The sequence below is a fragment of the Streptomyces cynarae genome (assembly GCF_025642135.1).
GTDB classification, from domain to species: Bacteria; Actinomycetota; Actinomycetes; order Streptomycetales; family Streptomycetaceae; genus Streptomyces; species Streptomyces cynarae.
This window is the reverse complement of sequence record NZ_CP106793.1, coordinates 1477008-1532716: the sequence shown is the minus strand read 5'-3', so window position 1 is coordinate 1532716 and position 55709 is coordinate 1477008. Positions and strand designations below refer to the sequence as shown.

At 72.5% G+C, this 55709-nt stretch carries 55 protein-coding genes and 2 pseudogenes (2 of these 57 cut by a window edge); 30 read left to right on the top strand and 27 right to left on the bottom strand.

From position 1 onward, the window contains the following. Nucleotides 1-641, top strand: the 3' portion of a protein-coding gene (locus N8I84_RS07250) for a cupin domain-containing protein (protein WP_263228782.1). The gene continues 82 nt to the left of window position 1, outside the view; only the last 641 of its 723 coding nucleotides appear in the window; its start codon lies off the left edge, out of view; the stop codon is at nt 639-641. A gap of 6 nt (nt 642-647) precedes the next feature. Here the strand turns inward: N8I84_RS07250 and N8I84_RS07245 are convergent, their stop codons facing one another. Continuing rightward, the gene (locus N8I84_RS07245) at nt 648-1118 is read right to left on the bottom strand and encodes a winged helix-turn-helix transcriptional regulator (protein ID WP_263228781.1); all 471 of its coding nucleotides are present in this window, start codon (nt 1116-1118) and stop codon (nt 648-650) included. A 115-nt stretch (nt 1119-1233) separates the two neighbouring features. On the opposite strand from N8I84_RS07245, the gene N8I84_RS07240 reads away from it, so the two are divergent. Beyond that, entirely contained in the window at nt 1234-2403 is a 1170-nt protein-coding gene (locus tag N8I84_RS07240; RefSeq protein WP_263228780.1) for a thiolase family protein, read from the top strand. A 127-nt stretch (nt 2404-2530) separates the two neighbouring features. Here N8I84_RS07240 and N8I84_RS07235 read toward each other — a convergent pair whose 3' ends face one another. After that, entirely contained in the window at nt 2531-3406 is an 876-nt protein-coding gene (locus tag N8I84_RS07235; RefSeq protein ID WP_263228779.1) for a TVP38/TMEM64 family protein, read from the bottom strand. A 49-nt stretch (nt 3407-3455) separates the two neighbouring features. Here N8I84_RS07235 and N8I84_RS07230 point away from each other — a divergent pair, with 49 nt between their 5' ends. The 6 genes and pseudogenes from N8I84_RS07230 (at nt 3456) to N8I84_RS07205 (ending at nt 9273) form a co-directional block, all read left to right on the top strand. Further along, complete coding sequence (locus N8I84_RS07230; RefSeq protein ID WP_263235057.1) at nt 3456-3644, top strand: hypothetical protein; 189 nt, start codon at nt 3456-3458, stop codon at nt 3642-3644. Between the two features lie 130 nt (nt 3645-3774). Then, nucleotides 3775-4944, top strand: coding sequence for an elongation factor Tu (gene tuf, locus N8I84_RS07225; protein WP_263228778.1), 1170 nt, complete (start codon nt 3775-3777; stop codon nt 4942-4944). A gap of 61 nt (nt 4945-5005) precedes the next feature. Next, a complete protein-coding gene (locus tag N8I84_RS07220) occupies nt 5006-5851 on the top strand; it encodes a spermidine synthase (protein WP_263228777.1) in 846 nt (281 codons plus the stop codon). 68 nt (nt 5852-5919) lie between these two features. Next, nucleotides 5920-6381 (top strand): DUF4442 domain-containing protein, encoded by a 462-nt coding sequence (locus N8I84_RS07215; protein WP_263228776.1) that lies wholly within the window; start codon nt 5920-5922, stop codon nt 6379-6381. A gap of 769 nt (nt 6382-7150) precedes the next feature. Continuing rightward, nucleotides 7151-7909: pseudogene (locus tag N8I84_RS07210) on the top strand (alpha/beta fold hydrolase); the annotation flags it as partial. A gap of 659 nt (nt 7910-8568) precedes the next feature. Next, nucleotides 8569-9273 carry a class I SAM-dependent DNA methyltransferase gene (locus tag N8I84_RS07205; protein WP_263228775.1) on the top strand — a complete coding sequence of 235 codons (705 nt, stop codon included), beginning with the start codon at nt 8569-8571 and terminating at the stop codon, nt 9271-9273. A gap of 17 nt (nt 9274-9290) precedes the next feature. On the opposite strand, the gene N8I84_RS07200 is transcribed toward N8I84_RS07205, so the two are convergent. The 4 genes from N8I84_RS07200 to N8I84_RS07185 all read right to left on the bottom strand — a co-directional run bounded on the left by N8I84_RS07200 (nt 9291) and on the right by N8I84_RS07185 (nt 14390). Further along, on the bottom strand, nt 9291-11309 hold the full coding sequence (locus N8I84_RS07200; protein ID WP_263228774.1) for an NACHT domain-containing protein: 2019 nt from the start codon (nt 11307-11309) through the stop codon (nt 9291-9293). A 122-nt stretch (nt 11310-11431) separates the two neighbouring features. Then, nucleotides 11432-11923 carry a hypothetical protein gene (locus N8I84_RS07195; protein ID WP_263228773.1) on the bottom strand — a complete coding sequence of 164 codons (492 nt, stop codon included), beginning with the start codon at nt 11921-11923 and terminating at the stop codon, nt 11432-11434. Nucleotides 11924-12384: 461 nt separating this feature from the next. Further along, nucleotides 12385-13995, bottom strand: a complete 1611-nt coding sequence (locus N8I84_RS07190; RefSeq protein WP_263228772.1) for a solute symporter family protein — start codon at nt 13993-13995, stop codon at nt 12385-12387. Continuing rightward, nucleotides 13989-14390: a DUF485 domain-containing protein gene (locus tag N8I84_RS07185; RefSeq protein WP_263228771.1), complete on the bottom strand. Its 402-nt coding sequence runs from the start codon at nt 14388-14390 to the stop codon at nt 13989-13991. The genes N8I84_RS07190 and N8I84_RS07185 overlap by 7 nt, the downstream gene beginning before the upstream one ends. Before the next feature lie 695 nt (nt 14391-15085). Here N8I84_RS07185 and N8I84_RS07180 point away from each other — a divergent pair. After that, nucleotides 15086-15745 carry a DedA family protein gene (locus N8I84_RS07180; protein WP_263228770.1) on the top strand — a complete coding sequence of 220 codons (660 nt, stop codon included), beginning with the start codon at nt 15086-15088 and terminating at the stop codon, nt 15743-15745. 3 nt (nt 15746-15748) lie between these two features. Here the strand turns inward: N8I84_RS07180 and N8I84_RS07175 are convergent, their stop codons facing one another. After that, nucleotides 15749-16282, bottom strand: a complete 534-nt coding sequence (locus N8I84_RS07175; protein WP_263228769.1) for a gamma carbonic anhydrase family protein — start codon at nt 16280-16282, stop codon at nt 15749-15751. Between the two features lie 106 nt (nt 16283-16388). On the opposite strand from N8I84_RS07175, the gene N8I84_RS07170 reads away from it, so the two are divergent. Beyond that, the gene (locus tag N8I84_RS07170) at nt 16389-17153 is read left to right on the top strand and encodes an acyltransferase (RefSeq protein WP_263228768.1); all 765 of its coding nucleotides are present in this window, start codon (nt 16389-16391) and stop codon (nt 17151-17153) included. Nucleotides 17154-17155: 2 nt separating this feature from the next. Here N8I84_RS07170 and N8I84_RS07165 read toward each other — a convergent pair whose 3' ends face one another. Continuing rightward, the gene (locus N8I84_RS07165; RefSeq protein ID WP_263228767.1) at nt 17156-18013 is read right to left on the bottom strand and encodes a DMT family transporter; all 858 of its coding nucleotides are present in this window, start codon (nt 18011-18013) and stop codon (nt 17156-17158) included. A gap of 94 nt (nt 18014-18107) precedes the next feature. Between N8I84_RS07165 and N8I84_RS07160 the strand changes: the two genes are divergently transcribed. Then, the gene (locus N8I84_RS07160; protein WP_263228766.1) at nt 18108-18680 is read left to right on the top strand and encodes a helix-turn-helix domain-containing protein; all 573 of its coding nucleotides are present in this window, start codon (nt 18108-18110) and stop codon (nt 18678-18680) included. Between the two features lie 42 nt (nt 18681-18722). Then, on the top strand, nt 18723-19277 hold the full coding sequence (locus N8I84_RS07155) for a YbaK/EbsC family protein (RefSeq protein ID WP_263228765.1): 555 nt from the start codon (nt 18723-18725) through the stop codon (nt 19275-19277). Between the two features lie 12 nt (nt 19278-19289). On the opposite strand, the gene N8I84_RS07150 is transcribed toward N8I84_RS07155, so the two are convergent. Further along, the gene (locus tag N8I84_RS07150; protein WP_390898863.1) at nt 19290-20435 is read right to left on the bottom strand and encodes a cation diffusion facilitator family transporter; all 1146 of its coding nucleotides are present in this window, start codon (nt 20433-20435) and stop codon (nt 19290-19292) included. 62 nt (nt 20436-20497) lie between these two features. Here N8I84_RS07150 and N8I84_RS07145 point away from each other — a divergent pair, with 62 nt between their 5' ends. After that, nucleotides 20498-20890, top strand: a complete 393-nt coding sequence (locus tag N8I84_RS07145) for an ArsR/SmtB family transcription factor (RefSeq protein ID WP_263228763.1) — start codon at nt 20498-20500, stop codon at nt 20888-20890. Nucleotides 20891-21080: 190 nt separating this feature from the next. Here the strand turns inward: N8I84_RS07145 and N8I84_RS07140 are convergent, their stop codons facing one another. Continuing rightward, the gene (locus N8I84_RS07140) at nt 21081-21638 is read right to left on the bottom strand and encodes an NAD(P)H-dependent oxidoreductase (RefSeq protein WP_263228762.1); all 558 of its coding nucleotides are present in this window, start codon (nt 21636-21638) and stop codon (nt 21081-21083) included. A gap of 148 nt (nt 21639-21786) precedes the next feature. Between N8I84_RS07140 and N8I84_RS07135 the strand changes: the two genes are divergently transcribed. The 6 genes from N8I84_RS07135 (at nt 21787) to N8I84_RS07110 (ending at nt 25981) form a co-directional block, all read left to right on the top strand. Next, nucleotides 21787-22458: a TetR/AcrR family transcriptional regulator gene (locus tag N8I84_RS07135; protein ID WP_263228761.1), complete on the top strand. Its 672-nt coding sequence runs from the start codon at nt 21787-21789 to the stop codon at nt 22456-22458. A gap of 49 nt (nt 22459-22507) precedes the next feature. Further along, nucleotides 22508-22633 (top strand): hypothetical protein, encoded by a 126-nt coding sequence (locus tag N8I84_RS07130; protein WP_263228760.1) that lies wholly within the window; start codon nt 22508-22510, stop codon nt 22631-22633. A 127-nt stretch (nt 22634-22760) separates the two neighbouring features. Then, nucleotides 22761-23771: a cation diffusion facilitator family transporter gene (locus N8I84_RS07125; RefSeq protein WP_263228759.1), complete on the top strand. Its 1011-nt coding sequence runs from the start codon at nt 22761-22763 to the stop codon at nt 23769-23771. 83 nt (nt 23772-23854) lie between these two features. Beyond that, a complete protein-coding gene (locus tag N8I84_RS07120; RefSeq protein ID WP_236042033.1) occupies nt 23855-24310 on the top strand; it encodes a MarR family winged helix-turn-helix transcriptional regulator in 456 nt (151 codons plus the stop codon). Continuing rightward, nucleotides 24307-25161: an ABC transporter ATP-binding protein gene (locus tag N8I84_RS07115; RefSeq protein WP_263228758.1), complete on the top strand. Its 855-nt coding sequence runs from the start codon at nt 24307-24309 to the stop codon at nt 25159-25161. The genes N8I84_RS07120 and N8I84_RS07115 overlap by 4 nt, the downstream gene beginning before the upstream one ends. After that, complete coding sequence (locus tag N8I84_RS07110) at nt 25121-25981, top strand: ABC transporter permease (protein WP_263228757.1); 861 nt, start codon at nt 25121-25123, stop codon at nt 25979-25981. Before N8I84_RS07115 ends, N8I84_RS07110 begins: the two co-directional genes overlap by 41 nt. Before the next feature lie 17 nt (nt 25982-25998). Here the strand turns inward: N8I84_RS07110 and N8I84_RS07105 are convergent, their stop codons facing one another. Both N8I84_RS07105 and N8I84_RS07100 read right to left on the bottom strand, forming a co-directional pair. After that, entirely contained in the window at nt 25999-26181 is a 183-nt protein-coding gene (locus N8I84_RS07105) for a hypothetical protein (protein ID WP_103844673.1), read from the bottom strand. Between the two features lie 356 nt (nt 26182-26537). Continuing rightward, nucleotides 26538-26945, bottom strand: coding sequence for a CoA-binding protein (locus N8I84_RS07100; RefSeq protein WP_263228756.1), 408 nt, complete (start codon nt 26943-26945; stop codon nt 26538-26540). 180 nt (nt 26946-27125) lie between these two features. On the opposite strand from N8I84_RS07100, the gene N8I84_RS07095 reads away from it, so the two are divergent. Both N8I84_RS07095 and N8I84_RS07090 read left to right on the top strand, forming a co-directional pair. Further along, nucleotides 27126-27809, top strand: a complete 684-nt coding sequence (locus N8I84_RS07095; RefSeq protein ID WP_263228755.1) for a hypothetical protein — start codon at nt 27126-27128, stop codon at nt 27807-27809. Further along, entirely contained in the window at nt 27806-28351 is a 546-nt protein-coding gene (locus N8I84_RS07090; RefSeq protein ID WP_263228754.1) for a SixA phosphatase family protein, read from the top strand. The genes N8I84_RS07095 and N8I84_RS07090 overlap by 4 nt, the downstream gene beginning before the upstream one ends. A gap of 7 nt (nt 28352-28358) precedes the next feature. On the opposite strand, the gene N8I84_RS07085 is transcribed toward N8I84_RS07090, so the two are convergent. Then, on the bottom strand, nt 28359-30350 hold the full coding sequence (locus tag N8I84_RS07085) for an APC family permease (protein WP_263228753.1): 1992 nt from the start codon (nt 30348-30350) through the stop codon (nt 28359-28361). A gap of 307 nt (nt 30351-30657) precedes the next feature. Here N8I84_RS07085 and N8I84_RS07080 point away from each other — a divergent pair, with 307 nt between their 5' ends. The 3 genes and pseudogenes from N8I84_RS07080 to N8I84_RS07070 all read left to right on the top strand — a co-directional run bounded on the left by N8I84_RS07080 (nt 30658) and on the right by N8I84_RS07070 (nt 35579). After that, nucleotides 30658-31284, top strand: coding sequence for a YigZ family protein (locus N8I84_RS07080; protein ID WP_263228752.1), 627 nt, complete (start codon nt 30658-30660; stop codon nt 31282-31284). Nucleotides 31285-31391: 107 nt separating this feature from the next. Then, on the top strand, nt 31392-32555 hold the full coding sequence (locus tag N8I84_RS07075; RefSeq protein WP_263228751.1) for an exonuclease SbcCD subunit D: 1164 nt from the start codon (nt 31392-31394) through the stop codon (nt 32553-32555). A gap of 31 nt (nt 32556-32586) precedes the next feature. Next, nucleotides 32587-35579: pseudogene (locus N8I84_RS07070) on the top strand (AAA family ATPase). A 7-nt stretch (nt 35580-35586) separates the two neighbouring features. Here the strand turns inward: N8I84_RS07070 and N8I84_RS07065 are convergent. Beyond that, nucleotides 35587-36033, bottom strand: coding sequence for an Lrp/AsnC family transcriptional regulator (locus N8I84_RS07065; RefSeq protein ID WP_263228750.1), 447 nt, complete (start codon nt 36031-36033; stop codon nt 35587-35589). Between the two features lie 136 nt (nt 36034-36169). On the opposite strand from N8I84_RS07065, the gene N8I84_RS07060 reads away from it, so the two are divergent. Beyond that, entirely contained in the window at nt 36170-36640 is a 471-nt protein-coding gene (locus N8I84_RS07060) for a rhodanese-like domain-containing protein (protein ID WP_390899023.1), read from the top strand. A 74-nt stretch (nt 36641-36714) separates the two neighbouring features. Continuing rightward, on the top strand, nt 36715-37560 hold the full coding sequence (locus N8I84_RS07055) for an SDR family oxidoreductase (RefSeq protein ID WP_263228748.1): 846 nt from the start codon (nt 36715-36717) through the stop codon (nt 37558-37560). Nucleotides 37561-37598: 38 nt separating this feature from the next. Here N8I84_RS07055 and N8I84_RS07050 read toward each other — a convergent pair whose 3' ends face one another. Beyond that, complete coding sequence (locus N8I84_RS07050; RefSeq protein WP_263228747.1) at nt 37599-39293, bottom strand: DUF885 domain-containing protein; 1695 nt, start codon at nt 39291-39293, stop codon at nt 37599-37601. A gap of 86 nt (nt 39294-39379) precedes the next feature. After that, on the bottom strand, nt 39380-39865 hold the full coding sequence (locus N8I84_RS07045) for an Lrp/AsnC family transcriptional regulator (protein ID WP_263228746.1): 486 nt from the start codon (nt 39863-39865) through the stop codon (nt 39380-39382). Nucleotides 39866-39925: 60 nt separating this feature from the next. Here N8I84_RS07045 and N8I84_RS07040 point away from each other — a divergent pair, with 60 nt between their 5' ends. Next, nucleotides 39926-41143, top strand: coding sequence for a trans-sulfuration enzyme family protein (locus tag N8I84_RS07040; RefSeq protein ID WP_263228745.1), 1218 nt, complete (start codon nt 39926-39928; stop codon nt 41141-41143). Nucleotides 41144-41221: 78 nt separating this feature from the next. On the opposite strand, the gene N8I84_RS07035 is transcribed toward N8I84_RS07040, so the two are convergent. The 3 genes from N8I84_RS07035 to N8I84_RS07025 form a co-directional block, all read right to left on the bottom strand. Then, a complete protein-coding gene (locus N8I84_RS07035) occupies nt 41222-42634 on the bottom strand; it encodes a GNAT family N-acetyltransferase (RefSeq protein ID WP_263228744.1) in 1413 nt (470 codons plus the stop codon). 201 nt (nt 42635-42835) lie between these two features. Then, on the bottom strand, nt 42836-44422 hold the full coding sequence (locus tag N8I84_RS07030) for an alkaline phosphatase D family protein (RefSeq protein ID WP_263228743.1): 1587 nt from the start codon (nt 44420-44422) through the stop codon (nt 42836-42838). Between the two features lie 294 nt (nt 44423-44716). Next, nucleotides 44717-45547 (bottom strand): alpha/beta fold hydrolase, encoded by an 831-nt coding sequence (locus N8I84_RS07025; protein WP_200422126.1) that lies wholly within the window; start codon nt 45545-45547, stop codon nt 44717-44719. A 177-nt stretch (nt 45548-45724) separates the two neighbouring features. Here N8I84_RS07025 and N8I84_RS07020 point away from each other — a divergent pair, with 177 nt between their 5' ends. Continuing rightward, a complete protein-coding gene (locus N8I84_RS07020) occupies nt 45725-46624 on the top strand; it encodes an RNA polymerase sigma-70 factor (protein WP_263228742.1) in 900 nt (299 codons plus the stop codon). 238 nt (nt 46625-46862) lie between these two features. Further along, complete coding sequence (locus N8I84_RS07015) at nt 46863-47618, top strand: GntR family transcriptional regulator (RefSeq protein ID WP_263228741.1); 756 nt, start codon at nt 46863-46865, stop codon at nt 47616-47618. 108 nt (nt 47619-47726) lie between these two features. Here the strand turns inward: N8I84_RS07015 and N8I84_RS07010 are convergent, their stop codons facing one another. Then, a complete protein-coding gene (locus tag N8I84_RS07010) occupies nt 47727-48881 on the bottom strand; it encodes an ROK family transcriptional regulator (RefSeq protein WP_263228740.1) in 1155 nt (384 codons plus the stop codon). A gap of 230 nt (nt 48882-49111) precedes the next feature. Here N8I84_RS07010 and N8I84_RS07005 point away from each other — a divergent pair, with 230 nt between their 5' ends. Beyond that, entirely contained in the window at nt 49112-49555 is a 444-nt protein-coding gene (locus tag N8I84_RS07005) for a hypothetical protein (protein ID WP_263228739.1), read from the top strand. A gap of 20 nt (nt 49556-49575) precedes the next feature. On the opposite strand, the gene mug is transcribed toward N8I84_RS07005, so the two are convergent. The 7 genes from mug to N8I84_RS06970 form a co-directional block, all read right to left on the bottom strand. Next, complete coding sequence (gene mug, locus N8I84_RS07000) at nt 49576-50121, bottom strand: G/U mismatch-specific DNA glycosylase (RefSeq protein WP_263234686.1); 546 nt, start codon at nt 50119-50121, stop codon at nt 49576-49578. Then, nucleotides 50118-51560 (bottom strand): adenylosuccinate lyase, encoded by a 1443-nt coding sequence (gene purB / locus N8I84_RS06995; protein WP_263228738.1) that lies wholly within the window; start codon nt 51558-51560, stop codon nt 50118-50120. Before purB ends, mug begins: the two co-directional genes overlap by 4 nt. Before the next feature lie 84 nt (nt 51561-51644). Then, a complete protein-coding gene (locus tag N8I84_RS06990; RefSeq protein ID WP_263228737.1) occupies nt 51645-51986 on the bottom strand; it encodes a DUF4326 domain-containing protein in 342 nt (113 codons plus the stop codon). Between the two features lie 30 nt (nt 51987-52016). After that, nucleotides 52017-52799 (bottom strand): SGNH/GDSL hydrolase family protein, encoded by a 783-nt coding sequence (locus N8I84_RS06985; RefSeq protein ID WP_263228736.1) that lies wholly within the window; start codon nt 52797-52799, stop codon nt 52017-52019. Nucleotides 52800-52973: 174 nt separating this feature from the next. After that, nucleotides 52974-53987 (bottom strand): hemolysin family protein, encoded by a 1014-nt coding sequence (locus tag N8I84_RS06980; protein ID WP_263228735.1) that lies wholly within the window; start codon nt 53985-53987, stop codon nt 52974-52976. Further along, complete coding sequence (locus N8I84_RS06975) at nt 53984-55309, bottom strand: hemolysin family protein (RefSeq protein WP_263228734.1); 1326 nt, start codon at nt 55307-55309, stop codon at nt 53984-53986. The genes N8I84_RS06980 and N8I84_RS06975 overlap by 4 nt, the downstream gene beginning before the upstream one ends. 174 nt (nt 55310-55483) lie before the next feature. Beyond that, nucleotides 55484-55709, bottom strand: the 3' portion of a protein-coding gene (locus N8I84_RS06970) for a GNAT family N-acetyltransferase (RefSeq protein ID WP_263228733.1). The gene runs 200 nt beyond the window's last position; only the last 226 of its 426 coding nucleotides appear in the window; the start codon falls outside the window, past its right edge; its stop codon occupies nt 55484-55486.

Here is a 55709-nt window from a genome sequence, read left to right as displayed (position 1 = left end):
ACGGCGTGTGCGGCGGCACCCCGCACATGCACCTGACCTGCTCGGAGGCGTACGTCGTCACCGGCGGGCGCGGCGCCGTGCAGACGCTGACGAAGTCCGGGTACGAGGTCACCCCGCTGGAGCCCGGCACGGTCGCCTGGTTCACGCCGGGCACCATCCACCGGCTGGTCAACGAGGACGACCTGCGGATCACCGTCCTCATGCAGAACAACGGGCTGCCCGAGGCGGGCGACGCCGTCCTGACCCTGCCTCCGCAGTACCTGACCGACCCGGAGACGTACGCCGCCGCGACCGCGATCCCCGGTGACGCTCCCGAGGAGGAGCAGGAGCGGATCGCCAGGGCGCGTCGCGATCTGGCCCTCGAGGGCTACCGGGCGCTGCGCGACGCGGACGGCCCCGAGCCGCTCGCCGCCTTCCACCGGGCCGCCGCCGCGCTGGTGCGGCCGCGGCTGGCCGAGTGGCGCGAGCGGTGGGAGCGTGGCGCGCGGGCCGCCGCGGCGGCGACCGGCGACCAGCTCGACCGCCTGGAGCGCGGCGACGCCTCCCACCTCGCGGATGCGGTCGTACGGTCCGAGCAGCCGTCCGCCTATGGGAAGTTCGGGATGTGCGGACGGCTCGACGTCTACAAGGGGACCGTGTAGGCAGGCCTACGCGGCCGCCGGGCCGGACACCGTCCAGCCCGGCGTCTGCGGGTGCGCCGTCAGGTCCTCGTGGCGCACTTCCTCGCCACAGACGGAGCAGGTGACGACCGGGACGAGTTCGTTGCCGCAGATGTGTTCGACCACCATGGGGCGATCGCCGTCTCTCCTGAGATGGCGGTCGCCCCATTCCTTGAGGGTCATCAGGACCGGCTCCAGTTCCAGACCCGCCGCCGTGGCCCGGTACTCGAAGCGCTGCGGGCGCTCGCTGTAGAGCCTCTTCGTCAGGATCCCCGCCTCCACCAGCCGCTTCAGCCGTGCGGCCAGGATGTCGCGCGGGGCGCCGATGTTGCGCACGAGCTGGTCGAACCGCCCGTTGCCGAGGCACACCTCGCGCAGGACGAGCAGGGAGTACTTCTCGCCGACCAGGGCCAGGGCGTCGGCGATCGAGCAGGGGCGCGGGTCTTTGGAGGCGGCCATGAGCCCAGTCTAGGCGAGGGTTTGCTTTTCCAACTCTGCGGGCTATGGTGGGTCCAGATTTCCTACTCACCGGTAATCGCCGCACCGGCAGCCGCCCGGCAAGGAGGCCCGCACCATGCGTGACGCCGTCATCGTCGAAGCCGTACGCACCCCGGTGGGCAAGGGGAAGCCCAACGGCGCCCTCGCCCACGTCCACCCCGTGGAACTCCTCGCGCACACCTTGCGCACCCTCGTCGAACGCTCCGGCATCGACCCGGCGCTCATCGACGACGTCATCGGCGGCACCGTCGACCAGGTCGGCGAGCAGGCGATGAACACCACCCGGTACGCCGTCCTGTCCGCGGGGTTCCCGGAGACGGTGCCTGCGACCACCGTCGACCGCCAGTGCGGCTCCTCCCAGCAGGCCGTGCACTTCGCGGCACAGGGCGTGCTGTCGGGCGCGTACGACATCGTCGTGGCCTGCGGTGTGGAGTCCATGAGCCGCGTACCGATGTGGTCCAACGTGCCCGCCGGCAAGGACCCCTTCGGGCCCGGTGTCGCCGAGCGCTACCCGGAGGGCCTGGTCCCGCAGGGCATCAGCGCCGAGCTGATCGCCGCCAAGTGGTCGATCGACCGTGAGCAGATGGACACCTTCGCCGTCTCCTCGCACCGGAAGGCGGCAGCGGCCTGGGACGCCGGCCTGTTCGACGCGGAGACGGCGCCCCTGGAGGGCCTCAGGCGCGACGAGTGCGTACGCCCCGACAGCACGTCCGAGATCCTCGCCGGACTCAAGCCCGCCTACTACGACCCCACGTTCGCCGAGCGGTTCCCGCAGATCGAGTGGAACGTCACCGCCGGCAACGCGAGCCCCATCAACGACGGCGCCTCCGCCGTGCTGATCACCTCCAGCGAGACCGCGGCCCGCCTCGGACTGCGCCCGCTCGCCCGGCTGCACAGCTTCGCGGTCACCGGCTCCGATCCGCTGCTGATGCTCACCGGGGTCATCCCGGCCACCGAGAAGGTGCTGCGCAGGGCAGGGCTGACACTCGACGACATCGACCTGTTCGAGGTGAACGAGGCCTTCTCCTCCGTCGTCCTGGCCTGGCAGCAGGAGACGGGTGCCGACCTCGCCAAGGTCAATGTCCACGGCGGGGCCATCGCGATCGGCCACCCGCTGGGCGCGAGCGGCACCCGCCTGACTACGACGCTCGCGCACGCACTCCGCACGCGCGGAGCCCGCTTCGGCCTGCAGACGATGTGCGAGGCGGGAGGCCTCGCCAACGCGATGATCCTCGAGGCGGTCTAGAGGCGCCTGGAGGTGATGTCGGCCAAGAGGCGGCCCATGGGCGGTCCGGTGGCGGTTTACTGCGGTCCAGTGGCGGTCCAGCGCCGCGACCGGAATGGTTCACCGGCTCGCGCCGCCCGGATCGGCACTACCGCCCGCGCAGGTGGTGGCGCTTGCGCCAGGCCACCACCGCTCCGGCCAGAGCGGGCACGGCGATGAACGCCAGCGCGATCAGGAAGGCCGGCGAGGTCGGCTTCGCGGCACGGGCTCCGGCGACCACGTACGCGGCGGTGTTCGGGACCGACCCGAGCGCCGTCGCGAGCAGGAACGGCGCCCAGCGCATCCGGGAGACGGCGGCGCAGTAGTTGGCCGCCCAGAACGGCACCCCGGGGAACAGCCTCGCCGCCATCATCGAGCGGAAGCCGTGCCGGCTGAGCTGCCCGTCCGCCGCCTTCAGCCAGCGCCCGCGCAGCAACGGGCGCAGCGCGTCCTGCCCGAGCACCCGGCCGAGCCCGAACGCGATCCCCGCCCCGAGCACGGTGCCCGCGAGGGCCGCGCCCGTGCCGGGCTGGGAGCCGAACAGGGCGCCCGCCGCCAGGTTCAGCAGCGGGCGGGGCACGAACGCGACCGTGCACACCCCGTACGCCACCGCGAACACGACGGCCGCCGCGGCACCTCCGAGCTGCGGCGGCCAGCCGTGCGCCAGCAGTCTCTGCGGCTCGAACGCCAGCACACAGGACGCCGCCGCCGCGAGCAGCGCGACGAGCAGGGCGAGACGCGACCAGGGCGACAGCAGCACTCTGGTGCAACGGGCGGCGAAACCGGGCGATATGACGGCGGCGGCGACCGGTGCGGCTGTGTGCTCCGTGGCGGCGGCCTGGGGAGAGGCCGTGGTGACGGCCCGGGGAGAGGCCGTGGCGGCGGCCTGGGGAGAGGCCGTGGCGGCGGCCTGGGGAGAGGCCGTGGTGACGGCCCGGGGAGAGGCCGTGGCGGTGCCGCCAGAGCGGGTGGTGGCATCGAGCATTCGGTGACAGTAACCGACGGGTGCGTGTGATCGCCGTATGGTCCGCCTCATGGGGCGTGAGAGGCATCTCTCGGCGAACTCGCCCCGCGCGGAAAACCATTCGACGCCGACGGACGAGTCGGCGATGCTCTACGGCATGTTCCGGTACGCCTTCGTCCTCGCAGCATCCGCCGTCGCGGATGCTCCGAAGGCTGCCGTCCCGCTCCTCGTGGCCGCAGTCGACGGCGCCCGAAGCTGACCCTTCCCGGATCGTCCGGCGGACCCCGCAGGGGGAGGGTCGGCAAGACCTCGGGGTCCCCGTCCCGGCCGCCGTTCCCGACGCCGGGGCCGTCACTTGAGCACCACCGAAGAGGCTACGAGGTACAGCCATGTCCAAGACGGCATACGTGCGCACCAAACCGCACCTGAACATCGGCACGATGGGCCATGTCGACCACGGCAAGACCACCCTGACCGCCGCCATCACCAAGGTCCTCGCCGAGCGCGGCAGCGGCACCTTCGTGCCGTTCGACCGGATCGACCGGGCCCCGGAGGAGGCGGCGCGCGGCATCACCATCAACATCGCGCACGTCGAGTACGAGACGGACACCCGGCACTACGCGCACGTGGACATGCCGGGCCACGCCGACTACGTCAAGAACATGGTCACCGGGGCCGCGCAGCTCGACGGGGCGATCCTCGTCGTCTCCGCGCTCGACGGGATCATGCCGCAGACCGCCGAACACGTGCTGCTCGCCCGGCAGGTGGGCGTCGACCACATCGTCGTCGCCCTCAACAAGGCCGACGCGGGCGACGAGGAGCTCACCGACCTGGTCGAGCTGGAGGTCCGCGACCTGCTCACCGCGCAGGGCTACCCGGGGGACTCCGTACCGGTCGTACGCGTCTCCGGGCTCAAGGCCCTGGAGGGCGACCCGCGTTGGACCGCGGCGATCGACGCGCTGCTCGACGCGGTGGACACGTATGTGCCCGTGCCCGAGCGGTACGTGGACGCGCCGTTCCTCCTGCCGGTGGAGAACGTGCTCACCATCACCGGCCGCGGCACGGTCGTCACCGGCGCGGTCGAGCGCGGCAGAATCCGGGTGGGCGACCGGGTCGAGGTGCTCGGCGCGGAGGTGGAGACGGTGGTCACCGGTCTGGAGACCTTCGGCAAGCCGATGGAGGAGGCGCAGGCGGGGGACAACGTTGCGCTGCTGCTGCGCGGGGTGCCGCGCGACGCGGTCCGCCGCGGGCACGTCGTCGCGGCGCCCGGCAGCGTGGTGCCGAGCCGGCGCTTCACGGCGCGGGTGTACGTGCTGTCGGCCCGTGAGGGCGGGCGTACGACGCCGGTGTCGACCGGTTACCGGCCGCAGTTCTACATCCGTACGGCGGATGTCGTCGGCGACGTCGACCTCGGGGAGACGGCGGTCGCCCGCCCCGGCGACACGGTCACGATGACGGTGGAGCTGGGCCGTGAGGTCCCGCTGGAGCCGGGGCTGGGGTTCGCGATCCGTGAGGGCGGCCGGACGGTCGGCGCCGGCACGGTGACGTCCCTCGCCTGAGGGTGCCGTTCCGAGCGGGTGCGGGGAGGCCGCGGTCTTCCCGCACCCGCACAATGGAGCCGTGAGCGAGCCCATACCCGTCACCCGTACCACCGACCACGGCACCGCCAAGCTGATGCCCGACGTCGACCGTGAGCGGGCCTGGCTCCTCACGGTCGACGGGGCGCCGCAGTCGTACGTCGATCTGGACGCCCCGACGCATCTGGAGTTCGAGTACGCGCGACGGCTCGGCCATGTGCTGGACACGGCCGCGGAGCCGGGGCGGGCGCTGGACGTGGTGCACCTCGGCGGGGGCGCGCTCACCCTGCCGCGCTATGTCGCCGCGACCAGACCCGGCTCACGGCAGGACGTGGTCGAGGCCGACCGGGGCCTGCTCGACCTCGTCGTGGAGCACCTGCCGCTGCCCGCGGACTCCGGCATCACCCTGCACGCGGCTGACGCCCGCGCCTGGCTCGAGGCCGCCCCGCCGTCCTCGGCCGACATCGTGATCGCGGACGTCTTCGGCGGCTCCCGTGTCCCCGCCCACCTGACGACGGTGGCGTACGCGCGTGCCGCCGAGCGGGTGCTGCGCCCGGACGGCGTCTATCTGGCGAACCTCGCCGACTCCGCGCCCTTCGCCTTCCTGCGCTCCCAACTCGCCACATTCGCGACGGTTTTCCAGGAGCTGGTGCTGATCGCCGAGCCGGCCGTGCTGCGCGGCCGCCGCTTCGGCAACGCCGTACTCCTCGCCGGGCACCGGCCACTGGACACGGCCCCGCTCGCCCGCCGATCCGCCGCGGACGCGTTCCCGGCCCGCGTCGAACACGGCGCGGCGCTACGGGACTTCTTGGGCGGCGCGGAGCCGGTGCACGACGAGAACGCCGTCCCGTCGCCTGAACCTCCCGACGGCGCCTTCAGCATCGGCTGACGGGGTGCCGTGTCCGGCGTTGCGGCATCCGCGGAGCGGGGTGGCCAGAACTACTACTCGCCGGTAACATGTCGTCTGTGACAGTTGACAGCGCCTCGATGGGCGAGATGCTTGCCGCCGCGGTCCCTATGGTGCGCACCCTGAACCTCGAGTTCATCGAGGTGACCCCGGAGCGTGCCGTGCTCCAGCTCCCGGACCAGCCGGAATACCACAATCACCTCGGCGGTCCCCACGCCGGCGCCATGTTCACGTTGGCCGAATCCGCCAGCGGAGCCATCGTTCTGACAGCCTTCGGCGACCAGCTCTTCCGCGCGGTACCGCTCGCGGTGCGGGCCGAGATCGACTACAAGAAGCTCGCCATGGGACCGGTGACGGCCACGGCGACCCTGGGCCGCCCGGCGGCCGAGGTCATCGCGGAACTCGACGCGGGTGCGCGGCCGGAATTCCCTGTGAGCATTGCCATTCAGCGCGAGGACGGGGCCGTCACGGGCGAGATGACCGTGGTGTGGACCTTGCGGCTGAACGGGTGAGCCGGGGCCGAGCCACCTCGGCGCGGCGCTGCCGGCAGGTCGGGCCGAGTTCGGGCCCGGCCGTCTTCAGGAGCAGGGCCGAGTCGCCTGCACGAACGTCGGCGACCTGACGTCGTCTGCCGGCCCTGTCAGGTCGCCCGGTGGCGCTCGGGGTGCCCACGCCGGGTGCTGGCGGGACCCCCGGCAGCCACTCCTCCAGTTCGGCACGCAGACGAACCGTCGTGCCCGGTTGGCACAGCAAGCCCGACCGGAGTGCCGGGGGTCACGCGCGCGGCAAGATCGTCATCACCGTGCCCTGACAGCCTCGCTGACAGCTGAAGTGCTGGTCGGCCACGGGAAGCCGCGTGGGGGCGGTGTTGCTCACCTGCTGAAAAATGACCGAGGTGCGGAAGCCGGTGATCTCGCCGCGCTCGCCGAGCCGGTCCGACGGGGACGAGCGCCTGAACGCCGCGGTTGAGGGCGGCGGGGATGTCGGCGTGGTAGGCGGGGATGACGCCCCTGCGGTGCAGCGCGCGAACCCGCTCCAGACAGGTCGGGGCGGCGGGACCGGACGCCCGCCACGATGCCGCAGACCCCAGGGGCTGCGGATCGTGCACGCCGTGAAACCCTGACGAGCACTCAGGACTCTCCCATGACGCCGGCCGCGAGACGGTACGCGACCGGCGTACTCCCACCCAGAAGGGCGGCTGGCATGAACTCCACCAGCGCGGCGTCGGCATCGGCGAGCGGGACCAAAGCGCGCGCGGTCCTCGTCGCGCCCGGTGTCACCATCTCCTGTGACGATCTCGGTTCCCCCGCAGGGGTGCCGGTCCTGTTGGTCCACGGGCACCCGTTCAACCGCAGCATGTGGCGGCCCCAGGTTGAGGCGCTCGTGGGCGCGGGGTACCGGGTGATCGTCCCCGACCTGCGCGGCTACGGGGAGAGCACGGTCGTTCCAGGGACGACGCTGCTGTCGGACTTCGCGCGGGATCTCGCGGAGCTGCTCGACCGGCTCGGGGTGGAGCGGGCCGTGGTGGCGGGGCTGTCGATGGGCGGCCAGATCGCCATGGAGATGCAGCGCAGTCACCCCGAGCGGGTGGCCGCGCTGGTGCTGGCCGACACCTCACCGGTCGCCGAGACCGAGGAAGGCAGGGCGTTCCGCAACGCGCTCGCCGACCGCCTGCCGGCCGAGGGCATGGACGGGTACGCGACCCAGGTGATCGACAGGATGATCGCGCCGCACCACGTGACCGGCCTGCCCGAGGTCGCCGGGCACGTACTGGGCATGATGCGCGGCACCGACCCGGCCGGAGCCGCGGCGGCCCTGCGCGGGCGGGCCGAACGGCCGGACTACCGCCCTGCGTTGGAGGCCGTGCGGGTACCGACCCTCGTGATGGTGGGCGCCGAGGACACCTACACGCCGGTGGAGGAGGCCCGGCTCATCCACGGGCTCGTCACCGGCTCGTCGCTCGAAGTCATCGACGACGCCGCCCACCTGCCGAACCTGGAGCAACCGGAGCGGTTCAACGCCGCGCTGCTGGCCTTCCTCGATGCCCACCGAACCGCACTCGCGCCCGCGCACCCGCTGCTGGCGTACCTTTGCGACGCCGCCGAAGGACGCTTCCCGCCCGCCGACGGGGCGGTCACGGTGCTGCCCGCGCTGCCCGGCGGACTGGAGTGCTCGGTCGCCTTCACCGGCCACGCCGTCGTCGCCACCGCGCTGCCCGGCGCACAGGTCCACGCGCACCGGCCCGACGGCTTCGGCGGCTCCTTGTCCCCGGACTTCCTGCGCGCCCTCGCCGGACCCACGGGCCGGATCGGCAGCGTCGACGCCACCCTCGTCCACCGCGGCACCGGCGGCCCACCCCGCCTGCGGCCGATCACGGACGCCGACGACCACCCCAGGGTGCGGTATGCCCGGCAACTGCGCTCCGGAGTACGGGTATTCGGGGACGAGCGAGGCTTGGTCACTCTGGCGGCGGGACTCGCCGGGCGTACGGAACTCAGCATCGAACTGCATCAACCCGCGGACGGCGGTCGCGGACAAGGCCGGGCGCTGCTCGCCGACGCCCTCACCCTGGTCCCGGAAGGGGAGCTCGTCCACGCCGCCGTCGCCCCGGGCAACGCCCGCTCGCTGCGCTCCTTCCTCGCCGCCGGGTTCACTCCGATCGGTGCCGAAGCGATCATCCGACCCGAGCGGAGCCAGGCATGACAGCACCTCGCCCGCATACCGCGGCGACCGCCGTGACACGCCGCAGCTACGACACGGTGGCCGAACGCTACGCCGCCGAGATCGGCGACGAACTCCAGGGCAAGCCCCTCGACCGCGCTCTGCTGGACGCCTTCGCCGAACTGGCCACCGACGGACCGATCGTGGACATCGGCTGCGGACCGGGCCACGCAACAGCCCACCTGGCCCGCCGCGGAGCCCGTACCTTCGGCGTCGACCTGTCGCCTGCCATGTGCACCATCGCGCACCACGCCACCTCCCTGCCGTTCGCCGCTGCGGACATGACCGCGCTGCCGATCCGCTCGCGGACGGCGAGCGGCATCCTGTGCTGGTACGCCGTGATCCACCTGGACCAGAACCAACGAGCCGCCGCCTACAGGGAATTCGCCCGTGTGCTGCGCCCTGAAGGCCATGCCCTCCTCGCCTTCCACACCAGCGACGGCGACACCCGCCCCGGACAGGCGACACACCTCACCGAATGGTGGGACCGCCCCGTCGACCTCACCTTCCGCTTCCTCGACCCGGTCGCCGAAACGGCGGCCCTCGCCCAAGCGGGCCTCACCCTCACCGCACGGCTCGACCGAGCACCACACCCCGGACACGAGCACCCCAGCCGGCGGACCTATCTCCTCGTACGTCGGCTCCCACAGGCACACGGATGCACGATCAACCCGATCTTCTAGGCGACCCGAGCATGCGGTCAGTCGCACCGCTCAGCCAGTGCCGGCCGCTCGGAGTCGCGGCTGCTCGAGGTGAAGGCCTCGTACCGGCTCCGCAGACGAGCCTGCAGGGCGGTGTGTCGGAACTGGTACACGACGCCCGCCTGCCGGATCACCTTCAGTCGGTGTGCCGTGCGCAGGTGACGGGTGAACGAGCCGTACCCCAGGCCGTGGCGCCGGCTCACCACGACCGGTGTGATTCGTAGGACAACCGCAGGCCCGAGACCGAGCAACCAGCCCATGGCCGCGCCGATGCCACAGCCGTAGCGCAACCCTGTGGACGCACCGCCCTCGACGGCTCCGGCGAAGGCGGTCACCAGCCCGGTGGCGATGGTGGCGGTGAGGACGACGTAAACGGTACGCAACCAGTCCCCGCGGTAACTCCGGGGCACGGTGATGCGCGTGTCGTCGGTCAGCGGCTGCGACCACAGGGCGAGCAGGCCGCCCTCACCGTGTGGGGTCAGGTCTCCGCCGACGACCCCCAAGAAGAAGATGCCCAGGCTCGCACCCAGCCCCGCGAGGACTCCTTTTGCGAGGTAGGCGCCGTAGAAGAACGGCGCGGCCGGCATCAGCCCCTTGCCCAGGACGTATCGAGCCTCGGCGGCTGTGGGCTTGCGGAGCCGCATCCCCAGTGGTCGGCCTCCTGCGCGATGCAGTTGGTTGAACGCCAGGACCCCGAAGAGGCCACCCAGCCCCCAGGCGGCCAGCGCGATGCCAATGAGCAGGATCGTGGACCGCTCGCCCGTGACGAGCACCCCGAACAGGCACAGCACCGTGGTGGACAGCGCGGCAGGGACCATGCACATCCCGGCGAGCCGGTCCGGGGACGCCCAGTTCGGTATCTGCCACCACCGCAGGTCGGTGCCTTCACCCAGGTGGAACGCGGTCCATTCGAGGAAGCGCAGCCCTCGGCGCCTGCGCCGTGCCAGGTTCCAGGCGCTGATCCTTCTCGTCGCGCGGGCCCACCACCGGCCGCGCCGGGAACCGCGAAGAGTGTCGCGGCGGCGCTCGTCCGAAGGGCCCGGAATCCCGGGTGCGTCGGGGTACACCCGGTCGAGGAACTGGTCGACGACCGTCTCCTGGATCTTGTCGTGGTCGCCCAGCGCCAGGAGTTCGGCCGGGTCGTGCTCAGGGCCCGGCTCCGGATAGGCGGCGTGCATCAAGGACACGTAGAGCGGGGTCTGCAGGGCGCGAGCCATCGGTCCGCCGGGGTGGGCGACGATGTGGTCGGCCAGGTTCTGCCAGACGGGCAGATCAGCGCCCGCGTTGCCCTTCGTCAGGTAGAGGGCCACGGTGTCCGCCTGCAGCGGGCGCAGCTGGAGCACCACCGGGGCGACGATCTTGCGGCCGGGTGCCGTGGGCCTGACGTATTCGCCCGACCGGCAGGTGATCACGACCGGCAGAGCACCGGCCTCGGTGGCCACGGCTGTCATCGCCGCCTTGCGCAGCTCCTTGGGCATCTCGTCGAGCCCGTCGAGGAACAGTGCCACCCTGCCCTCGTCGAACAGCCGTGCCGCGGCTGCCGGGCCGTAGACGGAATCCTTGCGCAGGTGAGGCACCAGCCACTCCATCGCCTCGACCGCCAGCTCACGCAGCCGGCGCTCGTGCGGGTTCCAGCTGCTGAGCGTGATCCAGACGGGGACCCTGACTTCCGGGTTCTCCTCGCGGTCGTCCAGGGCCGCCAGCAGCAGGAGCAGCATGGCGGCCGACTTGCCGGTGCCCGCATGTCCCAGCAGAACCAGGCGGGTGGGGTCGGGAAGCCGGCTGTAGACCTGTGTGTAGAGGTCGCCGACGACACCGCTGTCGCCGTCCGACTCCGGGAGGACCTCGTCGCGCGGGCGGGAGAAGCGATGGTCCCAGATCCACTGAACCGGGATGGACGGCTTGTCGTCCAGGTCGTACACCCCTTTCTCAGCGCCCCAGAAACGCCCGGATTCGGTCGCGAGATGGTGGGCAGCCGTGTCCAGACCCTCTCGTCGGCGCCTGAACAGCAGGTTCACCGTCCCGATGGTTCCGGCTGCGACGGTCCCCGAGGCGATGACCCCGGCACCCTGTGCTTGAGCGTCTGGTGAAGCGTGACCGCGGGACGGAGAGCGACGTCGGGAAAGAAAGCCGGGAGCGTTCAGTCGCGGGAACGACCCGGCCCCTGAGGGTCCCCCGAAGTCCGACCGATCGTCACCGTCCCGATGTTCCACGCCGCCGCGGCACCGTGGTCGGCGCGGATGTCGACGTCACCGGCGACGGTCACACCGCCGTGGCCGAGCACACTCTGCCCGCCGGCCTGCTCGCCGGCCCTCACAGCGGCCACGAGCTCGGTCACCGCCCGCGCGAAGGCATCGTCCTTGCCGGCCGCGGCAGTGACGGCCAGTTCCACCTGCTGACGGGTCAGCTCACTGATGTGGCTGTCACCGACGGCCGTGGCTGCGGCCTCCTCTTCCAGGTCGTTCAGCACCGGGTGACCTATGAGCTTTCCTGCCACCACCTCATGCAGCTTGTCCAACCCGGCATCGATCGCCGCGTCGACTTCGCCGTCCAGCCGCCCCGCCGCTCGACGCGCCTTGCGCACCGCCCACGCGATCACGTACCCCGTGACCACACCGGCTTCGATCACCACACCGCTCACATCCCGTCACTCGGAGTGCCTGTCGAGTGACACATCATGGGCGATCGCCGGGAGGAAGCTCCCGCCTTGCCAGAATCAGGGCCGATCTTGCCTTTGCCTGTTCCGTTCTGACGGATACGGCCGGCGGCGGTGGCCGGATCGGCAGCGCGGTCCTGCGGCCGGGCATCACGCCCGTCCGGCCCTGTCGTGTCGGCCGGAACCAGGGACCGTGTCGGCCGGAACCAGGGACCGTGTCGGCCGGAACCAGGGACCTCGGCCGGTGTCGATGGGCTCATCGGCTGCCGCGAAGTGCAGATGGCGCCGTCACCGGCGAAATGACGGTGGTCCGGACCCTGCGCCCCAACGGCTGACGCCACAACGGGCCGCCGTGCGGCGGAAGGCCCCGGCCGGGCGCGTTCGCCCTGGCAGGGGCCCCTCCGCGGTGGGCGGTGCCGGGACGTCGGAGGGAGCGGTCAGTCCCGGGCCGCGCGGGGCGCCGCGCCCACCAGCGTGCGGATCTGGAACTCCTCGTACTCCGCGGGCTCCTGCTGCGGTCGCAGCACGCTCCCCAGCCACCCCAGCAGGAATCCCGCCGGGATCGAGACGATGCCCGGGTTCTGCAGCGGGAACCAGGCGAAGTCGATATGTGGATACACCGATGTGGGGGAGCCGGAGAGCACCGGGGAGAACACCACCAGCAGCACCGAGCAGGCCAGGCCGCCGTACAGGCTGAGCAGCGCCCCGTGCGCGGAGAAGCGGCGCCAGAACAGGCTGTAGACGAGGGCCGGCAGGATCGCCGAGGCCGCGATCGCGAAGGCGAGGAAGGCGAGACTGGCCGTGCTGATCTCCCACGGCAGCAGGGCCAGCAGCATGCCGAGGACACCGATGACGGCCGCCGCCATCCGCGCCACACCCAGCTCTTCGGTCTGGGTCGCCTGCCCCTTGCGGATGACCTCGCCGTAGAGGTCGTGGGCGAGCGAGGAGGCGGCGGCCAATGTGAGTCCGGCCGCGACCGCGAGCAGGGTCACGAAGGCCAGACAGGAGATCAGCGCGGTGAGCAGGCCGCCGCCGAGGGACTGGGCGAGCAACAGGACGGTCGCATCGCCCCGGGGGTCGATCTTCGCGATGTTCTCGCGCCCCAGGATCGCTGTCGCGCCCAGGCCGAGGATGCCGGCGGCGAGGCAGACGAAGCCGACGAGCCCCATGGCCCAGACGACCGAGGTGCGCAGCACACGGTTGGTGCGGGGAGCGAGCAGACGCATCACCACGTGGGGGAGCGCGGCGAGACCCAGGACGATGGCCAGCTCCAGACTGAAGAAGTCGAGCTTGCTGGCGGTCCCGGCGCCGTAGCGCAGCCCGGACTCCAGGAAGCGCTGCCCGAGGCCGCTGCCCCGGGCGGCGGCCGACAGCAGCGCGTTGACGTTCCAGTGGAAGCGGGTCAGCACCAGGACCGCCATGATCGCCACGCCGGACACCAGCATCACGGCCTTGACGACCTGGATGAAGGTCGCACCGGGCATGCCGCCGAGCGCGGCGTAGACGACGACGATGGTGCCGATGGCGATCACGCACAGAGTGCGGACGGCCTGGCTCGGCTCGCCCACGAACTGGGTCAGCAGCGCCACACTGCCGATGAGTTGGGCCACCAGGTAGAGCGTGGTGATGACCAGGGTGCAGACGGCGAGGGCCAGGCGCACGGGCCGCTGGCGACGGGGCAGGCGCAGCGCCAGGGTGTCGCCCAGGGTGAACCTGCCGGAGTTGTGCAGGGGCTCGGCGACGACCAGGAGCACCGCCATCCAGGCGACCGCGGTCCCGCCCAGGTACAGCAGTCCGTCGTAACCGGTGAGCGCGACCAGGCCCGTACTGCCGAGGAGGGTCGCCGCCGACAGGTAGTCGCCGCACATCGCCAGGCCGTTGCGCAGCGGCGACATGTTCCGGTTGCCGAGGTAGAACTCGCTGATCTCGTCGCGCTGAGGAGCCGTCAGCAGCGCCGTGAACAGGGTCACCACGACGACGGACAGGAAGAGGACGAACGTCAGTTGCAGACTGAACCGGTTCACGACGCTTGCGGAGACCGTCACCACGTGCCGAACCCCCTGGGCTGCCGGTCGCTCGTCCCCCGGGCGTCGGCGCGCTCCAGCTCGGTGCGGAGCCGACGTGCCGCCGGGTCGACGCGCCGGCTCATGTGCACGGTGTAGCGCCACACCGCGAGGGCCATCACGGCGAACTGGGCGAGGCCCAGCGCCAGGCCCACGGTGAGATGGCCGGCCAGACGCTGGTTCATCACACCCGGGGCGAAACTCGACAACAACACGTAGAGCAGAAAACCGCCCACGACAAGCGTCACGGCGACGGCCGCGAAGGCGCGGAAGGCGCCGCGAATCGACTGGAAATCGGGATGCTCGTAGAGGGAAGGAACTCTCGTGGAATCCGCTGCCGGGGGAGACCAGTCGGCGGGTGGCGGTGGATAACCGTTCATGACGCACCTTCTTCGCTGCGTGTGCCGCGCTGCCGTCTTCGGAGCAGGTCAGATGGGGTAACCAGGGACGAGTCGGCCCCGGAGGAAGGGCCCGCCGAGAACTTCTGGGGGTGCCGAAGCCGGGCTTTTGTGCGGACTTTGTGGGGGGTTTGTGGCGCCCCGGCCCTCGGATTCACGGCAAGGTCGGGCGACCCTGTCCGGGGTGGTGACGGGGCCGGATGCGGAGTATCGCAGCGGGGCCATTGAACTATCAACTGCCTGCGTGGCGTGGATATTTGAACAGATTCGTTTCCGCATTCCCTGCGAGTCGAAATGGGTCACGCGGGACGGCCGGCGATTCGCCGCGGCGCCCACCCTCGCCGGTACGCGCGGCTTCGGTGCTTGTCGCGGACGGGGCGAACACGAACGAGGGGCGGTTCTTCGCCTTCTCCCGTACCGGGGCTCGTACGTCGGCGACCGGGTGCCGCTCGCCCCGGAGGAGGCCGCCGCGCCCGGCCGGCCGGGGATCGTCCTCTCCCCGAGGACGGCCGCCCAGGGCGGGAACAGCCTGAGTGCCACCGTCGGACGCGACCGCCAGTGCGATTCCAGGGACGGCGGCACGGCCGGCTGAGCCGGTAGGCTTCACGGCGTGTGCGGTGCCGGCCGGGCCCGCGCGCGCCGTGAAGGCAGGGACGCGAATCGGGGAGGAACCGGCGGTGCACGTCCAGGAGTGGCTCGACACGGTCCCAGCGGGCGCCGTCTACGCCATGGTGGCGCTGGTCATCGGTCTGGAGAGCCTGGGCATCCCGCTGCCCGGCGAGATCGTCCTGGTGTCGGCGGCCCTGCTGTCCTCCCAGCACAGCGGCATCAACCCGGTGGTCCTCGGAGCCTGCGCGAGCGTCGGCGCCGTCGTCGGCGACTCGATCGGCTACGCGATCGGCCGCAAGGGCGGACGGCCGCTGCTGGCCTGGCTCGGGAAGAAGTTCCCCAAGCACTTCGGCGAGGGCCATGTCGCGACCGCCGAGCGGTCCTTCGAGAAGTGGGGCATGTGGGCGGTCTTCTTCGGCCGCTTCGTCGCCCTGCTGCGGATCTTCGCCGGGCCGCTCGCCGGGGTGCTGAGGATGCCGTACTGGAAGTTCCTGATCGCGAACTTCCTGGGGGGCGTCGTCTGGGCGGGCGGCACCACCGCGGTCATCTACTACGTGGGTGTCGTCGCCGAGTCCTGGCTGAAGAAGTTCTCCTACCTCGGACTGGTGGCGGCGGCGCTGATCGGCCTCGCCTCGATGCTGATCCTGAAGCGCAAGGCAGGCAAGGCGAGCAGAGCGGCGGCCGGTGAGCGGGAGACGGAACCGGAGACCGTACCGGCCTCCGAGTGACCCTCACTTCTCCTCGTGCACCTCGCGGTGCGCCCGCGCCAGGTCCGCGTACATCGTGCCGTTCAGTGTGATGACCTCCCGCTCCTCGGGCGTCAGCTCCCGCTTGACCTTCGCGGGGACGCCCGCCACCAGTGAGCCCGGGGGCACCCGCATGCCCTGTGGGACCAGGGCCTGGGCGGCGACGAGGGAGCCCGCGCCGATGACCGCGCCGTTGAGGACGGTGGCGCCCATGCCGATCAGGCAGTCGTCCTCCACGGTCGCGCCGTGAACCACCGCGTTGTGCCCGATGGAGACCCGTTCGCCGACGGTGACGGGGAAGCCCGGGTCGGCGTGCAGCGTGCAGTTGTCCTGGACGTTGCTGCTCGCGCCGACGGCGATCCGCTCGACGTCGCCGCGCAGTACCGCGCCGTACCAGACGCTCGCGCCCGCGTGCAGCGTCACGTCCCCGATCACCACCGACGTGGGGGACACGAACGCCTCCTGATCCACCTTGGGATCCCTGCCGCCGATCCCCGTTATCAGCGCCTTCTGCGTCATGGCCGTCTCCTCGTGGTCGGTACACCGGCACCGTACGCCATCGGTGGGGCGAAGATCACAGGCGCCCGGACGCCCGGCCCCAGCCCCGGCCGATTACGGTAAGCGGGTGCTCAGGAGCAGGAACACGTTCTCATCATGGCGCCGTGGCCTCGCGCAGCGCGCCGTTCACGCGGGCTGGGCCTGGGTGCAGCGCACGGGGTCGGTCAGCGCGGAGCACCCCGGGCGCTTCCGCTTCGGCGCGATGGGAACAGGTAGCAGACTCGCCTTCCCGCTCGGCACGGTCTTCGGCGAGCCCTGGATCCACCTCGGCGCCCACTGCATCATCGGCGAGCAGGTGACGCTGACCGCGGGGCTCATGCCCGACCTGGACCTCGGCCCGGATCCGATCCTGCGCATCGGCGACGGCGTGGTCCTCGGCCGGGGCAGCCATGTCATCGCCGACACCACGGTCACGATCGGCAGTGACTGCTACTTCGGGCCGTACGTCTACGTGACCTCCACCAACCACTCCTACGACGATCCCCATGAGCCGATCGGCAAGCAGTGGCCCCGGATGGAGCCGGTGGAGATCGGGCCGGGCTGCTGGATCGGTACGGGCGCGGTGATCCTGCCGGGGGCGCGGATCGGGCGGAACGTGGTGGTGGCGGCCGGAGCGGTGGTACGGGGCGTCGTACCGGACCACGCGGTGGTGGCGGGGGCCCCTGCGCGGGTCGTACGGCGCTGGACGCGCGAGGCCGGCTGGCAGCCGCCGCTCAGGACCCCGGCCCCGGTCCCGATCCCGGACGGCGTCACGCCGGACCAGCTGCTGGCGCTGGCCGAACTGGACGAGGAGGACGTGGCCCGGCTCGCCGAGCTGGAGGCGGAATCCTGAAGTCAGCCGGTGGCGAGCAGGACCGTACCCACCAGGGCCAGGCCCGCGCCCGCCGCCTGCACGGCGCGCAGCCGTTCGCTGAGGAAGCCGCGCGCGGCGAGCGCCGTGACCACGGGGTAGAGCGAGGCGAGCACCGCCGCCACGGTGACCGGGCCGTGCTGGGCGGCGATCGCGTATGTGCCGTTGGCCGCGACGTCGGCCAGACCGACGAAGGCGAGCGCGGGCAGGGAACGCCAGGGGGTGCCCTCGGCAGGAAGCGCCGGGGCGCCCCTGCGCAGGGCGACGTACAGGGCGGCTCCGCCTCCGGCGACGTTCGCGGCGCGCTGCACGAACAGCGCCAGGAACAGTCCGGTGACCGTGGTCGACGCCTCCGCGATCAGCGCGAACACCGTGCCGAAGCCGAGCGCGGCCACGAGCGCCAGCAGGAACGCCTTCCGCTGCACCGGGGCGCCCCTGAGCTGGGGGCCGCCCGCGAGCACGACGCCGGCGACGGCGACCAGGATGCCCGCCACCTGCACCAGCCCGGGCCGCTCACCGAGGAACAGCCCGACGCCGACGGGGACCGCCACGCTCAGGGTGGCCAGCGGGGAGACCACGCCCATCGGGCCGAGGGCGAGCGCCTGGTAGAAGGAGAGCAACGCGACCGGGCCGATCAGGCCCGCGGCGAGCGCGAACCACAGCCGTGGCCCTGCCTCGCTCCAGCCGCCCGTGCCCACCACGATCGCCCCCAGCACGGCCGCGGCGATCGTCTGCGAGACGACGACCACGGTCAGCGCCGGCATGCGTCGGGTCAGCAGTCCGCCGCCGAAGTCGGCCAGGCCCCACAGAAGGCTGGTGGCCAGGGCGAAGAGCGCTGTCATCGGACCGCCTCGCAGTACAGTTCAGTGAACGATCAGGTGCACCCCACCATAGTTCAATCGAGTCAACTCTGTCATACACAATATTGGACGGAATGTGTCGGACCTCGAACTGCTGACCCAGTCCCTGGCGCGCAACGTCAAGCGGTGGCGTACCGAGCGGGGTTTCACCCTGGACGCCCTGGCCGCCCGCGCCGGAGTCAGCCGCGGCATGCTCATCCAGATCGAGCAGGCCCGCACCAACCCGAGCATCGGCACGGTCGTCAAGATCGGCGACGCCCTCGGCGTCAGCGTCACCACGCTGCTCGACTACGAGCAGGGCCCGAAGGTCCGCATCGTCCCGGCCGAGCAGGCCGTACGCCTGTGGCACACCGACGCCGGCAGCTACAACCGCCTCCTCGCCGGCACCGAGGCGCCCGGCCCGCTGGAGATGTGGGACTGGCGGCTGATGCCCGGGGACCGCAGCCCCTCGGACCCGCACCCCGTCGGCACGGTGGAACTCGTCCACGTCACCGCCGGCGAGCTGACCCTCACCGTCGACGGCGTCGAGCACCGGGTCCCCACCGGCGCCAGCGCCTCCTTCGAGGCGAGCACCCCGCACACGTACGCCAACGACGGCGACGTCCCGATGGAGATGGTGATGGCGGTCTCGGTGCCGCCCGTGCGCTGAGACGCCGGCGGGCCGGGGGCGCCCGGCTGTTAGCGTGCCGTCATGCGCGCACCCATCGGAGACTTCGACCACGCCGTCCCGGCCCCCGACTGCCTCGAGGAACTCACCGGCCCCGTCGCCGACGCCGTACGCCAATGGAGCGGCAGCGTGCCCGCCGAGCAGATCGTGTACGTCGACACCGAGCCCGACTGGGCCGACACGGCGACCTTCCTCGAGCACTACGGCAAGGAGCTACTCGACCAGTCCGCCAACTGCGTCGTGGTCGCGGGCAAGCGCGGCAGCGACACGACGCTGGCCGCCTGCGTGGTCCTCTCGGCCACCCGGGTCGACGTCAACGGCGTGGTCCGCCGCCGACTCGGCGCCCGGAAGGCCTCGTTCGCGCCCATGGACCTGGCGACGGGGGAGACCGGGATGGAATACGGCGGCATCACCCCGATCGGACTGCCGGACGGCTGGCCGGTGCTGGTGGACTCCAGGGTCGTCGACCTGCCGTACGTCCTGGTGGGCAGCGGCCGGCGCCGCGGCAAGCTGCTGGTGCCGGGCAAGGCGTTCGCGGAGCTGCCGGACGCGGTGGTGCTGGAGGGCCTGGGCGTCTGAGGGACGCTGCGGTCAACTCCGGGCGTGGTGGGCCAGCGCCAGGTGCGGGTCCGCCTCGCCCGGTGCAGGCGCCGGGTCCGCGTGCACCAGGGCGGCCGTGAGCCTCGGTACCGCGTGCAGCAGGGCGTGTTCGGCCTCGACCGCGATGGCGTGCGCCCGCCGTACGCTCACCTCGCCGTCGACCACGACCGCCACCTCGGCGCGCAGCCGGTGTCCGATCCAGCGCAGCCGCAGCTCGCCCACTTCACGCACACCCGGCACCTCCGCGACCGCCCGCTCCGCCCGGTCCACCAGGGCCGGGTCGACGGCGTCCAGCACCCGACGGAAGACCTCGCGCGCCGCGTCCCGCAGTACCAGCGCGATCGCGGCCGTGATCGCCAGTCCCACGATCGGGTCGGCGAGCTGCCACCCGAGCGCCGCCCCGCCCGCGCCCACCAGCACCGCCAGCGAGGTGAAGCCGTCCGTACGCGCGTGCAGTCCGTCCGCGACCAGCGCGGCCGAACCGATCGCGCGACCCACCCGGATGCGGTGACGGGCGACCCACTCGTTGCCGGCGAAACCGATGACGGCCGCGACGGCGACGACCGGGACGTGCTGCACGGGGCGTGGGTCCAGCAGTCGTTCCACCGCCGTCCAGGCGGCGAAGGCGGCGGAGGCGGCGATCGTCAGCACGACCACGATCCCGGCGAGGTCCTCCGCGCGGCCGTACCCGTAGGTGAAGCGGCGTGTGGCCGCACGCCGCCCGAGGACGAAGGCGATGCCGAGCGGTACGGCGGTCAGCGCGTCGGCCGCGTTGTGCACGGTGTCGCCGAGCAGCGCCACGGAACCGGACAGCACGACCACCACCGCCTGCGCCAGCGCCGTCGCCCCGAGCACGGCCAGCGAGGCCCACAGCGCACGCAGTCCGCGCGCGGAGGACTCCAGCGCCGTATCGAGCTTGTCGGCGGTCTCGTGGGAATGGGGGGTGAGGAGGTGGCGGAGGCGGGAGAGCAGGCCGTGCGCAGGCTCGTGGTCGTGCCCGTGGGGGTGTGATTGCGGGTGGTCATGGGGATGGGCGTGGCGACCGTGCGTATGCGTCAGGCCGTGCTCATGTCGCACGTGTCCGTCTCCTGCGTGCCGGTGCCCCACCCGTTCGCGCCCCGCGTGCTCGTCTCTCATCCCAGGCCCCTTCCGCCGTGCGGCAGTGGACGGGTACCCGCCCAGGGAGCCATTATGTGCGTATGAGCGCACGCATGCACCTATCATCTGCGCAGGATGCGCAGCCGCGCACGGACGGCACGGTCGCCGACGGCCATCCCCGCACTCCCGCGGAGGAGCAGTTCGCGCTGGCGGCCGAGCTGTTGGCGCTGCTGGGCGACCGCACCCGCCTCGCCCTGCTGCACGCCCTGAGCGGCGGCGAGGCCGACGTCTCGACGCTCACCGAGGCGTGCGGTGCGGCCCGGCCCGCCGTGAGCCAGCACCTGGCGCGGCTTCGGCTGGCGGGCCTGGTCGACACGCGCAAGGAAGGCCGCCGAGTGATCTACTCGCTGCGCGACGGCCATCTGCGCCGGGTCGTGGACGAGGCCCTCAGCCTGGCCGACCACCGGCTCACCGACAGTCCGGCGCACGACTGAGACGCCGGATTCATCGGCCGGTGTCGTCCTCGCCGCCCTCCATCAGGTCCGCCGCCGCACCCGGTCCGGCGCGCCCCCGCGCATCCGCCGACGTCCCCGTACGCGGACAAGGCCGTGGGCCAGGACCGCTCGGTCCTGGCCCACAGCCTTGTCACGTCCCGGGCCGGTGTGCGACCCGGTGCCCGGCAGGTCAGGCGGCGACCGGCTGGGCCTGAGAGAGCTGCTCGATGACCTTGGTCAGGCCCTCGACGACCTCGGCGTCGTCCGCCGGGTGGGTCTCGGCGAAGCGGGTCACGGAGCCGGGGATGGACAGCTTGGCGTCCTCGACGACGTGGGCGCCGGCGATGCCCACGGCCTTGCGGGTCTCGTCCTGCGCCCACACGCCGCCGTACTGGCCGAAGGCGGTGCCCACGACGGCGACCGGCTTGCCGGTCAGGGCGCCGGCGCCGTACGGGCGGGACAGCCAGTCGATCGCGTTCTTCAGGACGGCGGGGATGGTGCCGTTGTACTCGGGCGAGAAGAGCAGCAGCGCGTCGGCCTGGGCGGCGGCGTTGCGCAGCGCGGTCGCGGCCTCGGGGACGGTGCCCTCGACGTCGATGTCCTCGTTGTAGAAGGGCACCTGGCCCAGACCCTCGTGCAGCACCACCTCGACGCCCTCGGGGGCGTGCTTCGCGGCGGCCTCGGCGAGCTGACGGTTGTGGGAACCGGCACGAAGGCTGCCGACCAGGGCGAGGATACGAACAGACATGGCAAAACTCCCGGGATGTGCGATCAGTACAAGCGGACCGGGGAAGTCCGTTGAACGTTGTACCACTTCAAGCGGACCGCGGTCCACTTCCTGCCCACCATAAACGGACCAGGGTCCGATTGTCTTCCCTCGGCGCTAGTCTGATGTCATGACCGAGCCGCTCCCGCCTCTGCTGCCGCCCCCGCCCGACGCCGACGCGCCGACCGACCTCGCCCTCATGCCCACCGGCGAGACCGCCCGGCTGCGCGCCGACGCCGCCCGCAACCGCACGCGTCTGCTGGAGGTCGCGGCCCGCCTGGCCGCGGACCGCGGCATCGCGAACGTGACCATGGAGGACATCGCCTGCGGCGCGGGCGTCGGCAAGGGCACCGTCTTCCGGCGGTTCGGCGATCGCATGGGCCTGATGGTGGAGTTGCTCAGCCACCACGAGGAGAAGCTCCAGGCCGCCTTCCTCTCCGGACCGCCGCCGCTCGGTCCGGGCGCGCCCGCCCGGGAGCGGCTGCGTGCGTTCGGTGCGGCCGTCATTCGCCATGAGCACACTAACCGTGACCTGTATCTGGCCGCCCACATGGACGCGAACCGCCAGCGCGCGACTCCCCCGTACCAGCTCCGGCTGGTACACGTGTGCATGCTGCTGCGCGAGGCACGGGCGGACGGCGACACCGAACTCGTCGCGCACACGTTGCTCGGCTACCTGGAGACGGCACTGGTCGACCACCTGCTGACCCGCCGCGGGATGTCCCTGGAGCGGGTCGAGGCCGGCTGGTGCGACCTGGTGGACCAGTACACGAGCCGATGTACCGGCCGATGTACGGGCTGACCCGCACCCCGCGCGTTCAGTGGCGGTGGCCGTGACGACCGTGAGCGGGATGGCCGAGATGTTCGTCCCCGCCGACCACGATCCCCGCGTGCGGGGCCCCGCCACCGGCGACGAACGCACCCTCCCCGCGGATCCCCTCGCCGGCCGGCGTGCCATCCGCCCCTCATCGCCGTAACGTTTGTGCAGGTCAGCGGCTTATTATCGGACATGACAACGGTCACCGGTGCAGCCTTTGCCCTGGGACGGGGCCATGGGTTTCACTGCGGTCGGGACAACCGATTGCGAGGGGGAAGGCGGACCACATGAGCGGTCACGGTCATGAACACGGAGCGGGGGACCACTCCGGGCACTCCCACGGCGTGTCGGCGGACGCAGACCGCCGCTGGCTGGGCCTCGCCCTCGGCCTGATCACCGTGTTCATGGCGGCCGAGGTGGCCGTCGGCATCGTCGCCGGCTCCCTGGCGCTGCTCTCCGACGCGGCCCACATGCTCACCGACGCCGCGTCCATCGTCCTCGCCCTCATCGCGATGCGGCTGGCCGCCCGCCCGGCCCGCGGCGGCTTCACCTACGGCCTCAAACGCGCGGAGATCCTCTCCGCCCAGGCGAACGGCCTGACCCTGTTTCTGCTGGGCGGCTGGCTGGCGTACGAGGCCGTACGACGCCTGATCGCGCCGCCCCAGGTGGAGGGCGGCCTCATGCTGGCCACCGCGCTCACCGGGATCGTCGTGAACGTGGCCGCGACCTACTGCATCTCGAAGGCCAACCGCACCTCGCTGAACGTCGAGGGCGCCTATCAGCATGTGCTGAACGACCTGTTCGCCTTCATCGGCACCGCGATCGCCGCGCTCGTCGTCGTCCTGACCGGCTTCGAGCGCGCCGACCCGATCGCCACGCTGGTGGTCGTCGCGCTGATGGCGAAGGCCGCGTACGGGCTGCTGCGCGACTCCGGCCGCATCTTCCTGGAGGCCGCGCCCGCCGACGTCGACCCGGACGCGCTCGGCGACCGGCTGGTCGCCCGGCCGGGCGTCGTCGAGGTGCACGACCTGCACGTCTGGCAGATCACCTCCGGCCAGGCCGCGCTGTCCGCGCACGTCCTGGTCGAACCCGGCGGTGACTGCCACGCCGTGCGCCGCGACCTGGAGGAGGTGCTGCGCCACGACTACCGCATCACCCACACCACCCTCCAGGTCGACCACGCCCCCGAACAGGTCCTCCAGGTGGCCCTGCCCGGCGACCGGAGCACCGCGGACGACGCCGCGCACTGCGACGCCCCGCACGGCCCGGTGCACCGGGAGGAACCTCACCACCACTGACGGCGAGCGTCTCGACCCGTTCTTGATGGTCCTTGACCGTCTCTTTCCCCGAATACCTCTGAAGCAGAGCTAATCTCATCGGTGTGGAACCGGAAAGGCTCGCCGACGACCTGGTGGCCGCGCTGATCGGAGTACAGCGGCTGATCCGCCGACGCGTGCGCGGAGGGATGGCCGCGCCGCCGCTGCGCGGAGCCGAGGTCGAACTGCTGCGCCTGGTGGTGGAACGGCCGGGCATCGGAGTGTCGGACGCCGCCAAGGAGCTCTACCTGGCGGGCAACTCGGTCTCCACGCTCGTCAAGCACCTGGTCCGCGACGGCTATCTGATCCGTGAGACGGACCCCGCCGACCGGCGGGCCGCGCGCCTGCTGCCCACCGAGGCGGCCAGGGCACGGCTGCACGACTGGCGCGAGCGGCGCGCGGCACTCGTACGCGGCCAGGTGGCCCGCCTCGACGAGGCGGACCGCAAGGCGCTCGAGGTGGCCCTCCCGGCCCTGCGCAAGCTGGCGGAGAACCTGCACGAGGAGGCGGAGGAGACATGACGCGGAACACGACGGACGGCAAGGCCCCGGCAGTCGACGCCGTCACCTGTGCCGGGCTGCGTTACTCCTTCGGGGAGACCAACGCGGTCGACGGGTTGGACCTCTCCGTCCGCGACGGTGAGGTCTTCGGACTGCTCGGCCCCAACGGCGCGGGCAAGACCACCGCCATCCGCTGCATGACCACACTCCTGCCGGTCCCGGCCGGCATGGTGCGCGTCTTCGGTCACGACGCGACGCGTGAACGCATGGCCGTACGGCGCCTGCTGGGCTACGTACCGCAGCAGCTCTCCGCCGACGCCGGGCTCACCGGCCGGGAGAACGTCGCCCTGTTCGCCCGTGTCTTCGACGTCTCCCGCAACGAGCGTGCCCGCCGCGTGGACCAGGCCCTCGCCGCCGTCGACCTCACCGCCGCGGCCGACCGGCTCGCTAAGACGTACTCCGGCGGCATGGTCCGTCGGCTGGAACTCGCCCAGGCGCTGGTCAGCGCGCCGCGGCTGCTGATCCTCGACGAGCCCACCATCGGCCTCGACCCCATCGCCCGGACCAACGTGTGGGAGCACATCAACGCCGTACGCGCCGCCACCGGCATGACCGTCCTCGTCACCACCCACTACATGGACGAGGCCGACCAGTACTGCGACCGCGTCGCCCTGATGCACCGCGGCCGCGTTCGCGCCCTCGGCACCCCCGAGGAGCTGCGGAGCGGCCTCGCGCAGCGGCTCGGCACCGAAGGCCCGCTGCCGACGCTGGAGGACGTCTTCCGTGACGTCGCCGGCAGCGGACTCGACGACCAGTCAGGAGACTTCCGCGATGTCCGAAGCACCCGCCGCACCGCATCCCGCGTCGGCTGACCGCGCCCACCCGGCGGACCTCGACCTGCTGGTGGCCCCACCGCGGGCCCGCACCGGCTTCAGGGTGCTGCCCGCCCGGGTCGGCGCCATGTGCGCCGTCGAGCTGCAGAAGCTGCGCCACGACCGCACCGAGTTGTACACCCGGGCGGTCCAGCCGGCGCTGTGGCTGCTGATCTTCGGGGAGACGTTCACGCGGATCCGGGCGATCCCCACCGGCGGCATCCCCTACCTCGACTACCTCGCGCCCGGGATCATCGCCCAGTCCGCGATGTTCATCGCGATCTTCTACGGCATCATGATCATCTGGGAGCGGGACTCCGGGATCCTCACCAAGCTGCTGGTCACTCCGACCCCGCGGGCCGCGCTGATCGCCGGAAAGGCCTTCGCCGCCGGAGTGAAGGCGCTGGTCCAGGCGGTCGTGGTGGTCCTGATCGCGGCGCTGCTCGGGGTCGCGCTGACCTGGAACCCGCTGCGGCTGCTGGGTGTCGCGGTGGCCGTCGTCCTCGGCTCTGCCTTCTTCTCCTGCCTGTCCATGACGATCGCCGGCATCGTCCTGACCCGGGACCGCCTCATGGGCATCGGCCAGGCGATCACGATGCCGCTGTTCTTCGGCTCCAACGCCCTCTACCCGGTGCACGTCATGCCCGGCTGGCTCCAGGCCATCAGCAAGGTCAACCCCCTGAGCTACCAGGTCGACGCCCTGCGCGGCCTGCTCCTCGGCACGCCCTCCCACCTGCTCACCGACTTCCTGGTGCTGCTGGTGGCGGCGGCCGTGGGCATCACCTCGGCATCGTCGCTGCTGGGACGTCTGGCCCGCTGACGCGGGGGAGGGGCAGCTCACCGCTTCTTCCAGAACGCCATCAGATCCGCGAGCGCCCTGATGATCTCGGGGCGCTGCGACGCCTCCGCCTGCCGCAGACTGATGGCGAGCGACAGAAGGATCATGGCGACGAAGAGGCCGACGGCGTAGACAAAGAGCTGAGGGGCGGCCACGGCCACCTGCTCCAGTACGGACCACATAGCGCCTCCCGGACATTTCCAGCCGCTGCGTCCGAGAGACTCCGGCAGGGCGCGAAGCCCCTCGACGAAGGCAGGTCGATCGATCTCCGTGGTGCTTTGTGTCGGGTCTGCGGCGCCGGCTGCTGCAGCCGTGCGTCGGTCCCGGTCGAAGGTGAGGGGCCCGTACGTCGAGCAGCTCGGCACCCTGAGCGGTTCGGTCTCGTCGACGTCGGCGGAGGCGGGGCGGAACTCCTCGCCGCCGCCCGACCAGTTACTTCGTAGTATCAAGGTATCCGAGAGCGCGGCCCGAACCCGGGTGCCGCGCGCGCCGGGTCACTCTCCCGGCCCCCTCGGCCCGTCGGCCGGTCGTCGCAACGTCAGCGCAGGGAAGGGATCTCGATGGCCGGGCAGCGGTCCATGACCATCTCAAGGCCGGCCGCGCGGGTGCGCTCGTACGCCTGCTCGTCGATGACGCCCAGCTGGAACCAGACGGCCTTGGCGCCGATCGCGACCGCTTCGTCGGCGACCGGACCCGCCAGGTCGGAGTTGACGAAGACGTCGACGACGTCGACCGGGAATGGGATCGCGTCCAGCGAGGGGTAGCCCTGCTCGCCGTGGACCGTCTCGGCCTTGGGATGGACCGGCACGATACGCTTGCCGAAGCGCTGAAGGACGGCGGCGACCCCGTAGGCCGGCCGGCGCTGGTTGGTGGACAGCCCCACGACCGCCCACGTGTCGCCCAGCTCGGTGAGGATCTTGCGGATCGTTGCTGAGTCGCCGTACACGCCCGGTTCCCTTCGACGTCCTGCGGCCCGGTAGTCCCGCGCCGCCTGCTGAGGGCGGCAACAGCCGGTGGCAGGCGCTGATTCCCGGACCCCGGGCGTGCGCACGGCCGGGCCGCCCCCGCCTTCCGGAACCGGGTCCGCTCGGCTGCGCCGGGGGCCTGGCCCGCCTACGCTCGCCTCGTGCTCCGAATCATCGACGCCCGCAGCGGCGAGCCCACCGACGTCCGTCCGGGCCTGGTCCGGGTCCATGCGCACCCGGCCGGGGCCGACAGCTCCGCGCTGCGGGTGCTGCTGGTGGCCGACGTGCTGGCCAGGGCCCTCGAGCTCGGCGGAACACCCGTCGTCACGGTGGGCGCACCGCCCGCCGCACTCGGGGCGCGCGCCGACGACCTCGGCATCCGTCCCGCGGAGCCGGACGCACCGGGCATCGGACAGGTACTGCACGTGGTCGGAGTGCGGGGCGCCGCGCCCGACGGGGTACGTGTCGAGGTGGCCCCCGCGACCGGCCCCGCCGACACCGCCGCCCCGCCGTCGGCGCTACGCCTCGCCCTGCTCGCCCACCCCCGCCGGCAGCCCGCCGACCTCGACACGGCCGCCCTCACCGAGGCGCGGGACACCCTGGTCCGCTGGCGCAAGGCCGTCGCCGCCTGGGCGACCCGCCCCTCCAAGCCGGTCCCCGAACAGGTGCGGCAGGAGCTGCGCACCGCGTGGGAGGACGATCTCGACGTCCCGGCCGTCCTGGACGTCCTGCGGTGCGTGGAGAGCGCCGACGACGTGCCGGACGGGGCGCGCTTCGAGACGTACGCCTACGCCGACCGGCTGCTCGGGCTCGACCTCACCCGCGAGATCGGTACCCGGACATGAGCACCCCGGCCGGGCAGGGTCCGCTGCGCAGGCTCGTCGTGCTGCGGCACGCCAAGTCCGCCTGGCCCGAGGGCGTCCCCGACCACGAACGGCCGCTCGCGGCGCGCGGCCTCCGGGACGCCCCGGCCGCCGGGCGCGCGCTCGCCGAGGCCGACTGGCTGCCCGACCTCGCCCTGTGCTCGACCGCGGTCCGCGCCCGCCAGACCTGGGAGCTGGCCTCGGCCCAGTGGGGCACACCACCGCCCGTACGACTCCAGCGGCGGCTGTACGCCGCCGACGTCCCCGATCTGCTGGACGCCGTGCGCGAAGTGCCCGCCGTCGTGCGGACGTTGCTGCTGATCGGGCACAACCCGGGGCTCGCCGAACTGGTGCTGGAACTCGCCGGGGACGGCCTGGACGACACGCTCGACCGGGTCCGCACCAAGTTCCCCACCGCGGCCATCGCCGTCCTCGCCTGGCACGGCCCGGCCTGGGAGGCGCTGACCCTCGGCGCGGCGCTCCTCACGGACGTGGTCGTGGCGCGCGGGAGGAAGCCGAAGTAGGGCCCGCTCAGCCGACGTGGATCCGGGGGCGCCTCTCCGGGTCCGGCTCCGCACGGCGCAGCACCTCCCGTGTGACCGGGGCGACCTCGCCGTCCCCGAACACCAGGAAGCGCAGCAGGTGGCTGAGTGGGGCGCCCTCGGTCCAGTTGAAGTAGGCGTGCGGTACCCGGCCGGTGCGGTCGCGCAGCTCCATCAGGACCGCCGCGATGGTGTTGGGCACGGTCGCGCCGCGGACGCGCAGCCTGCGGACCCCGTGCTTCTCGTCGCCGTGGACGGTCAGATCGGCGGTGAAGTCCGAGGAGTCGGTGACGAAGACCTCCAGGAAGAGCACCGGCCGCCCGTCCGGGATGTGCGTCTGCTCCCGCTGGCTGGACTCCTTGGCGCGGTACTCCCCGGTGGTGTGCTCCTGCGGCTCGTTGGCGATGAGCAGCAGCGGCCCGCTCGCCGCGGCCTCGTCGATCAGCCGGGCCGCGGCCTCGTCGAAGGTGACCGTCGCCGCCCGCAGTTCGAAGGCGCGGTGCACACGCGAGGCGAAGGAGGTGACGAGGATCGCCACGATGAAGATCAGCGCGATCTTGATGCCGTCCGGCCGCTCGATCACGTTGGTGACCAGGGTGTACGCGAGGACGGCGGTGATCGTGCCGAAGCCGAGTGCGGCGGCCCGGTGGCCGCGCCGGTGCACGGCGACCGTCGAGGCGAACGCCGCGGAGAGCATCAGCACGAGCACGCCCGTCGCATACGCGCCGCTCTGGGCGTCGACGTCCGCGTGGAACCACAGCGTGATGAGGACCGCGGCCGCCATGAAGACCAGCACGAGGGGCCTGACGGCGCGGGTCCACTCGGGGGCCATGCCGTAGCGCGGCAGATAGCGCGGCACCAGGTTGAGCAGGCCGGCCATCGCGGAGGCGCCCGCGAACCACAGGATCGCGATCGTCGAGATGTCGTAGACCGTGCCGAAGGCCCCGCCCAGGTGCTCGTGCGCGAGATACGCGAGCGCGCGCCCGTTGGCCGGGCCGCCGCTCTTGAAGGCGTCCTGCGGGATCAGGATCGTCGTCGCCAGGCTGGACAGCAGCAGCAGACAGCTCATGATCACGGCGGCCGTGGTGAGCAGTTTGCGCGTGTCGCGCACCCGGCCGGCCGGATCCGCGTAGGTGTCCATCGGGTCGCCCTTGACCTGCGGCATCACCGCCACGCCCGTCTCGAAGCCGGACATGCCGAGCGCCAGCTTCGGGAAGACGAGCAGCGCCACCGCGATCATCGCGAGCGGCGAGGAGTGCTCGGCGGTCATCGCGTGCGTCCAGTCGCCGATCCGCACCGGGTGGCTGAGCACCACCCAGGCCGAGACGGCGATCACGACGACGTTGAGCGCGAGGTAAGTGGCCACCAGGGCGACCGCGATGCCGACGGCCTCCTTGAAGCCCTTGAGGAACACGGCGCCGAGCGCGGCGACCAGGAGCAGGGTGATCCAGGTGTTGCCGCCGTCCATCCAGTGCGGAGCGAAGGGGTTCTCCACGACGTGGGCGGCGGCGTCCGCGGCCGAGAGAGTGATCGTGATCAGGAAGTCGGTGGCCGCGAAGCCCAGGAGCACCAGGACGAAGACCTTCCCCGCCCACCACGGCAGCAGCCGCTCCAGCATGGCGATCGAGCCCTCGCCGTGCGGGCTCTCGTGGGCCACCCGGCGGTACACCGGGAGCGCGCCGAACAGGGTCAGCGCGATCAGCACGAGCGTGGCGAGCGGCGACAGGAGCCCGGCGGCGAGCGCGGCGATCCCGGGCTGGTAGCCGAGGGTGGAGAAGTAGTCCACGCCGGTCAGGCACATCACCCGCCACCAGGCGTGGCCCTCGTGCCCGTCGTCCCGGGTGGCGTGCGGGCCCGGGTGGCGGGCCGCGCGCTCGCTCAGGCCCTCCAGGAGCCAGGCCCGGCAGCGGGCCGTGGCGGTGGAGGGCCGCGAATGTCCGGGCTCGGCGGCGTCCGGGCTCTCCACCTGGGTGCCGGTCATGCGGTGTTCTCCCTGTGATCGTCGGGCGGTCGGACAACGACGAGCGAGTATCCACTACGGGGTGGTGTGCCCGGGTGCCCGGGGGCGAACGCCTGGGCCACGCCCAGGCGGGTGACCGGGAGGCGGCCACACGCGGGGCCTACGATGCTGAGCGCCACGCGCGCGCAGCTTTCGACGGCCGTGACGAGCCACGCGCGTGGGGGCTTTCCCATGTCCGTGACCACCAGCGCCACGCGCGCGTGGCGTGGGCGGCAGCGGGTACCGGCCCGCCTGCGGAACGCGGGCGGGTGCCGCATACGCTGGCGTGATGCAGGACGAGTACCGCACAGTCGCCCGCGCGGGCGTGCACGAGACCGAGGTCAACCGCTCCCGTTTCCTGTGCGCGCTCGCCCCGGCCGCCACCGAGGAGGAGGCGCAGGACTTCATCGCGGGCGTCCGCAAGGAGCACGCCGACGCCACCCACAACTGCTACGCGTACGTCATCGGCGCCGACGCCGCCGTCCAGAAGGCGAGCGACGACGGTGAACCGGGCGGCACCGCGGGCGTCCCCATGCTCCAGATGCTGCTGCGTCGCGACATGCGGTACGTCGTCGCCGTCGTCACCCGCTACTACGGCGGCGTGAAGCTGGGCGCGGGCGGGCTCATCAGGGCGTACGGGGGAGCGGTCGGCGAGGCGCTGGACGCGCTCGGCACCCTCACCCGCCGCCGCTTCCGGCTCGCCACGGTGACGGTCGACCACCAGCGCGCGGGCAAGGTGCAGAACGACCTGCGCGCGACCGGCCGCGACGTGCGGGACGTGCGCTACGGCGAGAACGTCACCATCGAGGTCGGGCTGCCGGAGGCCGACGTCGAGGCGTTCCGCGCGTGGCTCGCCGATGTGACGGCGGGCACGGCCCGCTTGGAGCTGGGCGGAGAGGCGTACGGGGACGCATGACGGACGCACCGGACGTCTGACGGTCCGTCGGGCCGCTCCCGTTCCGGGCGGCCCGGTACGGGAGCAACCGCCCGTGATGTCAGACCCGGCCGTTAGTCTCGGGGATCATGAGGCTGCTGCACACTTCCGACTGGCATCTGGGCCGGGCGTTCCACCGGGTGAACATGCTCGACGCCCAGGCCGCGTTCATCGCCAACCTCGTCACCACCGTGCGCGAGCGCGGTGTGGACGCGGTCGTGGTGTCGGGAGACGTGTACGACCGGGCGGTGCCGCCGCTCGCCGCGGTCGAGCTGTTCGACGACGCCCTGCACCGCCTCGCCGACCTCGGCGTGCCCACGGTGATGATCTCCGGGAACCACGACTCGGCGCGCCGCCTGGGCGTCGGCGCCGGCCTCATCGGCCGCGCGGGCATCCATCTGCGGACCGAGCCCGCGGCCTGCGGAACCCCGGTCGTGCTGGGCGACGCGCACGGGGACGTGGCCTTCTACGGCCTGCCGTATCTCGAACCGGCCCTGGTCAAGGACGAGTTCGCGGTCGAGAAGGCGGGCCACGAGGCGGTGCTCGCGGCCGCCATGGACCGGGTCCGCGCCGACCTGGACACGCGCGCCCCGGGCACCCGCTCCGTCGTCCTCGCCCACGCCTTCGTCACCGGGGGCGAACCCAGCGACAGCGAGCGGGACATCACGGTAGGCGGGGTCGCCGCGGTGCCGGCCGGCGTCTTCGACGGCGTGGACTACGTGGCGCTGGGCCATCTGCACGGCAGCCAGACCATCACCGAGCGCGTGCGCTACTCGGGCTCCCCGCTGCCGTACTCCTTCTCGGAGGCCGGCCACCGCAAGAGCATGTGGCTCGTCGACCTCGGCGCCGACGGCTCGGTCGCGGCGGAGCGCGTCGACTGCCCGGTGCCGCGGCCCCTCGCCCGGCTCCGCGGCCATCTGGAGCACCTGCTCGCCGACCCGGAGCTGGCGCGGCACGAGGAGGCGTGGGTGGAGGCCACGCTCACCGACCCGGTGCGGCCCGCCGAGCCCATGGCCCGGCTGACCGAGCGCTTCCCGCACACCCTCAGCCTCGTCTTCGACCCCGAGCGTGCCCCCGAGGACTCCGGCGTGTCGTACGCGCGCAGGCTGGCGGGCCGCTCCGACCAGCAGATCGCGGAGGACTTCGTGGCGCATGTGCGCGGGGCGGGACCCGACGAGCGCGAACGGGCCGTGCTGCGGGAGGCGTTCGACGCGGTGCGCGCAGACCAGGCGGTCCGGGAGGGCGCCCGGTGACCTCGTACACGCGTGGAACGGAGGGGGACCAGTGAGGCTGCACCGACTCGACATCACCGCCTTCGGCCCGTTCGGCGGCACCCAGAAGGTCGACTTCGACGCCCTGTCGGCGGCCGGACTCTTCCTGCTGCACGGGCCGACCGGCGCCGGCAAGACATCCGTCCTGGACGCCGTGTGCTACGCGCTCTACGGAGCCGTGCCCGGCGCCCGGCAGAGCGGCCAGGGCCTGACCCTGCGCAGCGACCACGCGGCGCCGGGGACACGCACCGAGATCCGGCTCGAACTCACCGTCGCCGGACGGCGGCTGGAGATCACCCGGCAGCCGCCCTGGGAGCGCCCGAAGAAACGCGGCAGCGGCACGACGACCGACAAGGCCCAGACCTGGCTGCGCGAGTACGACAGCGCCGCCCGCACCTGGAAGGACCTCAGCCGCTCCCATCAGGAGATCGGCGAGGAGATCACCCAGCTGCTCGGCATGAGCCGCGAGCAGTTCTGCCAGGTCGTGCTGCTGCCCCAGGGCGACTTCGCCCGCTTCCTGCGCGCCGACGCCGAGGCCCGCGGCAAGCTGCTCGGCCGCCTCTTCGACACCCACCGCTTCGCCGAGGCCGAGAAGCGCCTCGCGGAGCGGCGCCGGACCACGGAGGCCGAAGTACGGGACGGCGACGCCGCGTTGCTCGCCGACGCCCACCGCATGCAGCAGGCGGCCGGTGACCCCGTGCCCCTGCCGGACCTCGCCCCCGGCGATCCGGGGCTCGCCGATGCCGTCCTGAGCTGGGCCGCAGTCGCCCGCAGCACGGCCCGAGAGCGCCTCGTCATCGCACAGTGCGCGCGTACGGCCGCCGAGTCGGCGCGAGCCGCCGCCGAGCGCGCCCTGGACGACGTACGCGAACGGGCCCGGCTCCAGCGCAGGTTCGCCGAGGCCCGGGAGCGGGCGGCCCTCCTGGAGCAGCGGGCCGACGCCCACCGGGAGGCTCGGGAGCGCATGGAACGCTCGCGCAAGGCCGAGGCCGTGGCGCCCGCCCTGGACCTGCGCGACTCCGCAGAGACCGAGCACCTGCGCGCCGCCGACGCCGAGGCACGTGCGCGCGCCCGGCTCCCGGAGACCGACACGGACGCCGGGGCCGCAGGCCTCGCGGCCGCCGCGCGCCGGGCGGCTCAGGAGCTGGGCGGTCTGGAATCGGCCCGCCGCGCCGAGCGGCGACTGGGTGAACTCGCCGCCGAACGGACGGAGATGGACCGCCAGGAGCGTGCCGACGAAGAGGTCCTGCACGATGCCGAGAGTTGGCTCGCCGAGTGGGAGCAGACCCGAGCCGCCCTGCAGGAACGGATCGACTCCGCCCAGGAGGCCGCCACCCGCGCCGAGCAGCTCGCGGTGCAACGCGAACCGGCCCGGAACCGGCTGCGGGCGGCCCGTGAGCGCGACCGGCTCGCCCAGGACACCGAAGCGGCCCGGGCCCGCGCCCTCACCTCCCGGGAGCGCGCACTCGCGGCCCACGAACACTGGCTCGACCTCAAGGAACAGCGGTTGAAGGGCATCGCCGCGGAACTGGCCGCCGGGCTCGTCGACGGCGAACCCTGCGCCGTCTGCGGCGCCACCGACCACCCCGCGCCCGCCCGGAAGGTGGCCGGACACGTCGACCGGGAAGCGGAGGAGCGGGCGCTCGCCGACTACCGGTACGCCGAGGAGCAGCACGCCGAGGAAGAACGGCGACTCGCCGCCGTACGGGAGGCGCTGGCCGCCGCGACCGCCGAGGCGGGAGACACGCCGACCGGCGACGTCGCCGCGCAGGCGGACGAACTGGAGCGGCTCTACAGCGCCGCGCGGGCGGGCGCCTCGCAGCTGCACCCCGCACAGGAGGAGCTGCGGCGGGCCGAGCAGGAGCGCGAGCGGCGCAGCGCGGCCCGGCAGGAGGCCGCCCTGCGCGTGGCGGCCCGCGTCTCCCGCCGGGACACCCTGGAACGTGAACGGGCGGCTCTCGAAGAGGAGTTGGGCCGTGCCCGGGGCGACGCCGTGACCGTGGCCGCGCGCGCCGCGCAGCTGGAGCGCCGGGCCGCCCTCCTCACCGAGGCCGCCGACGCCGCCCGCGCCGCCGAGGACAGCGCGCAGCGCCTCAAGGAGGCCGACGCACGCCTGGCCGACGCGGCCTTCCGCGCCGGCTTCGACACCCCGCAGGCCGCGGCCGCCGCCCTCCTCGACAACACCGCCCATCGTGAGCTGCAACGACGCCTGGACGCCTGGCAGCAGGAGGAGGCCGCCGTCCGCGCGATGCTCGCCGAGGCCGACACCGTCGCGGCGGCCCAGCAGCCGCCGCCGACCTCCCCGGCGCCGAACAGGCCGCCGAGGCCGCGGCCCGCCGGTTGCAGGCAGCGGTCTCCGCCCAGGACGAGGCGGCCCGCCGCTGCGCCGAACTCGACCGGCTGTCCATGCGCGCGACCGCGTCCGTGCGACGCCTCGCGCCGCTGCGCGACGAGTACGACCGGGTGGCCCGGCTGGCGTCCCTCGCCGCCGGCACCTCCGCCGAGAACGAACGCAGGATGCGCCTGGAGTCGTACGTGCTGGCCGCCCGCCTCGAACAGGTGGCGGCCGCCGCGACCGTACGGCTGCAGCGCATGTCCTCGGGCCGCTACACCCTCGTCCACTCCGACGACCGGTCCGGACGCGGCCGCAGCGGCCTCGGGCTGCATGTCGTCGACGCGTGGACCGGGCGGGAGCGCGACACCGCGACCCTGTCCGGCGGGGAGACGTTCTTCGCCTCCCTCGCCCTTGCCCTCGGCCTCGCGGACGTCGTCACCGACGAGGCGGGCGGGGTGCGCCTGGACACCCTCTTCATCGACGAGGGGTTCGGCAGCCTGGACGACCAGACCCTCGACGAGGTCCTCGACGTGCTCGACTCGCTGCGCGAGCGGGACCGCAGCGTGGGCATCGTCAGCCATGTCGCTGACCTGCGACGCCGTATCCACGCGCAGCTGGAGGTCGTGAAGGGGCGGACGGGTTCCGTCGTACGGCAGCGGGGAGCCGGCTGAGCGGCGGTCAACGGCCGAGAGAACGGCGGGGGAGGGGCGAGGAGTACACGACACTCGTCGTCACCGACCCCAGCGTGCCGATCTTGCCCGACACCTCCTCCAGGTGGCGCATGGAGCGTGCCGCGACCTTGATGACGAAGCAGTCGTCGCCGGTGACGTGGTGCGCCTCCAGGATCTCGGGGGTCGCGGCCACGAGGTCGTGGAACGGCTTGTAGTTGCCGTTCGGGTAGCGCAGCCGCACGAACGCCAGGATCGGCAGGCCCAGCCGCTCCGGGTCGACGACCGCCGCGTACCCCTGGATGACGCCGGCCTCCTCCAGCCGTCGCACCCGTTCGGTGACCGCGCTCGCGGACATGGACACGGCGCGCGCCAGCTCGGCGTAGGTGGCGCGGGCGTCGCGCTGGAGGACATCGAGGATGCGCCAGTCGGTGGCGTCCGGGGAATAGGCGGTCATTCCCGAGGGATAGCAGGGGAATCCCCGGCTGATCAAGATGTACGCCGTCGATCGTCCGTTCAGAGAGGTGATCGATCGCCGTAGGTTTCTGGTCAGGCAACTCCACCAGGGAAAGGTCGGCCCGTTGAGCATCAGCATGACCACCGAGAACCCCGTCCTGCGCGTCCCCCCGGCCGCGCCGGCCACCGCCGCCGCCCACTTCCGGGCGAGCCTCGCCTTCCACGCCGACGTGTCCGACGTCGCCGCCGCGCTCACGGCCGGCGGCGATCCCGGTTTCGTCCTCCTCGACTCGCGCTCCACCGCGGCCTGGGACCAGGGCCACATCCCCGGCGCGGTGCACCTGCCCACCGCGCTCATCCCGGAACATGCCGAGCAACTCCTCGACAGGGCGGTGCCGGTGGTCACCTACTGCTGGGGCCCGGGCTGCAACGGCGCGACGCGCGCGGCCCTCGCCCTCGCCGAACTGGGCTTCCGGGTCAAGGAGATGCTGGGCGGCTTCGAGTACTGGGTGCGCGAGGGCTTCGCGTACGAGACCTGGCAGGGCCCCGGGCAGCGAGCCGCCGACCCTCTGACGGCACCTGTCCAGGACGCGGACTGCGGCTGCTGAGCGACCGCCCACCGCACCCCGGGGCGTGGGAAAACCGGGTGCGGGCGGCGCCCGCCGTCCGCATCATGGCGACCGTGCCCCGACTCCCGCAGCCCACGCCCGAAGAGCTCCGACGCGATCCTCTGCCCCTGCGCGGCCGCACCGCCCTCGTCACCGGCGCGAGCCGGCGCGCCGGCATCGGGTACGCGGTGGCCCGGCGGTTGGCCGCGTACGGCGCCGCGGTCTATCTGCACCACCATGTGCCGCACGACGCGGACATGCCCTGGGGCGCCGACCGGGTCGAGGAGGTGGTCGCCGGAGTGCGCGCGGCCCTCGGCGACCCGGGCGCGCCCGTGGCGGACGGCCCCGCGGACCTGTCCGACCCGGCGGCTCCTGCCGAGCTCATCACGCGGGCCGCCGAGGCGCTGGGCGGACGCATCGACATCCTCGTCGCCAACCACGCGCTCAGCGGCAGCGACGGCACCCTCGAGGCCGTCGACGCCGCCATGCTGGACGCGCACTGGGCCGTGGACACCCGCTCGGTGCTCCTCCTGGTGCAGGCGTACGCCCGGCTGCGCGCCGGGCTGCCGTCGGGCACCCCGGGCGGGCGGGTGGTGATGATGACCTCGGGGCAGGACCTCGGGGACGGGATGCCGGGCGAGATCGCGTACGCACTCCAGAAGGGCGCCCTCGCCTCGGTCACGCGCTCGCTGTCCACGGCCCTCGCCGAGCACGCCGTCACCGTCAACACGGTCAACCCCGGCCCCGTCGACACCGATTACCTGACCGGTGACGCCTACGAGGCCGTCGCCGCGCGGTTCCCCGCCGGGCGCTGGGGCATGCCAGACGATCCGGCCCGGCTCGTCGCCTGGCTCGCCACGGACGAGGCGGCCTGGATCACCGGTCAGGTCATCGGCTCGGAGGGCGGCTTCCGCCGCTGACGGCCGGACCCGGCGGAGATCCGGCCGTCAGCGCGCGATCAGAGGCGGGACAGTTCGTCCACCAGATCGTCCAGGCCCAGCGAGCCCTGCGAGAGCGCCGCCATGTGCCACGCCTTCGCGTCGAACGCGTCGCCGTGCCGCTCCCGGGCCTTCTCGCGGCCCAGCAGCCAGGCCCGCTCGCCCAGCTTGTATCCGATCGCCTGGCCCGGCATCGACAGGTAGCGGATCAGCTCGCTCTCCACGAAGTCCGCCGGACGGCTGCTGTGGGAGCCGAAGAACTCGTGCGCCAGCTCCGGCGTCCAGCGCTCGCCCGGGTGGAACGGCGAGTCCGCCGGGATCTGAAGTCCCAGGTGCATGCCGATGTCGACGATGACCCGCAGCGCCCGCATCATCTGGGCGTCCAGGTAGCCGAGGCGCCGCTCCGGGTCGGTGAGGAAGCCCAGTTCGTCCATCAGGCGCTCGGCGTACAGCGCCCAGCCCTCCGCGTTGGCGCTGACGATGCCCACCGTCGCCTGGTAGCGGGAGAGGTCGTCGGCCACGTGCGCCCACTGTGCGAGCTGGAGGTGGTGGCCGGGGACGCCCTCGTGGTACCAGGTCGAGACGAGGTCGTAGACCGGGAAGCGGTTCTGCCCCATCGTCGGCAGCCAGGTGCGGCCCGGGCGGGAGAAGTCCGCGGAGGGAGCCGTGTAGTAGGGTGCCGCGGCGCTGCCGGGCGGCGCGATGCACGACTCGACCTTCCGCACCCGCTCGGCGAGTTCGAAGTGCGTTCCGTCCAATGCGTCGATCGCCTCGTCCATCAGCCCCTGCAACCAGGCCCGGACCTCTTCGACGCCCTCGATGTGGGTGCCGTGCTCGTCCAGGTGAGCGAGCGCCACCCACGGGGTCGCGGCGCCGGGCAGGACCTTCTCGGCCTCCTTCTTCATCTCGCCGAGGATGCGGTGGTACTCCGACCAGCCGTACGCGTACGCCTCGTCGAGGTCCAGGTCCGTCCCGTTGAAGTAGCGGGCGAAACGGGCGTAACGCTCACGGCCGACCGTGTCCGGCGCGCCCTCGATCGTCGGCGCGTACACGTCGCGCATCCAGTCCCTCAGCTCCGTGACGGCAGCGGTCGCCGCGCGGGCGGCCTCGTCCAGCTCCGCACGCAGCGCGTCGGGGCCCTGGGAGGCGAAGCCCTCGAACCAGCCGCGGCCCTGGCCGTCCGTGTCCGACCAGTCGGTGAGCTGCTCGACGAAGGTCGCGGTCGGGCGCGGACCGGCGTGGAGCTTGCGCTCCAGGCCGAGGACCAGGGACTCGCGGTAGCCCCGCAGGGCGGCCGGCACGGCGCGCAGCCGCTCGGCGACCGCCGACCAGTCCTCCTCCGTCGCCACGGGGGTGATGGTGAAGACGTTGCGCACGGAGTGCACCGGGGACGAGAGGTTGCTCACCGCCCTCAGGCCCTCGTCGGCCTCGTGCACGGCGAGTTCGGCAGTGAGCCGCTCGCGCAGCAGACGCGCGCACCGGCGCTCGATGTCACTGTCCGCGCCCGGCCGGCGCTCCGCCTCGTCGAGCCGGGCGAGGGTCTCCCGCGCCAGCTCGGCGAGCGCCTGCTGGCCCGCGGGCGAGGTGTCGGGCAGCTTGCTCGAACTCTCCTTCACCCCGAGATACGTGCCGGTGACCGGGTCGAGGGCGACGAGGTCGTCGACGTAGGCGTCGGCGACCTCCCGGGGCAGAGGGCTTGTGGTCGTGTCAGACATGCGGACAATCCTCATACGGCCACGTGGTGCGCGTCACGCGGATTCAGCGCTCGGCTTACCCTCTGCCCAGCGGGTTTCGGCATGGTTCACGCGGTGGCTTGTCCCGGGGGGAGCAGCGGGCCGCAGTCCCACTGCTGGAAGATCAACCGGGTCTCCACCCGAGCCACTTCCCGCCGTGCCGTGAACTCGTCGAGCACCAGTCGCTGAAGATCCGCCATGTCCGCGACCGCGACATGCACGAGGTAGTCGTCCGGGCCGGTGAGGTGGAAGACGGTACGGGACTCGGGCAGCGCCCGGATGCGCTCCACGAACGGACCGACCAGCTCCCGCCGGTGCGGTCTGACCTGCACCGACAGCAGCGCTTCCAGGCCGCGCCCCAGCTTCGCGGGGTCCAGCCGCAGTTGATGGCCGAGGATCACGCCCGAGCGGCGCAGCCGGGCCACCCGGTCCAGGCAGGTCGAGGGCGCGACCCCGACCTGAGCGGCGAGATCGCGGTAGGTGGCCCGGGCGTCGTTCTGCAAAAGCCGCAGCAGATGCAGGTCCACCGGGTCCAGTACGACGGATTCGGCCATGCGTCGAACGTAACACGGGTTTTGCCGCCGTGAGCCCGGCCGGTGTTCAGTCTGCCGTCCATGGATTCCCGTACTCATGACACGCGGAACGGATTCCCCGCGGGCGGTCCGTCCGGGCACCGGGCGCTCGCCACCGAGGCCGTGCACGCCGGGCGCGAGGACCTCGTCGCCCTGGGGCTGCACGCGCCGCCCCTGGACCTGTCCACCACCTACCCCTCCCCGGACAGCAGGGGCGAGGCCGCGCGCCTCGACGCCTTCGCGGCCGACGGCGCCGAACTGGTTGGCCCGCCCGTCTACGGACGGCTCGGCAACCCGACCGTCGCCCGCTTCGAGACCGCGCTCGCCCGGCTGGAGGGCACCGAGAGCGCGGTCGCGTTCGCCAGCGGCATGGCCGCCCTGAGTGCCGTGCTGCTCGCCCGGGGCGCGCTGGGGCTGCGGCATGTCGTCGCCGTCCGACCGTTGTACGGCTGCAGTGACCACCTCCTGACCGCCGGCCTGCTGGGCTCCGAGGTGACCTGGACCGACCCGGCGGGTATCGAGGAGGCGCTGCGCCCGGACACCGGCCTGGTCATGGTCGAGTCCCCGGCCAACCCGACGCTCGCGGAGGTCGACCTGCGGGCGGTCGCGCACGCGTGCGGCTCGATTCCGCTGCTGGTGGACAACACCTTCGCCACGCCCGTGCTGCAGCGGCCCGTCGAGCAGGGGGCGCGCCTTGTGCTGCACAGTGCCACCAAGTACCTCGGCGGGCACGGCGACGTGATGGGCGGGGTGGTGGCCTGCGACGAGGAACTGGCACGCAGGCTGCGGCAGGTGCGCTTCGCGACGGGTGGGGTGCTGCATCCGCTCGCCGGCTATCTGCTGCTCCGCGGCCTCGCGACGCTGCCGGTAAGGGTGCGGGCGGCGTCCGCCACCGCCGCCGAACTGGCCCGCCGCCTCGCGGCCGACCCGCGGATCGCGCGCGTCCACTACCCCCGCATCGGGGGCGCGATGGTCGCCTTCGAGGTGCACGGGGATCCCCACGCGGTGATCGCCGGGGTGCGTCTGATCACGCCCGCGGTGAGCCTCGGCAGTGTCGACACCCTCATCCAGCATCCGGCGTCCATCAGCCACCGCATCGTCGACGCCGAGGACCGCCGGGGCGCCGGGGTCAGTGACCGGTTGCTGCGGCTGTCGGTGGGCCTCGAGGACGTCGAGGACCTGTGGGCCGACCTGGAGCGGTCCCTGGGAGCGGAACAGGTCGGAGGCGATCGGCGCCGGGAGGAGATGGCCGGCCGCTAGCGGGCCCGGTCCCGGCATGCGGAACGGCCCGGCGGAGTGCGCCGGGCCGTTCCCCGTCCGACGTGCGTGGGCGCGTCGTCAGTCGCGCGGGCCCCTCGAGCCGGGCCGCTCGAACGCCTCGCCGTACGGCAGACGGGACGCGACCGGGGTCGCGTCCAGGCGGGCCGTGATGACGAGGGTGCCTTCCTCGATCTGGTAGTCGAGGGGCAGGCCGAGGCCGCGCATCGCGGCGACCATGCCCGTGTTGGACGCCTGCGTGACCGCGTAGACGTTCTCGCAGCCCGCCTCGACCGCCATCGACACCAGACGGCCGAGGAGTTCGCTGCCGATGCCGCGCCGCTGCCACTCGTCCTCGACGAGCAGCGCGACCTCCGTCTCGTCGCCGTCCCACAGCAGATGGCCGAGGCCGACGATGCGGCCCGATCCGGTCTGCACGGCCAGGGTGCGTCCGAAGCGCGGGCTGAGCAGGTGGCCCAGGTAGCGGTCCGCGTCATGGACCGGCCCGTGGTAGCGCATGCCCAGCGTGCGCGCCGAGCAGCGGGCGTGCATCTCCTTCGCCGCCTTCAGGTCGGAGGTGTCGGCTCGCCGCACGGTGATCGCGTTGCCTTCCGGCAGCGTCAGCACGTCCTGGCTGCGCGGGATGCGCGGACCGAGCCGCGTGTCCAGATCCACCAGCGCGCGTGCCCGCGCGAACTCCGTGGGTGTGAACGGCAGATACGGCCGCTCCACCGTGATCACCCCGCCTTCCGGCGCCCGCAGCCGCATCACCGTGTCCTCCAGGGTGCCCTCGACGGGAGCCTCCTCCTGGGCCCGGCCGGAGCCGGGGGAGACGGCGGGCAGGGAGCGGATGGTGCACCGGCCGAGCAACTGCCGCAGGGCGAGGGGGAGTTCGGCCGCGTCCAGGGCGGTGCGCGCGGCGAGTCCGAGTACCCGGGTCGGGACGTCCACCAGGTCGTGTGCGTCGGCCCGCTCGATCCAGGTCCCGTCGCCGCCGGCCTGCGACACGGCCCGGGTGACCTCGCCGGCCTCCACGCCGGCGGGCGCCCGCAGCAGGAACTCGTCGACCGTGCCGTGCGCCAGCGGGTGTGTCTGGAGGCTGAGGATGTCGATGCGCAGCCTCGCCAGCGCCGTGCACAGCGCGGCCAGCGAGCCCGGCTCGTCCTTCACCGTCGTCCGCATCCGCCACAGTGTGCTCGCCCCGTCGGTCCCGGACGGCCCGGCCTGCTCCGCCTCGGGGAGCGGCCGGGCGCCGGTATCGACCGAGGGCGGCGCATGGCCGTGGCGGCGTGACCACCATGCGTGGAACCCGGCCGTCGCCACCAGCGCCACCGCCGAGATCACGAGGAGGGCGGGGCCGTCGGGCCCGTGCCCGACCAGGTTGGCCGTCACGTCCGCCACCGCGACCGCCGTGAACAGGGCGGCGAGTTCCACCAGGTCGCGTCGCCAGTGGTGCACCGGGCGGCCGTTCTTGGCGCGCCTCACATCAGACATGTCTGGAGTCATGCAAGTACTGTGCAGGAAGGGTGTTGCGTGATCGCGAACGCTTTGTGACTGATCGGTTAAGTGTAGATCCGTCCCTTTTGTTGCCTGTTGTACGAGAGGGCGCAGGCGGCGGCGTCCGCGGTGCCGCGCACCGGGGGATGACACCGGTGCGCGGCGCGGTGATCGAGGGTAGCCGAAGCGGCGGGCCCGTTACTGGCCCACGCGACCCGGCTGCAGCACCTGGGTGAACAGAACCGTGCCGTCCTGCTCGCGCAGACGGACCGTCAACTCACCGCTGTCGCCGTCGATGTCGACCTCACCGAAGAACTGGTAACCGCCGGCGGGGGAGACGTTCGAGGCGGTCGGCGCCTTCACGAACACCCGCTCGGGGCCGAACGTGCCGTCGAGCGCGCTCGCCGGGAACGCGCCGGCGTTGAGCGGGCCCGAGACGAACTCCCAGAACGGCTCGAAATCGGTGAAGGCCGCCCGCGAGGGGTGGTAGTGCTGCGCCGAGGTGTGGTGCACGTCGGCCGTCAGCCACAGCGTGCCCGTGATCCTCCGGTGCTTGATGAACCGCAGCAGCTCCGCGATCTGCAGCTCCCGCCCGAGCGGGGCGCCCGGGTCGCCCTGCGCCACGGCCTCGAAGTTGGGCTTGTTCTCCATGGGGTCCGGGACGACCAGGCCGAGCGGCATGTCGGCGGCGATCACCTTCCACACCGCGCGGGACGCCGCCAACTCCCGCTTGAGCCATTTCAGTTGCTCGGCACCGAGGATGCCCTGCGGGTCGACCGTCTGGTTGTCGGGGGAGTTGGCATCGCGGTAGGTGCGCATGTCCAGCACGAACACGTCCAGCAGGGGGCCGTGCCGCATGACCCGGTAGACCCGGCCGTGCTCGTCGCCCGGCTGCAGCGTCGAGATCGGGAAGTACTCGCTGAACGCGCGCCGGGCCCGGGCGGCGAGCACGTCGATGCTCTTCTCGGTGTAGCGGGTGTCGGAGGAGGCGATCACCTCGCCCGGGTACCAGTTGTTGCGCACCTCGTGGTCGTCCCACTGGATGATCGAGGGCACTTGAGCGTTGAACCGCTTCAGGTTCTCGTCGAGCAGGTTGTAGCGGAAGTTGCCGCGGTACTCGGCCAGGGTCTCGGCGACCTTGGACTTCTCCTCGGTGGTGATGTTCCGCCAGGTGCTGCCGTCGGGCAGGGCCTGGGTGGCCGAGATGGGACCGTCGGCGTAGATGTTGTCACCGCTGCACAGGAAGAAGTCCGGGTCCAGCTTCGCCATCGCGTCGTAGATCCGGTAACCGCCGAGGTCCGGGTTGATGCCCCAGCCCTGCCCGGCCAGGTCGCCCGACCACAGGAACCGCACCCCGCGGCGCCGCTGGAGAGGCGTCGTACGGAAGGTGCCGGTCACCGGCTCGCCGGTGCGGCGCGGGTCGTCCGGGTCGGCCAGCAGCACACGGTAGTGGATCTGCTCGCCGGCGGGCAGCCCGTGCAGCCGCGTGGTGCCGGTGAAGTCGGTGTCCGGGCCCAGCAGCGGCCCGTGCCATCTGCGCGGGTCGCGGAACGACTCCGTCGCGGCGGTCTCGACGATCATCCGGGCCGGGCGGTCCGAGCGCACCCAGACCAGACCGGAGTGGGCGGTCACGTCGCCGGCCTGGACGCCCCATCCCGCCTTCGGGCGTCCCGACAGGGAGAACGCCGGCGCCGCGCCGAGCGCGGTGGGCAGGGTCAGGGCCGCCGAAGCGGCCAGGGAGCCGCGCAGTACGCTGCGGCGGCCGGGGAAGGGACGGTGTGACATGGGATGCGCCTCCAGGGACGTATTCCGGCCAATGGGCACCGCAACACCTACTGGTGCGCAGCGGCGCGCACGGAAACCGCAAGTGAACAACGGACCCCGGCCGCACGGTGAAGGACACGCGTCACGCGCGCGTGGCGTCCCCCATCCCCCGTACGCCCGCCCGGACATGTACGGGGGAGAAGTGCGCGCAACCAGCACCGGTCGAACGCCGCCGCGGGCGACCGTCCCGTACGCGGACAACGGACGCACGGCCGAACCGGCTTCGGCCGCCCGCGCCGGAACCGCCCGGCCGGGTCAGCGGCTGCCGTCCAGGATGACCCGGGCGACCAGCGCGGGGTCGTCGTTCATCGGGACGTGCCCGCAGCCGGGCAGCCGCACCAGCCGGGCCCCGGGGATGATGCGCTTGGCGCGAACGCCCTGACGGTACAGCAGCAGCCGGTCCCTGGTGCCCCATGCGACGGTGACCGGCAGCCCGGGCACGTCCTCGGTGAACTGGACGGACGTGCCCGCCCGGAGGGTCTCGGCGAACCCCTCGGCGCGGGCCAGCGCCAGGGTCTCGGCGACGACGGCCTCGGGTGAACGGCGCCCGGGACGGGCGTAGATGGTGCTCGTCAGGACCGTCCGTCCGGCCGCCGTGCGCGACAGCCGCTCCACCACCGGCAGCGGCGTGTTCCGCGCGGCCTGCCGCATCGCGGAAAGGACCGTGAACGCGTACCGGCGCTCGACGGGGGTCCAGAAGCCGGCGGGTGCGAGGGCGGTGACGGACCGTACGAGCTTCTCGCGGCCCAGCTCCAGGGCCAGGAGTCCGCCGAGGGAGTTGCCCGCCACGTGCGGACGCTCGATCCCCAGCGCCTCGCACAGCGAGCCGAGCGCCGGCACCACGGTCGACAGGTCGTAGGCCAGTCCCTCCGGCAGGGCCGGGGAAGCGCCGAAGCCCGGGAGGTCGACAGCGATCACGTCCCGTTCGGTCGCCAGGATGTCCACGACCGGGTCCCAGGCCTGCCGGTGGTGGCCGATGCCGTGCAGCAGCAGGAGCGGTTCGCCGGCACCCACGCGCGCGTAGGAGACGGTCACGGTCCGCGGGCCGTGCGGGGAGGGAACGCTGAAGGAGACCGTGGCCGGCATGGTGCTGCTCCTCGTCTGGGGGCACGGACGATGTGGTAGACAGCTTGTCAGCAATTGCTACCAGCGGGTAGCCCCTTGGTCGAGGCCGTTCGGCCGCAGGCGGTCCGCCGGCCATTGTGCTGCGTCAACCGCCTTGTCTGCTGGACATGGTGGGAGCGTGTCGGATGGGATGGGACGGTGACGACCGACACCGCGACCGAGGTCTTCGAAGAGCACCGCCCCGTCCTGATGGGAGTGGCCTACCGCATGCTCGGCCGGGTGGCCGACGCCGAGGACGTCGTCCAGGAGGCCTGGTTGCGCTGGTCCCGCGCCGACCGCGACACGGTGCGCGAACCGCGTGCCTACCTCGTCCGCGTCACCACTCGGCTGGCCGTCGACCGGCTGCGCCAGGCGCAGGCCCGCAAGGAGGCCTACGTCGGGCCCTGGCTGCCCGAGCCCCATGTCACCGACTTCGGCGACACGGCGCCGGACGCGGCGGACCGGGCCGTGCTCGCCGATTCCGTCTCGCTCGCCGTCCTTGTCGTCCTGGAGTCCCTGTCGCCCCTGGAGCGCGCGGTGTTCGTGCTGAGGGAGGCCTTCGGATTCCCGTTCGGGGAGATCGCCGCCGCCCTCGACCGCAGTGAGGCCGCGGTGCGCCAACTCGCCGCACGCGCCCGCAAGCACGTCGACGAACGTCGGCCGCGTTACGACGTCGACCCCGCCGAACGCCGCGACCTGACCGAGCGTTTCCTCGCCGCCGCCGTAGAGGGCGACCTCAAGGGGCTGATGGAACTGCTCGCCCCGGACGCACGGCTGGTCGGCGACAGCGGCGGTCGCGCCAAGGCGCCGCTGCGCGTCCTTCAGACCGCGGACAAGGTCGGCCGGTTCCTCGTCGCCGTGGCCGGGCAGCGCCCGGCGGACATGTCGCTGCGCTTCCTGGAGCTCAACGGCGGTCCCGCCCTGCTCGTCCTGTCCGGTGGCAATCCCGACACCGTGTTCCAGGTGGACGTGGTGGACGGGCGCGTCCAGTGCGTCTACGTCATCCGCAACCCGGACAAGCTGGCCTCCCTGCCGGTCGAGCGGCTGCCGGAAGAGTGATCGGCGGCCTCCGTACGACGACGTCCGTGAACGGAGGCTTCATCGACATGTCATAGGCGTCGCCCACTGCGAACGCAGTGTGAACGCTCCGTGACACACCGCACGGATACCGCGCATCCGATCGAGGATTGGTCTTGACCAAGGGTGGGGGCCGCCCTATGGTCGCAGAGAAGTGCAACAACCTTTAAAAAACAAGGGCGCTTAAAGCCGCCGGGCCACGGCGATCGCGGAGGACAGGGTGGGGACCACGCAGCTGGAATCGGTGCCGGAGCCCAAGTACTGGCATCTCAAGACCGTGCTCACCGAAGCACTCGACTCCGAGTTCTCCGTGGGTGAGATCCTGCCCAACGAACGGGACCTCGCCGCCAGGTTCGGCGTCGCCCGCGCCACGCTCCGCCAAGCGCTGGAGCAGCTCGAGCTGGAGGGCCGCCTGCAGCGCCGCCGCGGGGTCGGCACCACCGTCGCCCCGCCGCGCGTCGGGGTGGCCGTGGGCGCCGAGGGGCACACTTGGCCGGGAGCGACCGGCGACGACTGGCAACCCACCGACTGCACGGACGTGGTCCCGCCCGCCGCCGTGGCCGACCTCCTGGAGACCGAGCAGGGCGAGCAGGTGCACACGGTACGCCGCTCCCGCGTGTCACAGGGCCGGCCCGTGGCCGCCGAGCTGCTCTACATCCCGCACTCCTCGGTGCCCGACCTCTCGGCGATCGACGCCCCCTCCGGTGCGGCACGCGCGCGTGCCGTGCTGCGCGAGCTGCAGCACCTGGAGCTGGAGGGCCGGGACCAGGCGGTCGAGCTGGGCTCGGTCAGCGCCGAGGACGCCAAGGAACTCGACCGGCTGCCCGGCGCGCCCGTCCTCGTCGTCACCACCCGCTTCCACTCCGGCGGACGCACCGCGGCCGTCTCCGTCGCGACCTACCGCGCCGACACCTGCCGCCTGACCTTCGGGGGCGACATCGAGATCCACCACGGCCCGGAGCGCCGCGCCTCCTGACCGCGCCGCCGCACCCGGCGGCGGCATAGAAGTCCGCACCCGTCGCGCCCCGGTCACCCGGGGCGCGACGCCGTTCGGACACCTACGGGTCGTGGGTCGTGGCCGGGTTCAGCGCCGCGCCGTGACCGTACCCTCCACGGCGAACAGCTGCTCCTCCACGTGGTCCAGCGCCAGCCGCAGCGCGCCCGTCGCCACCGCCGCCTCGCCCAGTCGCGACAGGGCCACCCTCGGGGGACGCAGGCAGTAGCGGGCCAGCTCGTGGCGCAGCGGGTCCAGGACGCCGTCCAGGCCCACCGCCCAGCCGCCGATCACGACCAGTTCGGGGTCGAGTGCCAGGACGAGGGCCGCCACGTCGTGCACCAGCCGCTGCAGGAAACGGTCCACGGCGGCGCGGGCCCGCTGGTCGCCCTCACGGGCCAGCGCGAACACATCGGCAACCTGCTGCTCGTCCAGTGGTTGCAGCGGCTCGTCCGTGGTCGACAACAAGGTCTCGGGCTTCGCCTCGCGGCCCAGCAGATGCAGCGCGCCGATCTCCCCGGCCGCCCCGCCGTAGCCGCGGTGCAGCCGTCCGCCGATCAACGCACCGGCGCCCGGGCTCAGCCCGGCCAGTACGAACACCACGTCGTCGGACTCGGTGGCGGCGCCCTTCCAATGCTCCGCGACGGCCGCCGCGTTGGCGTCGTTCTCGACGAGGACCGGGCACTTGAAGGAGCGGCTGAGCCGTTCGCCCAGCCTCAGACCGGTCCACTCGGGCAGGGCCGTGCCCAAGCGCACCGTGCCGTCCGCCTCCACGATCCCGGGGGTGGCCACACCCACCGCGCGCAGCGAACCACGGGACACGCCCGACCGGCGCAGCAGCTCGGCGACCGTGCTCCGCAGCCGCTCCAGCCGCTCGTCGGCCGACGCGGACTCGTCGACCTCTTTGGAGAGGCTGCCGAGCTCACGGCCGTCGAGATCGGCGAGGAGCGCGGTCACCTGGTGCGCGCCGACGTCCAGCCCCAGCAGATGGCCCGCCTCCGCCCGGAACCGGAACCTGCGCGCGGGCCGCCCCTGCCGCCGGGCCGCGCCCTCCTCGGCCGCCGCCTCCACCACGAGCCCCGCCTCGATCAGCCCCTCGACGACTCCCTCGACGGTCGGCCGGGACAGCCCGGTCACCCGGGTGATCTCGGTGAGCGTCGCGCAGTCCGTCGCGCGCAGCGCGTGCAGCACCACGGCGGAGTTGATCCGTCGCAGCAGAGAGGGGTCCCCGCCGGTCAGCCCCACCGTCGTCCTCCCAGGTCGTGCGCGTGTTGGCCGGATCGTACTCGGGACCGCGCCCACCCGCGAGGGCCGGGCGCCGGTCGTGCAGGTCCGTGGACGGGGCCCCACGGGTGCCGGCGGTGTGGGCGGCGGTGGTGCTGCTCGTGGGCGCATGGAGTGCGGGCGCAGGGCCCCTGGTGCTCCGTGGCTCTGACGCCACACCAATTGTCAGTGGTGACTGGTCTACTGGACGCATGAACGTCGACGACCACCTGGCCACGATCGACCGGCTGTGTCTGCGCGAGTTCCCCGCGCGACCCGGCCGGTCGGACGTGGGGTTCGGGGGGCCCGGGTTCCACATCGCCGACTTAACGGTGAGCGTCGGCCTCGGCACGGGCGACGGCGCGGCACGGGAGCGCACAGCGGAGGACTTCGACGCGTGGCGGGAAGCGATCGCCCAGCGGCTGAACGACCGGTGGGGGCAGGGACAGCGCTGGGGGATGCTGACCCTCGGCGTGCGCAGGGCGCGCGGCGAGGAGATACCGCATCCCTGGGCGCTGCTGGGCGACCTCGTGCACGAGGTGCACCTGTGGCAGGCGGACGGCACCGGCCGGTGGGTCGCCCTGGGAGTGGCCGAGCGCGACGAGACCGACGAGATACGACTCCTCGCGGTCGTCACGGCCATAGACCCGCCCTGACCGACCTGGTGCCGCGGCAACTAGGCCCGCGCGGCGTGCCTCAGCCGTGCGAATTCCTCCGCCATCGTCGCCGCCGTCCAATGCGCGTTGAGCCCACTCGGATTGGGCAGCACCCAGACGCGGCTGGAGCCGATCGTCCGCTCCTGCGGGCCGACACGGGCCGTGCGGTCGTCGAAGGCCGCGCGGTACGCGGTCACCCCGACCACGGCCAGGTACTTCGGCCGCAGCCGCTCCACCTTGGCGTGGAGAATCCGTCCGCCCTCGCGGTACTCCTCGGCGGTCAGCTCGTCGGCCCGTGCGGTCGCCCGTGCCACCACGTTCGTGATCCCGAGCCCGTACGACAGCAACTCGGCCTGCTCGGACGGCCGGAACAGCCGCGGGGTGAAGCCCGACAGATGCAGCACGGGCCAGAAGCGGTTGCCGGGGCGGGCGAAGTGATGGCCCGTCGCCGCCGTCATCAGCCCCGGGTTGATACCGCAGAAGAGGACGTCGAGGCCGTCCGCGACCACGTCCGGCACCAGACGGTCGCGGGCGGCCTCCAGGTCCGCAGGGGTGAACCGGGTCAGAGGATCGCCCCCGGGGTGTAGCCGGCGGCCTCCGGGCGCTGCTTCACGATCTCCTCGATGCGGCCGACGACCGAGGCGACCTGGTCGGAGGCGGCGCCCGTGAAGGACAGCTTGTCCGCCATCAGCGCGTCGAGCTCGGCGCGGTCCAGCGGGATGCGCTCGTCGGCGGCCAGGCGGTCGAGCAGCTCGTTGCGCTCGGCGCCCTGCTCACGCATCGCGAGGGCGCAGGCGACGGCGTTCTCCTTGATCGCCTCGTGCGCGACCTCGCGGCCCACGCCCGCGCGCACCGAGGCCATCAGCACCTTGGTGGTGGCGAGGAACGGCAGGTAGCGGTCCAGCTCGCGCGCGACCACCGCCGGGAAGGCGCCGAACTCGTCGAGCACCGTGAGGAACGTCTCCAGCAGCCCGTCCAGCGCGAAGAACGCGTCCGGCAGCGCGACCCGGCGCACCACCGAGCAGGACACGTCGCCCTCGTTCCACTGGTCGCCCGCAAGCTCGCCGGTCATCGAGGCGTAGCCGCGCAGGATCACCATCAGGCCGTTGACGCGCTCGCAGGAGCGGGTGTTCATCTTGTGCGGCATCGCCGAGGAGCCGACCTGCCCCGGCTTGAAGCCCTCGGTCACCAGCTCGTGCCCGGCCATCAGCCGGATCGTCTTCGCCAGCGACGACGGCGCGGCCGCGAGCTGCACCAGCGCGGTGACGACCTCGTAGTCGAGGGAGCGCGGGTAGACCTGGCCGACGGAGGTGAAGGCCTGGGAGAAGCCGAGGTGCCCGGCGATCCGGTGCTCCAGCTCGGCGAGCTTGCCCGCGTCGCCGCCCAGCAGGTCCAGCATGTCCTGCGCCGTACCGACGGGGCCCTTGATGCCGCGCAGCGGGTAACGGCCGAGCAGCTCCTCGACGCGGCCGTACGCGACGAGCAGCTCGTCGGCGGCCGTGGCGAAACGCTTGCCGAGGGTGGTGGCCTGCGCGGCCACGTTGTGCGAGCGGCCGGCCATGACCAGCTCGCCGTACTCGCCCGCCAGCTTGGCGAGGCGCGCCAGGACGGCCACCGTGCGGTCGCGCACCAGCTCCAGGGAGAGCCGGATCTGCAGCTGCTCGACGTTCTCGGTCAGGTCGCGGGAGGTCATGCCCTTGTGCACCTGCTCGTGCCCGGCCAGCGCGTTGAACTCCTCGATCCGCGCCTTCACATCGTGCCGGGTGACCTTCTCGCGCTCCGCGATCGAGGCGAGGTCGACCTGGTCGAGGACGCGCTCGTAGTCGGCGATCGCCTCGTCCGGCACCTCGATCCCGAGGTCCTTCTGTGCCCGCAGCACGGCGAGCCAGAGCTGCCGCTCCAGCCTCACCTTCTGCTCGGGGGACCAGAGCGTGGCCAGCTCGACGGAGGCGTAGCGTCCGGCGAGGACGTTCGGGATACGGGGCTTTGCGGGCGCAGCAGTCACGTGTACGGATTCTACTGGCGATTCCTGCAGGCCAGATCCACGGGCCGGTTCGGCGGAACCTACGAGACGGCCGTCACGAAAGGGCTACCTCTTCTTGTCCGCGACCTCGGCCAGGATGTCCCCGTGGCACAGCTCGGGCGCGCACCAGCACGCGAGGGTCTTGCCACGCAGCTCGGGGACCAGGGCCAGCAGGTCCGGACGGCCCATGAGGTAGTCCCGGTACTTGGCCATCACCTCCTCCCGCGTCCCGTCGTGCTTCTTCTTGGGCGTGTCGATCTGGAAGGGGTTGTACAGCGGGTGCTGGGGAAGGTCCCAGCCGCCGCGGGTGAGGCGGCGGCCGACGTAGACCATGTTCCCGGGCGCGTGTTCCAGCCGGGGACCGTACTCCTGAAGGCGGCCCTTGAGGTTGATCACCTCGGTGGTCACGCGCGACTCCCTTCGGTGCGGTCCGTACTCCTACACGGCCGGGTCCTCGTACGGCAGCAGATCCGGACGCTTGGCCGGGCGGCCGTCGCCCGACGAGCGGCCGGTCAGCCGCCGCCCTATCCACGGCAGCAGATGCTGCCGGGTGAACCGGACGTCCGCGGTCCGGCGGGCGAGCCAGGTCGGCGGCGCGGTCGGGGGCAGCGGTGTGCGCCACTCCGTATCCTCCGCCTCGTACCCGAGCGTCTGCCACACGGCTTCCGCCACCCGGCGGTGCCCCTCGGCCGTCAGGTGCAGCCGGTCCACGTCCCACAGGCGCGGGTCGGCGAGCGACGGTGCGCCGTAGAGGTCGACGATGAGCGCGCCGTGCCGCGCGGCGAGGTCGTCGACGCAGGCGAACAGCTCCTCCATACGGGGCCGGAAGCGCTCGAGGACGGGGCCCTGCCGGCCGGGGCTGCGCATCAGGACGAGCTGTTTGCACGACGGGGCCAGCCGCTCCACGGCTTCCGTCAGTAGCTCCCGTACGCGCCCCATGTCGCACTTGGGCCGCAGCGTGTCGTTCAGCCCGCCGACCAGCGTGACCACGTCGGCCCCCATCGCCGCGGCGAGGTCCACCTGCTCGTCGACGATCTGAGCGATCAGCTTGCCGCGCACGGCGAGGTTGGCATACCGGAATCCGGGGGTCCGTGCGGCCATCCGGCCCGCGAGGACATCGGCCCAGCCGCGGTAGGAGCCGTCGGGCAACAGGTCCGACATGCCCTCGGTGAAGGAGTCGCCGACGGCGACCAGGCTGGAGTAGGTGGGGTTCGTCTGCATGGCGCCGTAGATGCTATCCCGGCCGCCCCCACTCCATACCCACCGGTCGGTCAGCCTGCGCAGGGCCGCTTGCGGTGCCCGGGGGATCCCGGGCCCGCGCGCGCCCGGGGGATCCCGGCCCGCGCGCGACGGACGCCGCGGCGTCAGGCCGGTCGGCCGACGGGTGCCCGGGCGTCAGGCCGGCTGGCCGAACAGCTGGCGCAGCACGTCCTCCATTGTCATCAGGCCCGCGAGGCGGCCGTCCGTGCCCATGACCGCGGCCAGGTGGGTGCGGCTGCGGCGCATGGCCGTGAGGACGTCGTCCAGCGGGGTGGTCTCGCGCACTCGGGCGATCGGCCGCATGTCCCGCAGCCGGAACGGCACGTCCCGTGGTGAGGCGTCCAGGGCGTCCTTGACGTGGAGATAGCCGACGATCCGCCGGCCCTCGTCCACCACCGGGAAGCGCGAGAAGCCGGACTGGGCCGACAGCTGCTCCAGTTGTTCCGGAGTGACGCCCACCCGCGCGTACACCACGTGCTCCAGCGGCACCACCACGTCCCGTACAGGCCTTCGGCCGAGGACCAGCGCGTCGTGCAGCCTCTCCTGCGCGCGGTCGTCGATGAGCCCCGCCGCGCTGGAGTCCTTGACGAGCCGCACCAGTTCGTCGTCCGAGAACGTGGCCGCGACCTCGTCCCGCGTCTGCACCCGCAGCAGCCGCAGCAGCGCGTTCGCGAACGCGTTGACGGTGAAGATGACCGGGCGCAGCGCCCGGGACATGCCCACCAGCGGCGGGCCGAGCAGCAGCGCCAGCCGCACCGGCTCCGCGAGCGCGATGTTCTTCGGCACCATCTCGCCGAGCAGCATGTGCAGATACGTGGCCAGCGCCAGCGCGATCACGAACGACACGGCACGCCCCGCGCTCTCGGGCACACCCGCCGCGTGGAACACCGGCTCCAGCAGATGCTCGATCGCCGGTTCGGCGACCACACCGAGGACCAGGGTGCACAGGGTGATGCCGAGCTGTGCCGCGGCGAGCAGCGCCGACACGTGCTCCAGCCCCCACAGCACGCTGCGCGCCCGTCGCTCGCCCGCCTCGGCGCGCGGCTCCACCTGGCTGCGCCGCACGGAGATCAACGCGAACTCGGCGCCCACGAAGAACGCGTTCGCGACCAGCGTCAACAGACCGATCAGCAACTGGACGACGGTCACCGTTCCCCCTCCTCAAGGGTGCGCGGGGCGTGCATGAGGACCCGCGCGGCCCTGTGGCCCGATGCGTCCACCACGTCCAGCCGCCAGCCGGCCACCTCGATCCGGTCACCCTTGACCGGTATGCGGCCCAGTTCCGTGGCGACGAGTCCGGCCAGCGTCTCGTACGGCCCCTCCGGCACCCGGAGTCCCACGCGCGCGAGCTGGTCGACGCGGGCCGAGCCGTCGGCCGAGTACAGGGACCGGCCGACGGCGTCGAGCCCGGCCGACGCCAGGTCGGGCGTCTCGTGCGGATCGTGCTCGTCGCGCACCTCGCCGACGACCTCCTCGACGATGTCCTCCAGCGTGGCGACGCCGGCGGTGCCGCCGTACTCGTCGATCACCACGGCGATGGTGTTCTTGCCGGAGAGCCGGTCCAGCAGCCGGTCGACGGTGAGGGATTCGGGCACGAACAGCGGTTCGCGTATCAGCTGTGCGACGGACCGCAGCGGCCGCTCCTCGGCGGGCACGGTGAGGATGTCCTTGACGTGGGCGGTGCCGATGACCGAGTCCAGGCTGCCACGGTAGACGGGGAACCGTGACAGGCCCGTCGCGCGCGTCGCGTTCGCCACGTCCTCGCAGGTCGCCTGCGCCTCCAGGGCGACGACCTGGACGCGCGGGGTCATCACGTTCTCCGCGGTCAGGTCGGCGAGGTTCAGGGTACGGACGAACAGCTCCGCGGTGTCCGCCTCCAGAGCGCCCTCTCTTGCGGAGTGCCGGGCGAGCGCCACCAGTTCCTGGGGCCCGCGCGCGGAGGCCAGCTCCTCGGCCGGCTCGAGGCCGAAGCGGCGCACCACACGGTTGGCCGTGTCGTTCAGATGCGTGATGAAGGGGCGGAACGCGCGGCTGAACCAGCGCTGCGGCCCGCCCACGCGCTTGGCCACGGCCAGCGGCGAGGAGATCGCCCAGTTCTTCGGCACCAGCTCGCCGACCACCATCAGGAACACCGTCGACAGGGCGGTGCCGATGACCAGGGCCACGGACGGGGCCGCCGAGCGGGGCACGCCCAGTGCCTCGAGGGGGCCCGCGATCAGCTTGGCGATCGACGGTTCGGAGAGCATGCCGACCACCAGGTTGGTGACCGTGATCCCGAGCTGCGCGCCGGAAAGCTGGAACGTCAGGCTCCGTACGGCCTTGAGGGCGCCCGCCGCACCGCGCTCACCGCGCTGTGCGGCATGCTCCAGCTCGCTGCGCTCGACCGTGGTGAGGGAGAACTCCGCCGCCACGAAGACACCGCAGGCCACCGAGAGCAGCACCGCCACCAGCAGGAGGAGCACTTCGGTCATCGGGTCACCTCCGTCCCAGGATCGGCCAGGGGCGCGGCGACCGCGCGATCTCGGGTACTGGGAGGCTCGCCCATGGACGGACGCTCACACCTTTCATGGTGGGACGGGTTCACCCCGACAGGGGGGCAGCTTGGTCCCTCTATGGTAAAGGATCGGCAAAGTAGCTCCTGTGGCTCAGCCGGTGAGCGGCTTGACCCACCTCCGCCAGTGCTCCTCGGGCGCGTACCCGGCCGCCCGCCACGCATGGTGCGCGGTCTCGTTGCGCTGCAGCACCATCGCGTCCCCGCGGCGCCCCCCGAGCCGCACGAACCGCTCCTCCGCCGCGGACAGCAGCGCCGAACCGATCCCCTGCCGCCGCCGCTCCGGATGCACCGCCAGCCTGTACAGGTGGCAACGCCAG

Excerpts from the sequence above, each read along its gene's own strand:
- N8I84_RS07245 (WP_263228781.1), bottom strand. The coding sequence starts at position 1,118 with ATGGCCGCCTCCAAAGACCCGCGCCCCTGCTCGATCGCCGACGCCCTG.
- N8I84_RS07240 (WP_263228780.1), top strand. The coding sequence starts at position 1,234 with ATGCGTGACGCCGTCATCGTCGAAGCCGTACGCACCCCGGTGGGCAAG.
- N8I84_RS07235 (WP_263228779.1), bottom strand. The coding sequence starts at position 3,406 with ATGCTCGATGCCACCACCCGCTCTGGCGGCACCGCCACGGCCTCTCCC.
- N8I84_RS07230 (WP_263235057.1), top strand. The coding sequence starts at position 3,456 with ATGGGGCGTGAGAGGCATCTCTCGGCGAACTCGCCCCGCGCGGAAAAC.
- tuf (WP_263228778.1), top strand. The coding sequence starts at position 3,775 with ATGTCCAAGACGGCATACGTGCGCACCAAACCGCACCTGAACATCGGC.
- N8I84_RS07215 (WP_263228776.1), top strand. The coding sequence starts at position 5,920 with ATGTCGTCTGTGACAGTTGACAGCGCCTCGATGGGCGAGATGCTTGCC.
- N8I84_RS07205 (WP_263228775.1), top strand. The coding sequence starts at position 8,569 with ATGACAGCACCTCGCCCGCATACCGCGGCGACCGCCGTGACACGCCGC.
- N8I84_RS07185 (WP_263228771.1), bottom strand. The coding sequence starts at position 14,390 with ATGAACGGTTATCCACCGCCACCCGCCGACTGGTCTCCCCCGGCAGCG.
- N8I84_RS07175 (WP_263228769.1), bottom strand. The coding sequence starts at position 16,282 with ATGACGCAGAAGGCGCTGATAACGGGGATCGGCGGCAGGGATCCCAAG.
- N8I84_RS07165 (WP_263228767.1), bottom strand. The coding sequence starts at position 18,013 with ATGACAGCGCTCTTCGCCCTGGCCACCAGCCTTCTGTGGGGCCTGGCC.
- N8I84_RS07155 (WP_263228765.1), top strand. The coding sequence starts at position 18,723 with ATGCGCGCACCCATCGGAGACTTCGACCACGCCGTCCCGGCCCCCGAC.
- N8I84_RS07150 (WP_390898863.1), bottom strand. The coding sequence starts at position 20,435 with ATGAGAGACGAGCACGCGGGGCGCGAACGGGTGGGGCACCGGCACGCA.
- N8I84_RS07145 (WP_263228763.1), top strand. The coding sequence starts at position 20,498 with ATGAGCGCACGCATGCACCTATCATCTGCGCAGGATGCGCAGCCGCGC.
- N8I84_RS07140 (WP_263228762.1), bottom strand. The coding sequence starts at position 21,638 with ATGTCTGTTCGTATCCTCGCCCTGGTCGGCAGCCTTCGTGCCGGTTCC.
- N8I84_RS07135 (WP_263228761.1), top strand. The coding sequence starts at position 21,787 with ATGACCGAGCCGCTCCCGCCTCTGCTGCCGCCCCCGCCCGACGCCGAC.
- N8I84_RS07130 (WP_263228760.1), top strand. The coding sequence starts at position 22,508 with ATGGCCGAGATGTTCGTCCCCGCCGACCACGATCCCCGCGTGCGGGGC.
- N8I84_RS07125 (WP_263228759.1), top strand. The coding sequence starts at position 22,761 with ATGAGCGGTCACGGTCATGAACACGGAGCGGGGGACCACTCCGGGCAC.
- N8I84_RS07115 (WP_263228758.1), top strand. The coding sequence starts at position 24,307 with ATGACGCGGAACACGACGGACGGCAAGGCCCCGGCAGTCGACGCCGTC.
- N8I84_RS07110 (WP_263228757.1), top strand. The coding sequence starts at position 25,121 with ATGTCCGAAGCACCCGCCGCACCGCATCCCGCGTCGGCTGACCGCGCC.
- N8I84_RS07105 (WP_103844673.1), bottom strand. The coding sequence starts at position 26,181 with ATGTGGTCCGTACTGGAGCAGGTGGCCGTGGCCGCCCCTCAGCTCTTT.
- N8I84_RS07090 (WP_263228754.1), top strand. The coding sequence starts at position 27,806 with ATGAGCACCCCGGCCGGGCAGGGTCCGCTGCGCAGGCTCGTCGTGCTG.
- N8I84_RS07085 (WP_263228753.1), bottom strand. The coding sequence starts at position 30,350 with ATGACCGGCACCCAGGTGGAGAGCCCGGACGCCGCCGAGCCCGGACAT.
- N8I84_RS07080 (WP_263228752.1), top strand. The coding sequence starts at position 30,658 with ATGCAGGACGAGTACCGCACAGTCGCCCGCGCGGGCGTGCACGAGACC.
- N8I84_RS07075 (WP_263228751.1), top strand. The coding sequence starts at position 31,392 with ATGAGGCTGCTGCACACTTCCGACTGGCATCTGGGCCGGGCGTTCCAC.
- N8I84_RS07065 (WP_263228750.1), bottom strand. The coding sequence starts at position 36,033 with ATGACCGCCTATTCCCCGGACGCCACCGACTGGCGCATCCTCGATGTC.
- N8I84_RS07060 (WP_390899023.1), top strand. The coding sequence starts at position 36,170 with ATGACCACCGAGAACCCCGTCCTGCGCGTCCCCCCGGCCGCGCCGGCC.
- N8I84_RS07050 (WP_263228747.1), bottom strand. The coding sequence starts at position 39,293 with ATGTCTGACACGACCACAAGCCCTCTGCCCCGGGAGGTCGCCGACGCC.
- N8I84_RS07045 (WP_263228746.1), bottom strand. The coding sequence starts at position 39,865 with ATGGCCGAATCCGTCGTACTGGACCCGGTGGACCTGCATCTGCTGCGG.
- N8I84_RS07040 (WP_263228745.1), top strand. The coding sequence starts at position 39,926 with ATGGATTCCCGTACTCATGACACGCGGAACGGATTCCCCGCGGGCGGT.
- N8I84_RS07035 (WP_263228744.1), bottom strand. The coding sequence starts at position 42,634 with ATGTCTGATGTGAGGCGCGCCAAGAACGGCCGCCCGGTGCACCACTGG.
- N8I84_RS07030 (WP_263228743.1), bottom strand. The coding sequence starts at position 44,422 with ATGTCACACCGTCCCTTCCCCGGCCGCCGCAGCGTACTGCGCGGCTCC.
- N8I84_RS07025 (WP_200422126.1), bottom strand. The coding sequence starts at position 45,547 with ATGCCGGCCACGGTCTCCTTCAGCGTTCCCTCCCCGCACGGCCCGCGG.
- N8I84_RS07005 (WP_263228739.1), top strand. The coding sequence starts at position 49,112 with ATGAACGTCGACGACCACCTGGCCACGATCGACCGGCTGTGTCTGCGC.
- N8I84_RS06985 (WP_263228736.1), bottom strand. The coding sequence starts at position 52,799 with ATGCAGACGAACCCCACCTACTCCAGCCTGGTCGCCGTCGGCGACTCC.
- N8I84_RS06975 (WP_263228734.1), bottom strand. The coding sequence starts at position 55,309 with ATGACCGAAGTGCTCCTCCTGCTGGTGGCGGTGCTGCTCTCGGTGGCC.